47 protein-coding genes, 1 pseudogene and 1 other annotated feature (2 of these 49 only partly in view) are annotated in these 57,671 nt (G+C 37.3%); of the genes and pseudogenes, 40 read left to right on the forward strand and 8 right to left on the reverse strand.

Annotated features, from left to right (window positions below; translation table 11 throughout):
- The 28 genes from ACN6MT_RS17270 to ACN6MT_RS17405 all read left to right on the forward strand — a co-directional run.
- Positions 1–712, forward strand: partial view of an aromatic ring-hydroxylating oxygenase subunit alpha gene (locus tag ACN6MT_RS17270; RefSeq protein WP_419887232.1) — the end only. Its footprint begins 773 nt before the window's first position; only the last 712 of its 1,485 coding nucleotides appear in the window; its start codon lies beyond the left edge, outside the window; the stop codon is at positions 710–712.
- Between the two features lie 61 nt (positions 713–773).
- Positions 774–1,769 (forward strand): thiamine pyrophosphate-dependent dehydrogenase E1 component subunit alpha, encoded by a 996-nt coding sequence (locus ACN6MT_RS17275; protein ID WP_419887233.1) that lies wholly within the window; start codon positions 774–776, stop codon positions 1,767–1,769.
- Between the two features lie 26 nt (positions 1,770–1,795).
- Positions 1,796–2,839 (forward strand): alpha-ketoacid dehydrogenase subunit beta, encoded by a 1,044-nt coding sequence (locus ACN6MT_RS17280; protein WP_419887234.1) that lies wholly within the window; start codon positions 1,796–1,798, stop codon positions 2,837–2,839.
- 91 nt (positions 2,840–2,930) lie between these two features.
- Positions 2,931–3,467, forward strand: a complete 537-nt coding sequence (locus ACN6MT_RS17285) for a TRAP transporter small permease (RefSeq protein WP_419887235.1) — start codon at positions 2,931–2,933, stop codon at positions 3,465–3,467.
- Positions 3,468–3,485: 18 nt separating this feature from the next.
- Positions 3,486–4,760 (forward strand): TRAP transporter large permease, encoded by a 1,275-nt coding sequence (locus ACN6MT_RS17290; RefSeq protein ID WP_419887236.1) that lies wholly within the window; start codon positions 3,486–3,488, stop codon positions 4,758–4,760.
- A 260-nt stretch (positions 4,761–5,020) separates the two neighbouring features.
- Positions 5,021–6,100, forward strand: a complete 1,080-nt coding sequence (gene dctP, locus ACN6MT_RS17295) for a TRAP transporter substrate-binding protein DctP (protein WP_419887237.1) — start codon at positions 5,021–5,023, stop codon at positions 6,098–6,100.
- A gap of 83 nt (positions 6,101–6,183) precedes the next feature.
- Positions 6,184–7,284, forward strand: a complete 1,101-nt coding sequence (dctP, locus tag ACN6MT_RS17300; protein ID WP_419887238.1) for a TRAP transporter substrate-binding protein DctP — start codon at positions 6,184–6,186, stop codon at positions 7,282–7,284.
- Between the two features lie 58 nt (positions 7,285–7,342).
- Positions 7,343–9,322 carry an FAD-dependent oxidoreductase gene (locus tag ACN6MT_RS17305; RefSeq protein WP_419887239.1) on the forward strand — a complete coding sequence of 660 codons (1,980 nt, stop codon included), beginning with the start codon at positions 7,343–7,345 and terminating at the stop codon, positions 9,320–9,322.
- 366 nt (positions 9,323–9,688) lie between these two features.
- Positions 9,689–10,120, forward strand: coding sequence for a VOC family protein (locus ACN6MT_RS17310; RefSeq protein WP_419887240.1), 432 nt, complete (start codon positions 9,689–9,691; stop codon positions 10,118–10,120).
- A 64-nt stretch (positions 10,121–10,184) separates the two neighbouring features.
- Entirely contained in the window at positions 10,185–10,940 is a 756-nt protein-coding gene (locus tag ACN6MT_RS17315; protein ID WP_419887241.1) for an SDR family NAD(P)-dependent oxidoreductase, read from the forward strand.
- 128 nt (positions 10,941–11,068) lie between these two features.
- A complete protein-coding gene (locus ACN6MT_RS17320; RefSeq protein WP_419887242.1) occupies positions 11,069–11,902 on the forward strand; it encodes a sugar phosphate isomerase/epimerase family protein in 834 nt (277 codons plus the stop codon).
- 33 nt (positions 11,903–11,935) lie between these two features.
- Positions 11,936–12,958 (forward strand): 2,3-butanediol dehydrogenase, encoded by a 1,023-nt coding sequence (locus tag ACN6MT_RS17325; protein ID WP_419887243.1) that lies wholly within the window; start codon positions 11,936–11,938, stop codon positions 12,956–12,958.
- A 55-nt stretch (positions 12,959–13,013) separates the two neighbouring features.
- Positions 13,014–14,027 carry a 2,3-butanediol dehydrogenase gene (locus tag ACN6MT_RS17330; protein ID WP_419956468.1) on the forward strand — a complete coding sequence of 338 codons (1,014 nt, stop codon included), beginning with the start codon at positions 13,014–13,016 and terminating at the stop codon, positions 14,025–14,027.
- 29 nt (positions 14,028–14,056) lie between these two features.
- A complete protein-coding gene (locus ACN6MT_RS17335) occupies positions 14,057–14,629 on the forward strand; it encodes a VOC family protein (RefSeq protein WP_419887244.1) in 573 nt (190 codons plus the stop codon).
- Positions 14,630–14,711: 82 nt separating this feature from the next.
- The gene (locus ACN6MT_RS17340; RefSeq protein ID WP_419887245.1) at positions 14,712–15,464 is read left to right on the forward strand and encodes an SDR family NAD(P)-dependent oxidoreductase; all 753 of its coding nucleotides are present in this window, start codon (positions 14,712–14,714) and stop codon (positions 15,462–15,464) included.
- A gap of 131 nt (positions 15,465–15,595) precedes the next feature.
- Positions 15,596–15,853: a hypothetical protein gene (locus ACN6MT_RS17345; protein WP_419887246.1), complete on the forward strand. Its 258-nt coding sequence runs from the start codon at positions 15,596–15,598 to the stop codon at positions 15,851–15,853.
- Positions 15,850–16,797 carry an MFS transporter gene (locus tag ACN6MT_RS17350; protein WP_419887247.1) on the forward strand — a complete coding sequence of 316 codons (948 nt, stop codon included), beginning with the start codon at positions 15,850–15,852 and terminating at the stop codon, positions 16,795–16,797. Before ACN6MT_RS17345 ends, ACN6MT_RS17350 begins: the two co-directional genes overlap by 4 nt.
- 336 nt (positions 16,798–17,133) lie before the next feature.
- A complete protein-coding gene (locus ACN6MT_RS17355; protein WP_419887248.1) occupies positions 17,134–18,375 on the forward strand; it encodes a dihydrolipoamide acetyltransferase family protein in 1,242 nt (413 codons plus the stop codon).
- A gap of 10 nt (positions 18,376–18,385) precedes the next feature.
- On the forward strand, positions 18,386–19,765 hold the full coding sequence (lpdA, locus tag ACN6MT_RS17360; protein WP_419887249.1) for a dihydrolipoyl dehydrogenase: 1,380 nt from the start codon (positions 18,386–18,388) through the stop codon (positions 19,763–19,765).
- Between the two features lie 137 nt (positions 19,766–19,902).
- Positions 19,903–20,122, forward strand: a binding site (T-box leader).
- A 55-nt stretch (positions 20,123–20,177) separates the two neighbouring features.
- Positions 20,178–21,884 carry a 2-isopropylmalate synthase gene (locus tag ACN6MT_RS17365; RefSeq protein ID WP_419887250.1) on the forward strand — a complete coding sequence of 569 codons (1,707 nt, stop codon included), beginning with the start codon at positions 20,178–20,180 and terminating at the stop codon, positions 21,882–21,884.
- 172 nt (positions 21,885–22,056) lie between these two features.
- Complete coding sequence (locus ACN6MT_RS17370; protein WP_419887251.1) at positions 22,057–23,877, forward strand: LysM peptidoglycan-binding domain-containing protein; 1,821 nt, start codon at positions 22,057–22,059, stop codon at positions 23,875–23,877.
- Positions 23,878–23,960: 83 nt separating this feature from the next.
- Positions 23,961–24,725, forward strand: coding sequence for an NADPH-dependent oxidoreductase (locus ACN6MT_RS17375; RefSeq protein ID WP_419887252.1), 765 nt, complete (start codon positions 23,961–23,963; stop codon positions 24,723–24,725).
- 260 nt (positions 24,726–24,985) lie between these two features.
- On the forward strand, positions 24,986–25,951 hold the full coding sequence (locus tag ACN6MT_RS17380) for an NAD-dependent epimerase/dehydratase family protein (RefSeq protein WP_419887253.1): 966 nt from the start codon (positions 24,986–24,988) through the stop codon (positions 25,949–25,951).
- 9 nt (positions 25,952–25,960) lie between these two features.
- The gene (locus tag ACN6MT_RS17385) at positions 25,961–27,037 is read left to right on the forward strand and encodes an NAD-dependent epimerase/dehydratase family protein (protein ID WP_419887254.1); all 1,077 of its coding nucleotides are present in this window, start codon (positions 25,961–25,963) and stop codon (positions 27,035–27,037) included.
- The gene (locus tag ACN6MT_RS17390) at positions 27,034–28,398 is read left to right on the forward strand and encodes a UDP-glucose dehydrogenase family protein (RefSeq protein WP_419887255.1); all 1,365 of its coding nucleotides are present in this window, start codon (positions 27,034–27,036) and stop codon (positions 28,396–28,398) included. Before ACN6MT_RS17385 ends, ACN6MT_RS17390 begins: the two co-directional genes overlap by 4 nt.
- A 14-nt stretch (positions 28,399–28,412) precedes the next feature.
- A complete protein-coding gene (locus ACN6MT_RS17395) occupies positions 28,413–28,820 on the forward strand; it encodes a WxcM-like domain-containing protein (protein WP_419887256.1) in 408 nt (135 codons plus the stop codon).
- Positions 28,821–29,112: 292 nt separating this feature from the next.
- Positions 29,113–29,889, forward strand: a complete 777-nt coding sequence (gene rfbF / locus ACN6MT_RS17400) for a glucose-1-phosphate cytidylyltransferase (RefSeq protein WP_063251809.1) — start codon at positions 29,113–29,115, stop codon at positions 29,887–29,889.
- 16 nt (positions 29,890–29,905) lie between these two features.
- On the forward strand, positions 29,906–30,697 hold the full coding sequence (locus tag ACN6MT_RS17405; RefSeq protein ID WP_419887257.1) for a hypothetical protein: 792 nt from the start codon (positions 29,906–29,908) through the stop codon (positions 30,695–30,697).
- A gap of 149 nt (positions 30,698–30,846) precedes the next feature.
- On the opposite strand, the gene ACN6MT_RS17410 is transcribed toward ACN6MT_RS17405, so the two are convergent.
- Positions 30,847–31,548: an AIM24 family protein gene (locus tag ACN6MT_RS17410; RefSeq protein WP_419887258.1), complete on the reverse strand. Its 702-nt coding sequence runs from the start codon at positions 31,546–31,548 to the stop codon at positions 30,847–30,849.
- A gap of 290 nt (positions 31,549–31,838) precedes the next feature.
- On the opposite strand from ACN6MT_RS17410, the gene ACN6MT_RS17415 reads away from it, so the two are divergent.
- The 5 genes from ACN6MT_RS17415 (at position 31,839) to ACN6MT_RS17435 (ending at position 44,643) form a co-directional block, all read left to right on the forward strand.
- Positions 31,839–34,049: a vWA domain-containing protein gene (locus tag ACN6MT_RS17415; protein ID WP_419887259.1), complete on the forward strand. Its 2,211-nt coding sequence runs from the start codon at positions 31,839–31,841 to the stop codon at positions 34,047–34,049.
- Between the two features lie 23 nt (positions 34,050–34,072).
- A complete protein-coding gene (locus tag ACN6MT_RS17420; protein WP_419887260.1) occupies positions 34,073–37,432 on the forward strand; it encodes a tubulin-like doman-containing protein in 3,360 nt (1,119 codons plus the stop codon).
- A gap of 25 nt (positions 37,433–37,457) precedes the next feature.
- On the forward strand, positions 37,458–39,626 hold the full coding sequence (locus ACN6MT_RS17425) for a hypothetical protein (RefSeq protein WP_419887261.1): 2,169 nt from the start codon (positions 37,458–37,460) through the stop codon (positions 39,624–39,626).
- The gene (locus tag ACN6MT_RS17430; RefSeq protein ID WP_419887262.1) at positions 39,623–43,456 is read left to right on the forward strand and encodes a hypothetical protein; all 3,834 of its coding nucleotides are present in this window, start codon (positions 39,623–39,625) and stop codon (positions 43,454–43,456) included. Before ACN6MT_RS17425 ends, ACN6MT_RS17430 begins: the two co-directional genes overlap by 4 nt.
- A 236-nt stretch (positions 43,457–43,692) precedes the next feature.
- The gene (locus ACN6MT_RS17435) at positions 43,693–44,643 is read left to right on the forward strand and encodes a ribose-phosphate diphosphokinase (protein WP_419887263.1); all 951 of its coding nucleotides are present in this window, start codon (positions 43,693–43,695) and stop codon (positions 44,641–44,643) included.
- A 62-nt stretch (positions 44,644–44,705) separates the two neighbouring features.
- On the opposite strand, the gene ACN6MT_RS17440 is transcribed toward ACN6MT_RS17435, so the two are convergent.
- On the reverse strand, positions 44,706–45,533 hold the full coding sequence (locus tag ACN6MT_RS17440) for a formate/nitrite transporter family protein (RefSeq protein WP_419887264.1): 828 nt from the start codon (positions 45,531–45,533) through the stop codon (positions 44,706–44,708).
- A gap of 322 nt (positions 45,534–45,855) precedes the next feature.
- Between ACN6MT_RS17440 and ACN6MT_RS17445 the strand changes: the two are divergent.
- Both ACN6MT_RS17445 and ACN6MT_RS17450 read left to right on the forward strand, forming a co-directional pair.
- Positions 45,856–46,185 (forward strand): annotated as a pseudogene (locus ACN6MT_RS17445) (glycosyltransferase family 1 protein); the annotation flags it as partial.
- A gap of 45 nt (positions 46,186–46,230) precedes the next feature.
- A complete protein-coding gene (locus ACN6MT_RS17450) occupies positions 46,231–46,875 on the forward strand; it encodes a glycosyltransferase family 4 protein (RefSeq protein WP_419956469.1) in 645 nt (214 codons plus the stop codon).
- Between the two features lie 149 nt (positions 46,876–47,024).
- Here the strand turns inward: ACN6MT_RS17450 and ACN6MT_RS17455 are convergent, their stop codons facing one another.
- Positions 47,025–47,747: a glycosyltransferase family 2 protein gene (locus ACN6MT_RS17455; RefSeq protein WP_419887265.1), complete on the reverse strand. Its 723-nt coding sequence runs from the start codon at positions 47,745–47,747 to the stop codon at positions 47,025–47,027.
- Between the two features lies 1 nt (position 47,748).
- A complete protein-coding gene (locus ACN6MT_RS17460; protein ID WP_419887266.1) occupies positions 47,749–48,696 on the reverse strand; it encodes an NAD-dependent epimerase/dehydratase family protein in 948 nt (315 codons plus the stop codon).
- A 242-nt stretch (positions 48,697–48,938) separates the two neighbouring features.
- Between ACN6MT_RS17460 and ACN6MT_RS17465 the strand changes: the two genes are divergently transcribed.
- On the forward strand, positions 48,939–49,634 hold the full coding sequence (locus tag ACN6MT_RS17465; RefSeq protein ID WP_419887267.1) for a glycosyltransferase: 696 nt from the start codon (positions 48,939–48,941) through the stop codon (positions 49,632–49,634).
- Between the two features lie 23 nt (positions 49,635–49,657).
- Positions 49,658–51,151, forward strand: coding sequence for a glycosyltransferase family 2 protein (locus ACN6MT_RS17470; RefSeq protein ID WP_419887268.1), 1,494 nt, complete (start codon positions 49,658–49,660; stop codon positions 51,149–51,151).
- Positions 51,152–51,213: 62 nt separating this feature from the next.
- Here ACN6MT_RS17470 and ACN6MT_RS17475 read toward each other — a convergent pair whose 3' ends face one another.
- From ACN6MT_RS17475 to ACN6MT_RS17485, 3 genes are all read right to left on the reverse strand, one after another.
- On the reverse strand, positions 51,214–51,978 hold the full coding sequence (locus tag ACN6MT_RS17475; protein ID WP_419887269.1) for a glycosyltransferase family 2 protein: 765 nt from the start codon (positions 51,976–51,978) through the stop codon (positions 51,214–51,216).
- Positions 51,979–52,027: 49 nt separating this feature from the next.
- Complete coding sequence (locus ACN6MT_RS17480) at positions 52,028–52,783, reverse strand: serine/threonine-protein kinase (protein WP_419887270.1); 756 nt, start codon at positions 52,781–52,783, stop codon at positions 52,028–52,030.
- Positions 52,784–52,961: 178 nt separating this feature from the next.
- Positions 52,962–54,989: a M14 family zinc carboxypeptidase gene (locus ACN6MT_RS17485; protein WP_419887271.1), complete on the reverse strand. Its 2,028-nt coding sequence runs from the start codon at positions 54,987–54,989 to the stop codon at positions 52,962–52,964.
- 246 nt (positions 54,990–55,235) lie between these two features.
- On the opposite strand from ACN6MT_RS17485, the gene ACN6MT_RS17490 reads away from it, so the two are divergent.
- The 3 genes from ACN6MT_RS17490 to ACN6MT_RS17500 all read left to right on the forward strand — a co-directional run bounded on the left by ACN6MT_RS17490 (position 55,236) and on the right by ACN6MT_RS17500 (position 57,292).
- On the forward strand, positions 55,236–55,730 hold the full coding sequence (locus ACN6MT_RS17490; RefSeq protein ID WP_419887272.1) for a hypothetical protein: 495 nt from the start codon (positions 55,236–55,238) through the stop codon (positions 55,728–55,730).
- Positions 55,731–55,835: 105 nt separating this feature from the next.
- Positions 55,836–56,516 carry an NUDIX domain-containing protein gene (locus tag ACN6MT_RS17495; RefSeq protein WP_419887273.1) on the forward strand — a complete coding sequence of 227 codons (681 nt, stop codon included), beginning with the start codon at positions 55,836–55,838 and terminating at the stop codon, positions 56,514–56,516.
- A 23-nt stretch (positions 56,517–56,539) separates the two neighbouring features.
- Positions 56,540–57,292: a GNAT family N-acetyltransferase gene (locus tag ACN6MT_RS17500; protein ID WP_419887274.1), complete on the forward strand. Its 753-nt coding sequence runs from the start codon at positions 56,540–56,542 to the stop codon at positions 57,290–57,292.
- Between the two features lie 42 nt (positions 57,293–57,334).
- Here the strand turns inward: ACN6MT_RS17500 and ACN6MT_RS17505 are convergent, their stop codons facing one another.
- A protein-coding gene (locus tag ACN6MT_RS17505; RefSeq protein WP_419887275.1) for a uracil-xanthine permease family protein crosses the window boundary here: on the reverse strand, positions 57,335–57,671 show its 3' portion. 1,007 nt of this gene lie beyond the right edge of the window; 337 of the gene's 1,344 nt are visible here — the last part of the coding sequence; its start codon lies off the right edge, out of view; its stop codon occupies positions 57,335–57,337.

The raw sequence follows: 57,671 nt of genomic DNA on the forward strand, positions 1-57,671 counted from the left end.
TCTGCATCAAACGCATCCTCAAGGTGTATTAGCAACGGATGACCACTTTGGCCAATATGATTTTTACAAAAATGGCCATAGCCGAATGATTGTTCCTAGAGGGATGGTAAGTAAGCGTCAAGAAGACCATGAAACCATTAATGATGCTCTAAAAAGTTTAATGACAGATTCAGGTGTTGATCCAGCAACTTTTCAAGGAAAAGCCGATGATGTAAGGGAAGCTTGTAAGAAGGCAAAGCGTCAAGGGTTAAGTCCTTTTGGAAGGGATTACACACGTCTTTCCGACAGTCAAATTATTGATACCTGGAGTTGTTCATTGTTTCCAAATTTAAACTTAAATATTAATGCTGAGGTAGCACTTATTCAACGATTTATTCCGCATGAATCAGATCCAGATCAATCTGTTTATCACATAACGATTTTATGCGCAAAAATCAATACAGAGAAGAAACGGCCTTTCTGGTTGGAGTTTACGTATGGCGTGGATCCGTCACAAGATATAAGCGGAAAGTTCCGTCCAGAAACAAGACATACCACGATAGAAAACTCAGAAGTAGGACTTTTATTGGATCAGGATCTGCAACAAATTGGTCAGGTGCACAAAGGGATTAAATCTAACGGTCTTGGTGGTGTAATGCGTTTAAGTGAACAAGAGCGGCGAATTCAGCAATTCCACGCAGAATACGATTTATATTTAAGAGACCAAAAGTGATGAGTTTTTCCTCATCAAACTACTTAATAATATACGCAATAGATGTAAGGAGGAAAAAGAAATGGTAAAGGCAAAAGGGGAAGAAACCATCCTAACACAAGAAAAAGCCAAATGGATTTTTCAAAAAATGGTCGAAATTCGTAAGTTTGAAGAGACTGTCACAAGAGGAACTAGAAACGGTCAACTGGGTCCGTTTGCGCATACTTCGGATGGTCAGGAAGCAGTCGCTGTTGGAACATGTGCTCATTTGAGTGATGCTGATTATATAACCAGTACTCACCGCGGTCATGGCCACTGTATCGCTAAAGGTGGGAATTTAAATGAGTTAATGGCTGAAATGGCCGGGAAATCAACAGGCTGCGACAAAGGAAAAGGAGGGTCTCTCCACCTAGCTGATTTCGACAAAGGTATTGTAGGAGCCAATGGTGTTGTAGGCGGTGGAATTCCAATTGCCTGTGGAGCAGCACTTACAGCTCAAATTACAAAAAGTAATGCGGTGGCTGTTGCGTTTTTCGGGGATGGAGCAGCTAATAATGGTGCATTCCATGAATCTCTTAATTTAGCAGCTATTTGGAAGTTACCAATTGTATTTATTTGTGAGAATAATAAATACGGTGAGTACACCGCCCATAGATATGCAAGTGCAGTGGAAAAAATTTCAGATCGGGCGTCAAGTTATAATATTCCTGGTATTACTATTGATGGGAATGATGTCATTGAGGTATATGATACCGTTGGAGCTGCAGTTGAAAGGGCACGAAACGGTGAAGGTCCAACGCTAATTGAATGTGATACGTACCGAATTCAAGGTCACGGTATTTCTGACCCACAGACGTATAAAACGGAAGAAGAGAAAAATCTTCACTTAACCGATGAAGAGTGTATTAAGAAATTTAAATCCTACCTTCATAAGCACCAGATCGTAACCGAGGAGGAGTTACAAAAGATTGAACAATCGGTATCGGAGGAAGTAGAGGCTGCACTTCAGTTTGCAATCGATAGTCCTTTTCCAGAACCCGAAGACCTTTATACCGATGTCTATGTATCTTACAAATAAGAAAAGATCTAGAAGGAGTTGGAGAGATGACTAGACAATTGACTACTGTTCTAGCACTAAATGAAGCAATTAAGTTGGCGATGAGAGCTGATGAAAGAGTTATCATAATCGGGGAAGATGTGGCTGGCGGTGCCAAAGTTCCCCATTTAGAGGAACAAAATCTAGAAGCGGTTGGCGGACCATTTCGTGTAACCAAAGGATGTGCGATTGAATTTGGCAGGGAACGTGTAAGGGATACTCCAATTTCTGAAAATGGTTTCATTGGTACTGCTGTCGGTGCAGCCGTAACGGGCTTACGTCCAATTGCTGAGCTGATGTTTAATGATTTTCTGGGATATGCTCTAGACGCTGTCATGAACCAAGCGGCAAAATTCCGTTATATGTACGGTGGGAAAATGGGAGTGCCAATGGTTCTTCGCATGCCATATGGCGCAGGGTATGGTGCTGGATCTCAGCATTCTCAAACATTGTATTCGATGGTAACGAGCATTCCAGGACTTAAAGTGGTTGTTCCTTCGAATCCATATGATGCAAAAGGATTGCTTCTTGCTTCAGTTGAAGATGATGACCCGGTTGTCTTTTTCGAAAGCATTCCTGTTTATGGGATGAAGGGAGAAGTACCTGAAGAATACTATACAATCCCTCTCGGCAAAGCAGATATCAAACGAGCTGGCAGCGATGTAACGATTGTAGCAATTGGAAACATGGTAAACAAAGCTCTTGAGGCAGCTGAGCAGTTGTCCAATTTAGGAATTGAAGCTGAAGTCGTTGACCCAAGGACCCTTTCTCCACTTGATGAAGACACCATTCTTGCATCTGTAGAGAAAACAAGCCGATTGGTGGTTGTGGATGAGTCCAACCCGCGCTGTAGTGCTGCAGCAGATATTGCCGCAATTGTACAACAAAAAGCCTTCGACTATCTAGATGCGCCAATCATGCGTGTCAATGCACCACATACACCGGTTCCTTTTTCTAAGCCACTTGAGACTCTGTATGTACCTGGTCCGAAACAAATTATCGAGGCCGTTGCTGAGGTTGTTGGCGATAAATCAATCGTCTCCGTTTTATAAGAAGGGTGGTTTTTCCACCTTTCTATAAACTCATTTGTATATTGAAAACGTTTACTTTTACTAAGTAAGCTAATTGAAAGGTGGATAATTTATGGGCGTGATAAATAGATGGCTCGATAAATTGGATAATTTTTTTGGTTATATATCAGCTGCAGTCCTATTCATTATGATGATATGGATTTTTGTCGATGTAATTTTGAGAACAGCATTTCACTCCCCAATTACAGGAACACTTGAACTTACCGGAGAATATTTAATGCCAATTATTGTTTACTTTGCCATTAGTTATACCCAAAAACATAAAGGTCATGTGAATGTTGATTTATTAGAACAAAAGTTTTCGAAAAATTTTAAAATCATTACTCGTATCTTTTCTAATTTATGTGCTTTATTCATTTATCTCCTTTTAGGAATAAACAATTTTCAACAAGCATTAGAAAGTTTTGCAACGGACACTAGAAGTTCAAGTTTGCTAAATTATCCATTAGGTCCAGCTTTAGTCATTATCTCAATAGGGATACTATTATTTACCCTTAGGATTCTAGTTGATTCCATTAATATTATGAGTGGCAAAACGGATTCACAGGAAAATGAATTATCGCAAGAATCAAGTACATTAGCAAACTAATAAAAGAGGTGATGAAAAATGGTTGCGCTATGTGTAGCAATATTAATAGTGCTTATATTGCTTGGGATGCCGATAGGATTTGTGCTCCTCATTACTGGATCTATCGGTTTATATTTTTCTTCTGGGTATGACATCCTTCAGAGTTATCTTTCAACCACCGCTTATCGAAGCGTCAATAATTTTACATTTAGTGCAATCCCCTTATTTATCTTAATGGCCCATTTTATTTCAAAAAGTAAAATTGCAGATGACTTATTTGATACTGTCTTAAAATGGTTTGGACATTTTCCTGGAGGCGCTGGAGTGACCACCATATTTGCTAGTGCCGGGTTTGGAGCATTATCAGGTTCCAGCTTAGCTGCAACTTCCGTAATGTCCCAAATTGCCGTTCCAAAAATGATTCAATCTCGTTATTCAGATTCATTTGCTTCTGGCTTAGTAGCAACTGCTACAGGAACATTAGCCGTAATGATTCCTCCTAGCATTCCATTGGTACTATATGGAATTCAAACAGAAACCTCAATTGGGAAACTCCTGATGGCTGGAATTATGCCAGGTATAATGCTTGCTTTACTGTTATGTGTCACGGTTGTCATCGTAGGGATTAAACAGAGAAGCGTGACTGAGAAATATCCATGGAAAGAACGGTTTAGTTCCTTAAAATCCGTATGGCCAGCAGTCATCTTAGTATTATTTGTTATCGGGATCATTTATTTCGGAATCGCAACGCCAACGGAATCGGCTGCTTTTGGTGCAGCAGGTGCCCTTGTTATCGGATTAATTATGAGAAGACTTAATTATAAAGATATCCTTGACTCCTTGCTGGCAACAATCAAACAAACAGGTATGATCTTTATGATTATTATTGGTTCAGTAATTTTTTCTTATTATATAACTCTTTCTAGAATTGGAAATGATCTACTTGAAATTATTAATGGAAGTGGCCTGCCTGCATTGGCAGTCTTATTGCTTGTGATTCTATTATATTTAATTCTCGGTTTGTTTATGGATTTATTAGCTTCTATGTTAATTACGCTGCCAATCGTTTTCCCGTTGATAACAAGCCTTGGCTATGATCCTATCTGGTTCGGTATTATTGTTGTATTAGTTCTAGAGATTGGTTTGGTTACACCGCCAGTTGGTATTAACTTATATATTACCAGTCAACATACAGGCATACCTGCACAAAAAGTGTTTGTAGGGTCAATTCCTTTTATCGGCGTGTTGCTATTGAGTATTTTGCTTTTAATTCTATTCCCACAAATTGCATTATTTTTACCATCGTTGATGTAGAGGAAGTTATTACCCAGTTTTGAAAAACTGGGTAATAACATTGTCCAAAAGCCCAAATCACTATTTTCATATAATCTTTCTTTAGTTTAGGTATGATGTAAAAAAACAAGCGAGAGGAGACATTTCATTCTGTATGGTAATGACAAAAGATTTATGCGTAATATTATCAGAATATTGGAATTATATTAATTCGAAACTAAAGAAAGATTAGTAGGAAAGGTGTTTATATATGATGGATGATTCACTAGGGAGGATTTTAAATGGCAGGGAGAAAATATTTTTTTTTAATTTGTTGTTTCATCTCTATCCTCTTAGTCGTCGCAGGTTGTAGTTCTTCAAATTCAAAAGAAACTGGAAGTCAACCAAATGGCAGCAAAAATGATAGTAACAAAGCTGACTATACCTTTAAAGTGGCCACTGTATCTGTTCCAGAAGATCCTGATTCTGTTTATATCTACAAAGCCTTTATGGATAAAGCGACAGAGTTAACGAACGGAAAAGTAGAATTTGAATGGTATCCTTCTCAACAATTAGGGCAAATGGCTGATTATATCACTTTAACAGCAGATGGTGTAGCTGACATCGGCATGTTTTCTGCTAGTGTTTTTCCTAGTGAACTATCATTGGCAAATAAGGTAACAGCATTACCTGGTTTATATGCAAATTCCTATGAAGGCAGCATGGCATTTAATGCTGTAAGTAGACAAAGTCCAATGGTCGATGAGTTCTTAAGTCATGGTGTACGACCCTTATTAGCCGTTACTACGCCTACATTTAATTTTTATTCGAAAGGGATAGAAATAAATGTCCCATCCGATTTAAAAGGACAAAGAGTTAGAACTAGTGCAGGAACCTTATCTGAAATTATTCAAATGGCCGGAGGTACTGCAGTAGGTATTCCATCAACTGAAACCTATGAGGCATATGACAAGGGTGCTGTTGATGTTCTCCACCATTACGCTGCATCTGATGTAGCACATGGTATAAGAGAATTAAGTAACTGGGGGAGTATGAACCTTGGTTTCTCAGCAGGAACAACGGGTTTTATCATTAGTGAAAAACTGTGGAAAACGTTACCAAAGGATATTCAGGATGCATTGTTAAAAGCAGGTGATTATGTTGCGGAAAATGGTTCAAAGGCATGGGACAAAGACACAGTCGAAAGAGAACAAAGATGGATTAAAGATGGAGATGTACCATTACATGATGTAACCGATGCTGAAAGAGAAGAATGGCAAAAATTCTTTGATAAATTTGAAAAACAATTCTTAGTAAAACAGGATGATAAATTTGGAAAGGTTTTAGAACAGTTCAAGGAAGAAGTCGCCAAACTAAAATAGTTATTTCAAATCAATTTTAATAAACAGTAAGGAGTTGTCTATGAAGCAAACAGTAAAGACAAAGTACAGGAGGCGTTTTAAAAATGGGAGTTAAAAAAGTATCGTTTCTATTGAGTTGTTTCTTTTCTTTACTTTTAATCTTCACAGGTTGTAGCAATTCAACTCAAGAAAAAGCCGGAAGTCAAACAAATAATAGTGAGGGCAATGAAAACACGAAGGATGAAAAAGAAGGAACGTATACATTTAAAGTTGCCTCTCCATCAGCGCCAGAAGATCCAGATTCACAATTTATTTATAAGGCATTTATGGATAAGGCAACAGAATTATCGGATGGAAGAGTTCAATTTGAATGGTATCCTTCCCAACAGTTAGGCCAAATGGGAGATTATATACAAATGACAGCAGACGGAGTAGCAGATATTGGGATGTTTTCTGCCAGTGTATTTCCAAGTGAATTATCCTTGGCAAATAAAGTAACGGCAATACCTGGTTTATATTCAAATGCCTATGAAGGATCAATGGCCTTTCATGCAGTGAGTCAAAAAAGTCCAATGATGGATGAGTTTTTAAAGCATGGGGTAAGACCTTTGGTAGCGACTACTACACCAACCTTTAATTTTTATTCAAAAGGAGTAGAAGTAAAGGTTCCATCAGATTTAAAGGGGTTAAGAGTAAGAACAAGTGCGGGTACCCTCTCTGAAATTATTAAAATGGCAGGAGGAACTCCAGTGGGTATACCAGCAGCAGATATTTATGAAGCGTACGATAAGGGAGCTGTTGATGTACTGCACCAATATGCTGCTTCTGATACGGCCTATGGTATAAGAGAATTAAGTGAATGGGGAAGTATGAATCTCGGTTTTTCTGCAGGAACAACTGGCTTAATGATAGGCGAAAAATTATGGAAATCTTTGCCGGTGGACATTCAAAAAGTTTTAAAGGAAGCAGGGGACTTTGTAGCATCTAATGGTTCAGCAACATATGACAAGGATGTAAAGGACAGAGAACAAAGATGGATTAAGAATAAGGACGTAGCATTACAGGAGGTGACCGATGAGGAACGTAAAAAGTGGCAAAAATTCTTTAAAGATTTTGAAAAGTCTTTCTTAGAAAAAGAAGATAGCAAAGAGTTTAAAACCGTTTTAGAACAATTTAAAGAAGAAGTAGAAAAAGTGAAAGAGTAATCTATAACCGTAAAGTTAAAAAACGAATAATAATTTGAAAATAAGGAGATGTTTAAAAATGCAAATGACCACAACAAAATATCCGAAACTTTTCGAGGAAGCTTCTATTAATGGATTAAAATTAAGAAATAGAATGACGATGTCTCCTATGGGCAGTTTTTTGGATAATCCCGACGCTTCACTTAATGATATACAACTTGAATACTATGAGGCGCGTGCAAGAGGCGGGGTAGGTTTGGTACATGTAGAAGCACAGTATATTACCAACAAAACTGATCCATGGATTAAGGGGAAAACGATTGCCGACACAGATGCACAAGGGGAAGGATGGGCTACGCTGGCGGAAAGAATCCATGCTCATGGTGCCAAAATGGGGGTGCAACTAAGCATTGGTTTAGGCAAAAATGGGTTTCTATTTGGTGATGAAGGTCAGATGGTTTCTGCATCAGCTATTCCTTCACACCGTGACCCTAATCATATTTGTCGTGCTTTAACAATAGAGGAAATTCATTATTTGGTTAGCTGCTTCGAGCGGGCAGCAAAACGTGCATTGAAAGCCAAAGTGGATTTATTGCAAATTCATGCACATGGTGGATATTTGCTAGATCAATTCATGACACCTTTATGGAATAAACGGACAGATGAATATGGTGGCAGCTTTGAAAATAGAATGCGTTTTGTGAAAGAAGCGTATCAAGCGATTCGAAATGTAGTAGGTCCTGATTTTCCTATAACCATTCGTATAGCTGCTTACCATGACTTTCCAGGCGGAAGGGAAATGGAGGAAACCCTCGAAATTGCAAAATATCTTGAAGAAATTGGATTTGACGCATTAGATATTGACTTGGGTGCATATGAACGGAAACAATGGATTGTTCCTACACCGGTTCATGGAATGTCTAGTATGGCTCATGCTGCTGCAGAAATTAAAAAAGTGGTTAATATCCCTGTCATTAATGCCGGAACCCACACACCTGAGACGGCTGAGAAACTATTGCAAGAAGGGAAAATTGACTTTGCGCAGTTTGGCCGTCCATTAATTGCAGATCCCGATTTACCAAATAAGCTTCTGAACAATCAAGAAGAGGATATTAAACCATGCTTATTCTGTAATGAATACTGTGATGGATATGTTCAGCTTGGAAAAGGAATTACCTGTTCGATTAATCCGGTAACGAACTTTAAATTACATTACCCAAATATTAAAGTGGACGTCAATAATCTTGAAAACTCTGTAGGTACACCAAAAAATGTGGTCGTTATCGGTGGAGGACCTGCTGGTATGGAGGCCGCAAGAGTGGCGGCTTTACGTGGCCATAACGTGACGATTTACGAGAGAAGCAGTACCCTCGGTGGTCAAATTAACATTGCTTCTGGAGTTTCATTCAAACATCGATTAAAGAAATTTACGACTCATCAACAAATTCAATTGAAAAAATTAGGTGTGAATGTAGTCTTTAATAAGGAAATCAATGAAAACTCTCCTGAGCTAGCTGCTGCAGACCATATCATTGTTGCTTTAGGTGCAAAACCAGTGATTCCTGATATTAAAGGAATTAATAGGGCGAATGTGATTGAAGTGACGCAGGCACATATTCACCCTGAATTGGTTCACGGAGAGAAGATTGTAATTGCTGGCGGAGGAAGACTTGGATCTGAGTTCGCTTTAGAAATGGGTAGAAAAGGAAAAGAAGTAACGATTGTGGAAAAGGGTGATAGGATTGCCCATGACCTCATTATAGAAAACCGTAACCCATTAATTTTCAAACTAGAAGAAGTGGATGTAAAAGTATTAACGCATCACGAAATTACAGAGTTTACGGAGGCTGGGGTAAAAGTACTACTAGGTTCTGGTGAAGAGATTGAAATCGAAGCGGATACAGTTGTAGCAGCATTCGGAAGAAAAGGCGAGAGTGAGCTAGCTAATCAAATTTGTGCCCGCTACAGCAATGCTGTGAATGTGGGGGATTCTGTTAAGAAAGGCCTTACTGGCAATGCAGTGCATGACGGATTTATTGCTGGTTTAACTATAAATTAAAATACAATGTTGTTAGCTGAAAAAGGATGTAGTTGATTAGAATGATTTAGATGGATACTCGCTATTTCCTGATAACTTTTCTATATTAATTAAAAATAAGTTTAAGGAGATAGCGAGAAACATAGTATCAGGTCTTTATGCTCTATCGTATAGGAGACACCCCTTCTGTTTGGAAGTGATTTTTTGACTATCCCACTATACCAAAGGAAGAGGTGTTTTTTGTATATATAATATTTTGTCAAGGAAACACTGGTTGATATAGTGTTATGTATAAATAAAGGCCCAGTTTTTAATCTTCTAAAAAGAACAGTAATTAAACAGATTTGATAAAGCTAAAATTTCTGGTTAATTGAAAGGAGTATGTCCATGAGCAAAAAAATCTTTACAAAGGTACTACAGGTTGGAATTGTGGTAGATGATGTTGAAGCATTTGTTAAAAAATATGAAGAGGATTACGGTATCGGTCCATGGGAAGTAAAGTTTTATAATAAAGAAAATACTAAGGTACACCAAGAAGAGAAACAATTTTCTATTAAAGTAGGATTTGCTAATCTAGAAAATGTTCAGTTCGAATTAATAGAACCACAAGATGAAACAAGCGTCTATGCCAAGTTTTTACGGGAGAATGGTCCTGGACTGCACCACATTGCTCTTGATACAAATAATCATGATGAAGTATGTCAAGAAATGGAGAAGAGGGGAGTTCCGGTGATTCATAGTGGTGAAAGCCAGAGGGGTACATTCACCTACCTAGATTTAAGAAAAGAGTTAGGGTTTATTGGTGAAATTTATAAGTAATTTTAGGAATCTATCCATATAGCTTTTTACATTAATAAAAATAGTTGATAAGGAGGAAATAAACATGGGTAGATTAGCAGGGAAGGTTGCATTGATTACAGGGGCAGGGAATGGCCAGGGTTCTGTTGAAGCCTATCTATTTGCAAGAGAGGGGGCAAAAGTCATTGCGACAGATATTGCTTATGAAAACGTGAAAGAAGTAGTAAACAAGATTAATAGAGAATTTGGTGAAGTGGCCATAGCGATGATGCATGATGTCTCTTCGGAGGAAGATTGGAAAAAAGTTGCGGAAAAAGGTGTAGATAAATTCGGCCCTATAACTGTGTTGGTTAATAATGCTGGTGTTTTAAGTATGGATACCTATGAGGAAGTATCACATAAAAATTGGTCAAAGGTAATGGACATAAACGCCTGGGGACAATTTGTAGGTATGAGAACGGTTGTTCCTTATATGAAAAAAGCGGGAGTTGGCTCCATTGTTAATATTTCTTCACTAGCGAGTCTAGTTTCTGTTCGCCAATTTAATGCCTATACGGCATCTAAAGGGGCAATCGAATCACTGACAAAAACGGCTGCAACCGAATTAGGAGGATATAATATCAGAGTAAACTCTGTTCATCCGGGTTCAGTTAAAACGAACATGTTCACGGCTGTTTATGCTGATGAGGCGGCTATGGAAAAAAGAAAAAATAACTATCCTCTTAAAAGGATAGGAACACCTGAGGATATAGCTTATGGAGTTTTATATTTAGCAAGTGATGAATCATCCTATGTAACAGGAATCGCTCATGTGATTGATGGCGGTATAATGGCTCAATAAAAACAACTCACAGTAAATCAAAAATACGATAGGCTCGCTTATTTCAGATAATACAATTTATATTATTATGGGATAGCGAAACCAAACAAATAGAAATTTATATTTTAAGAGATGAGGGGTGAGGAAAAATGAAAAGACAATTTTCTCTGTCATACTTAACCGCTCTTAACTGTTCTCCTCCTGAAATGGTTTATATAGCTGAGCGGGCTGGATATGATTTCGTGGGTTTTAGATCGATTACTCCAAATAATCCTAAATTTTCTGTTTCTGGTCTTGAATTATCTTTGTCCAGAGACAAGGAGATGTTCCGTAAAACCAAAACTGCACTTGATGAAACAGGTCTAAAAGTTCTCGATTTTGAAGTGGTCGTCATTTACGATGGTTGCGAACCAAAAGTATATCTTCCTGACTTTGAAGCTGCTGCAGAATTGGGTGGGAAGCATGTTCTTACCATTGTAAGAACGAGTGATCGTAATCAAGCAATTGAATGCTTTACGGAGCTTTGTGAGTTAGCAAAACCATATGGATTAACGGTTGATCTAGAATTTGTTCCGTGGTTTAATGTCGCTACACTAAAGGATGCATTTGATATTGTCAGTGCTGCGGGTTGCGATAATGGAGGCATACTAATCGATCCCCTTCATTTTCATCGTTCAAAGGTTAGTATTGAGGAGTTGGAACAGGTTCCGCAAGAATGGTTTCATTATGCCCAAATTTGTGATGCTCCTAAGTATATCCCCGTTAAAGAAGAAGAGCTAATCTATACTGCGACAAAAGAGCGTTTATATGTAGGCGAAGGCGGAATTGATGTTGCAGCTATTTTAAAGAAATTACCGAATATCCCATATGCCATTGAAATTCCGCATGTAAAAAGGGTTCAGGAACTTGGAGTTGAACAGTATGCACGGAACTGTTTACAAACTGCAAAAGAACACCTTAATCAAAAAATTGATACTTATTAAATACAGGAGCCATAAAGAATTGGAGTGAATGATATGAAAGCAATGGTTTATTATGGTGCGAAGACTGTAAAATTTGAAAATGTGCCAGAACCTGAAGTTAAACCAGGTACAGTTAAACTCAAGGTCAAATATGCAGGTATCTGTGGGACCGATTTGCATGTTTATCGTGGAGAAAAAAAGATTAATGCTAGAATTCCCAATATTTTAGGTCATGAATTTACCGGCGAAATCATAGAACTCGGTGAAGGTGTTACCCAGTATAAGGTTGGAGATAGAGTGGTTGTGGAGAACTTTTGGGGATGCGGCGAATGCATCTATTGTAAAGAAGGTGAATATTATGCGTGCCAACGCCTCGAAGCATATGGTCTCCAACATCCTGGGGGTTTTGCAGAATATGTAGTTGTAAGGGAAGATAAATTATTCTTACTACCTGATCAATTGAGCTATGAAATAGCTGCAGTCATTGAGCCAACATCTGTAGCCATGCAAGCGGTAAAATCAAGCCCTCTTAAAATTGGTGACAAAGTAGCTATATTTGGAGCTGGACCACTTGGTTCACTTATTGCACAATGCGCAAAAGCAGCAGGTGCCAGCCAAATAATCGTGGTGGAAAAACAAGAAAAACGGCGGCATCTTGCATTAGAAATGGGCGCTGATTTTATAATTGATCCAAATAAAGAAGATCCTGTAAAAAAAATTTACGAAATAACGCGTGATGGTGTGGATGTCGCTTATGATGCAGCTGGTTTTCAAGAGACCTTTGTTGCTGCTCTGGACAGTATTAAACCCAAAGGAGAACTAATGGTAGCTGCCGTTTTTGCGGAATCAGTATCCTATATGCCATTTTTACAACAAAAAGGGGTTAAAAAAATTAATACAACTCGAGGCAACTATAACATGTTTCCTAAAGTAATTGATTTATTAGTCAAAGGTTCTATTGTCGTAGATCCGATTATTACGAGTCAAATTAGCTTAGAGCATATTGATGAGTTGGGCTTTAAAAAGCTAGTTTCTGGCGAAGGAGAATGCAAAATAATCGTTTCACCAGAAAAATAACCTTATTATACTACTCTGGTATAGATACATTAAAGGAGGAGATCGTTTGAGAGCAATGCTTTATTATGGTTCACAAAACGCTAAGGTGGAAGAAATTCCAGAACCAATTGTTAAACCTGGTACAGTTAAGGTCAAAATTAAATATGCCGGTATTTGTGGAACAGATGTCCATGAATATCACGATCAAATGTATGTTACGCAAACGCCTATGATTTTGGGCCATGAATTTGCTGGTGAAATCGTTGAAATTGGCGAAGGAGTTTTCCATTATCAAGTAGGAGATAGAGTTTGTGTAGAGCCCATTTCGGGGTGCGGCGAATGTGTGAGTTGTGAGGATGGTTACTACAATACATGTGAGAACCTTAAAGCTTATGGTTTACACCAACCAGGAGGTTTTGCAGAATATGTGGTTGTAAAAGAAAAGAATCTATTTCTGCTTCCTGATTTTTTGAGTTATGAATTAGCTGCGCTTGTCGAGCCTACTGCAGTCGCGATGCAAGCGGTTAAATCTAGTACGATGAAAATTGGTGACAAAGTGGTTGTCTTTGGTGCAGGACCAATTGGTATGCTAATTACACAGTGTGCAAAAGCCTCAGGTGCGAGTCAAATTATTGTAGTAGAAATAGAGGAGAAAAGACAACAATTAGCATTGGAAATGGGGGCTGATTTTGTCGTCGATCCTACAAAAGAAAATGCTGTCCAAAAAATCAAAGAATTAACGGCAAAAGGCGCTAATGTTGCATTTGAAGCCTCCGGAGCAGATCCGGCCTTCCGTACTGCGCTTGAATGCCTTAGACCACATGGTGAATTAATGATTGTTAGCGTTTTCAAGAAACCAGTATCTTATAGCCCTCTTTTACAACAAAAAGGTGTGAAAAAAATTCATACTTCCCGAGCCTACAAAAACCTTTTTCCTGAAGTTATGACCTTATTAGGAAATGGTACTCTTAAAGTGAACCCCATTATTACCGGCAAAATCAAATTAGAAGATATCGTAGAATTAGGTTTTAATAAATTAATTGCTAATAAAGAAGAATGCAAGATTTTAGTATCCCCAGAAACGAAATGACAAAGTAATGGGAATGGAGGTTTTGATGTATGAAATTTGTGCGCCCCTTTCCAAATCCATTTAATAACGGTTCAATTCAACAGTTGTGTTATACAGTTACCAACCTGGAAGAAGCAGCAAATCAGTGGGCAGCCGTCTTTGGAGCTGGACCATTTTTTGAGAGACTTCACCGACCGGTAGGTGAATTGATATACAAAGCTGAGAATGCTAGTCTCGATCATTCGAATGCATTAGGTCAATGGGGGCCTATCCAAATTGAGCTTTGGCTGCAACACTGTGACAGCCCAGCCGGATTAAAGGAAATGAGTGTAATTAAGGAAGGGTTTGGTCAGCTTCAACATATTAGTTATACGGCTGGTGACTTTGACAAAGAAATCAAGCGAATGGAGAGCCTGGGATTTCCCTCCATATGGAAGTATACTTCTCAAAATGGGATGCGAGCTACGATGTTTGATACTAGAAAAGTCACAGGCACCATGACCGAAATATATGAGAGCAACGTGGCTATAAAAAACTTATATGCAAGGGTTGCTAAAGCAGCAGAGGGATGGGATGGAACAAGGCCCTATCGCACAGAAGAGGAACTTCCTGAAATAGAGTAATCGTCTCTTATTTAGTTCCTCTTACATTTATTTATATAAAAATTAGAAATTTCTTTTGGTTAAGCAGGAAAGGGGAAAACGAATGTTTAGTCTTGAAGGCAAGAAGGCAATAGTAACGGGAGCCGCTCGCGGCCTTGGAAGGGGTATGGCTTATGCATTACATAAAGCAGGCGCAGATGTTGTTTTGATTGATATTCTTGAAGACGTTGAAATTACGAAGAATCAATTTAAATCAAGCTTAGCAAATGTATACGCCCTAAAAGGAGATTTATCGAATAGCGAAAATCGAAATTTATTATTTCAGGATGCTGTTCAGTTATTAGGCGGGGAACTGGATATATTAGTTAATGCAGCAGGAGTCAATATAAAAGGTCCTAGTACTGAATTTTCTATGGACTCCTGGGATAAAACTTTAGAAATTAATGTATCAGCTGTCTTTGAGCTAAGTAAATTAGCAGGGCGGATCATGGTGGAGCAAAAAAGAGGGAAAATTATTAACATTGGTTCTATTACAAGTTTTACCGGTCACATAAATGGAACAGCATACTCTGCAAGCAAAGGTGCCATTACGCAAATTACCAAATCATTGTCAAATGAATGGGCAAAATATGGTATCCAAGTGAATGCTATTGCTCCTGGATGTATAGAGACAGAGATGACGAAGTCGTTAGCCAATGACCAAGTTCGATATTCTGAACTAACCTCAAGAATTCCTGCAGGCAGATGGGGAACACCTGAGGATTTTGAAGGAATTACAGTCTTCTTAGCTTCTGAAGCTTCAAATTATATTACGGGAACCATCATTCCGGTGGATGGTGGGTATCTTGCAAGATAAGGACACTTTTTATTTAGCATCCTCGGTATTAGCGGGGGTGTTTTTTATTCGAAAGTAAAAAATGTTTATACCTTTTGATTCCGAATCCAATGAGATTTTATTGTTAAAAAAAAGAGAATGGAGAGTTTGTTATGGATAAATCTAAACCACCATTGTGGACAAAAGATTTTATTTTAATTACGCTGACATCTTTTTTTATTAGTGTTATGTATTTTTTACTATTGACAACCATTACACCATATGTGATTGAAAAGTTCAATGCAACTGAAAGTAAAGCTGGCCTGGCGTCAAGCATTTATGTTCTTGGTATACTTCTTTCCCGTCTATTTGTTGGAAAATATCTTGAAGTATCGGTCGTAAAAAACTTTTTTATTTTGGTGTATTTATGACCTTCTTAGCCACCTTGCTTTATTTTCCAATCGATAACATAAATGTCTTAATTATTTTCCGCTTTATTCATGGTGTTGTTATGGGGATTGCATTTGCAGTCATGCAAACAACTGTTATGGATCTTATCCCAGATGAACGTCGTGGTGAAGGCATTAGTTTTTATACCTTAAATTTTATCCTTGGAACCGCTATCGGTCCTTTTCTTGGTGTATACATTAGTCAAATAGCAGACATGCAGACAATTTTTATCGTTGGTACCATCATGACTGGCATAAGTGTTCTATTATCCATTTTTACAACAATTCCAAAAGGGTATATTACCCATGAACAGATCGAAGAAATGAAAGGATTTCATTTTAAGGATTTCGTTGAGGTAAAAGCTCTTCCAATTGCCGTCTTAATGGGGATTTTAGCTTTATCTTACTCTGGTATTCTCTCATTTTTAACTACCTATTCCATGGAAATCAATTTAATGACTGCTGCAAGTTTATTTTTTATTATTTATTCTGTTATTGTTCTAATTTCTCGCCCCATCACTGGCGGAATACTTGATAAAAAGGGAGATAATGTTGTCATGTACCCAGCTATTGTTCTCTTTTCAGCTGGTTTATTTGTTTTGAGTCAAGCCGAGTCTGGTTTTATTTTACTATTTGGAGGAGTTTTAATTGGGCTCGGGTTTGGGAATTTACAATCCTCTTTACAAGCGGTCGCAATAAAAAGGGTACGTGGTTATCGAGTAGGGCTTGCGATTTCAACCTTCTTTATCTGTCATGATATTGGGGTAGGCATGGGACCGTTTCTTCTAGGATACCTCGTTCCTCAAATCGGTTATCGAAAAATGTATTTAACTTTAGCGATTATAGTTTTTGCAAGTGCGTTTATATATTATGTGATACATGGGAATAAGAGTGCACATAATAAACAAATATCATCGCAAGTATAGCAATTAGCCTTGCCGAATGAAAGATGATGAGAACTACACCCTCTTGAGGTCCACTACATGTGGTATAAATGTTATAAAATAAAAATTCTAAATATTTTAAAAATAGTTTACGTGCGTTAAGGCTATATGTTAATATATTTATATGATACCGCATTTAGGTTATTTAAACCGATAACCGATAATAAATAAGTGAAAGTTAATAATTATAAAATATGTAAACCTATTGAAGGAAAAAGGGAATCGTTACAAGAAAGTTTACTAATAAATGAAAGATAACAAGATTACAAAATTTGTAACACCTTATTCCATTATAGAGTTAGAAGGGAGCGAGTGAATATGGCAGTTAAAATAGAAATGCCAAAATTAAGTCTAACAATGTCTGAGGGAACTGTTTTACATTGGATGAAAAAGGTTGGTGATCCTGTAAAAAAAGGGGATGCGATTGTCGAAGTAAGTTCAGATAAGGAAGTTTGCGAATTGGATGCACCTGAAGACGGAGTATTGCTTGATGTTACCGCAAAGGAAGGGGAGTCTGTTGCATGCCATACAGTTCTCGCGTACATAGGTCAACCTGCGGAAACAGTGCAGGTTAAAGAAACCTCATCAGAAGCAGCAAACAATGGTAACCATATAGAAGCTGCTAGGGATAGCAATCCTTCATCAAGAACTATTACTTCTTCGCCTTCGGAAAAAGTTAAGATAAGCCCAGTGGCAAGGAAAATGGCTACTGAAGCTGGTTTAGATATTCAATCAATCGTTGGAACAGGACCGAACGGAAGGATTTCCAAGGAAGATATAGAAAAAGCGATACAGGAAGCGGGCAATAGAGAGGAAAAGAGAGAGACACCTGTTTTGGAATCCGCCATAAAGGAAGCGGTTTCTGTAGAAAATTCAGAAAAACGTCCAGTTATCGGAATGCGAAAGGTGATCGCAAAACGGATGCAGGAGAGCCTTCAACAAAGTGCACAATTAACTCATCATATGAAGGCAGATATTACAGAACTGCTGTCATTGAAAAAGAAAACAGCTTTACTGGTAGAAAAGCAGCATAATACCAAATATACATTGACTGACTTTATCGCTCGAGCTGTTGTACTTTCTTTGCAGGAACATAAACAAATGAATAGTGCTTTCATTGAAGAAGAAATCCATATTTACAACCATATTCATTTAGGTATTGCTGCGGAAGTAGAAAATGGATTGGTTGTTCCTGTAGTTAGTCATGCAGACTCGAAGTCGTTAGTAGAACTCTCTCAATCTATAAAAGAACTTTCACAATTGGCAAAAACAAAACAATTAAAGTCTAATCAGATGAGGGGATCTACATTTACCATTAGTAATCTTGGAAGCTATGGAATCGAATATTTTACACCTATTCTCAATACGCCTGAGACTGGAATTTTGGGTGTAGGAGCTGCACAAGAAACCCCTGTTTTTGTCGGTGATCAAGTCCAAAAAAGAATTCTATTACCTCTAAGTCTTACATTTAATCACCAAGTATTGGATGGGGCTCCGGCAGCCCAATTCCTCCAAACCCTTAAGAATTATCTAGAAGAGCCTATTCATTTATATTTGTAGGAGGAAAGAGATGAATACAGTTGTAGTGATTGGTGGGGGACCTGCGGGGTATGTAGCTGCCATTACAGCAGCACAACAAGGCAGTAAAGTAATAATAATTGAACGGAATGAACTTGGAGGTACTTGTTTAAACGAGGGGTGTATGCCAACCAAAGCACTACTGGAAAGTGCAACAAGATTCGAACACGTCAAGAATGCTCATTTGTTTGGTATTACGATAAAAGATGATGCGGCCGAAATAAATTGGTCTGCTGTTCAACACTATAAAAATGGAGTTACAGAAAAGCTAGTACAAGGTATTAAATACCTAATGAAGAAAAATAAGATTGAGGTAATAAATGGTGAGGCCGCATTTCTAGATAGCCGCGTCATTACGGTACGAAATAAAGATGGAGAACAAAAAATTCACGCAGATAAAGTCATCATTGCTACAGGGTCTGAACCAGTTAGTCTGCCTTTTGCAACGTTTGATGAATGGGTGATTGACAGCCGGCAAGCGCTGACTCTTTCTGATATCCCTTCCTCCCTGCTAATTGTAGGAGGAGGAGTAATTGGCTGTGAATTTGCTAGTATTTATGCTCGCTTAGGAACAAAAGTAACCATTGTAGAAATGGAAAATCAACTCCTTCCAGGTGAAGATCCAGACATAGTTGCTTTTTTAGAAAGAACCTTGAAAAAGTCAGGAGTTTCCATTTATTGTGCTTCGAAATTGGCTCAATTGGATAAGAGTTCAAATAAAGCGATCATTGAAACAAAAAAAGGTCTAATCGAAATTGAGCCATCGAAAGTTCTAGTTTCTGTCGGACGAAAACCAAGGGTCTCAGGTCTTAATCTTGAGAGAATTGGAGTCGATTTCAATGAAAAACAGGGCATCAACGTAAATGAATATATGCAAACCAATATTCCTGGTATCTACGCATGCGGTGATGTTATTGGAGGAGTGCAATTGGCTCATGTTGGTTTTCATGAGGGAAAAGTTGCAGCGTTGCATGCATGTGGAAAGTATGAATCTGTGAACTATAAAGCCATTCCGCGTTGCATTTATACTTCTCCAGAGATTGCAAGTGTAGGTTTTAATGAAAAGCAAGCAAGAGAAGAATATGGTGATATTAGAATGGGACAATTCTCCTTTTCCGCAAATGGAAAAGCGTTAATTATTGGAGAACAAATTGGGAAAGTCAAGGTTCTAGTCGAACCCAAATTTAATGAAATTATTGGAATCACCATTATAGGTCCTCATGCAACAGAACTAATCGGACAGGGCACGTTGATGTTGCATGCAGAGATGACTACGGATTCCATGGAAACTTTTATAGCAGCTCATCCAACTTTATCTGAAGCAATTCATGAGGCTTTGCTAAGTGCCCTAGGTCAACAAGTACATGCATAATTCATTGATGTGAATAATAAAGAGAAGAGTAATAGGACAGAAAATGAAAATATTATTAGGTGTAAATGAAAGATAAGGTCTTGATTAATTCTTGAATCTAGTTTAAACTAAGAAAAATTAGAAAATTCGGATTAAGTTTAAACACAATGATTGGGAGTATTAAGGAACATTTATTGTCAAGAGAGCTGTCGGCTGGTGAAAGACAGTCAATAAATTCCCCAACTCGCCCAGGAGTGGTAAGGCTGATATGTAGGTCTTAACGGTTGACCACCGTCATCAAGTCGTAAAGTGGGTTCGTTTGTTTCTAAATGAACCAAAAAGAGTGGTACCACGATGGCAAAGCCTATCGTCTCTTATGAGATGATAGGCTTTTTTATGTTTATCAAAATAGTTGAAAAGGTGGTCGTTTACGATGAGAAATATTGAAAAGTATTCTAGAGGATATTTTATGCCCTCAGTTAAAAGTTTGAAATGGACAGAGAAGGAGTACATAACAGAGGCTCCTACTTGGTGCAGTGTGGATTTACGAGATGGAAATCAAGCGTTAGTCGTACCGATGAGCCTAGAGGAAAAATTAGAATACTTTCAATTATTGTTGGAAGTAGGGTTCAAGGAAATCGAAGTTGGCTTTCCTGCAGCATCAGAAACAGAATTTCAGTTTTTACGTACATTGATTGAACAGGATTTGATTCCGGAGGATGTTACGGTTCAAGTGTTAACACAGTCTAGAGAAGCGATTATTAAAAAGACTTTCGAAGCGCTTGAAGGTGTGAATAAAGCGGTGGTGCACCTGTACAATTCTACCTCCGTAGCACAGCGTGAACAGGTATTTAAAAAGTCAAATGAAGAAATAATTGATATTGCTGTAACAGGTGCAAAATTGCTTAAAAAATATGCAGCGGAGACGGAAGGTAACTTCCAGTTCCAGTATTCACCAGAAAGCTTCACGGGTACAGAGATGGAATTCGCACTTGATATATGTAACCGGGTCCTTGATATTTGGCAGCCAACTGCTGAGAATAAGGTGATTATAAATCTTCCAGCTACTGTGTCAATGTCAATGCCTCACGTTTATGCTAGCCAAATTGAATTTATGGGAGATCACCTTAATTTCCGCGAGAATGTAATCCTTTCCCTTCATCCACACAATGACAGAGGTACGGGAGTTGCTGATGCAGAGCTGGGTATGCTAGCTGGAGCTCAGAGGGTAGAAGGTACACTGTTTGGTAATGGTGAAAGAACAGGCAACGTAGATATCGTCACGCTTGCCCTAAACATGTACTCCCATGGGGTAGATCCACAGCTTAATTTTGAAAATATCAGAGAAGTTAGGTCAAAGTACGAAGAATTAACAAAAATGAGCGTCCATGAAAGACACCCATATGGAGGCGACCTCGTCTTTACTGCATTCTCAGGCTCACATCAGGATGCCATTGCCAAAGGAATGAAATGGCGTGAGGAAGAAGAACGTCAATATTGGACAGTACCTTATTTATTAATTGACCCAATGGATATTGGCAGAGAGTATGAAGGAGATATTATTCGTATTAATAGTCAATCTGGTAAAGGCGGAATTGGTTATTTACTTGAGCAACATTATGGACTAGAAATGCCTGCTGAGATGCGTGAAAACTTCGGGTATAAGGTGAAGGATGAATCTGACCGTGCGCACAAGGAGATTATGCCAGAAGAAATTTATGAGATATTCAATAAGGAATATGTGAATATTAGTGCACCTCTTACGTTTAACCAATACAGATTTACTCAAAATGACCAGTATGAAACCATTGTATCCATCAGTATAGATAACGAAGCACTTGAATTTACTGGAGTGGGGAATGGAAGATTTGACGCCATAAGCAACGTTCTTCAAACCCAACTCGAAATCCAGTATAAAGATTTAGTTTATAAGGAGCACGCGCTAGAAATTGGCTCTAAATCTAACGCTGTCTCTTATGTGGGTATTACTGCTATGGATGGCGCTGTCTATTGGGGCTGCGGAATCGATCCTGATATTATGACGTCTTCTGTAAAAGCTTTGTTTAGTGCCGTTAACAACATGGTAAGTACTCAAAATGCTCCAATTGGAAAAGGACTTTCTCTAAATAAAAGAAGATAAGTTAAAAATAGAACCAACAGCAAATATAATGCTGTTGGTTTTTTTAGTGCATTAAGATGAAACTTTAATCCTGCAGGTGAATAGCATATAGGCAAAAGGGATTGCCCGTGTTGTTCTGTCAGCAGAACTGGAAATGAGTGGCTCCATTAAAACGTAATGGTTGATTGGAGGTATGTTGGTGCAGTTATTTTACACAGTCCGTCCTGGAGATACACTTTACCAGATTGCGAGACGCAATGAGCTGCCGGTAGATTCGCTTATTGCGGCTAATAATCTTTCCACGCCAAACTCGATATTTGTGGGGCAGCAGCTTTCCATTCCTCCTGGTGTAGATGTTATTCGTGTTAAACCAGGGGATACCGTTTATCAAATTTCTGAAAATTTTGGGGTTCCATCTTCGGTAATTATCCAAGCAAATCAGCTTCAACCGCCATATGTAATTCAAGTTGGTCAGTTGTTGAAAGTGCCACCCGGAGTTCCTTACTATGTGGTCCAGCCAGGAGATACCTTATTTCAACTCGCAAGCCGTTTTAACGTTGTAACAGGGGGCGAAAGCAACTTCGAGTTAATCATAAAAGTTAATAACCTTTCGTCTAACATTATTACACCAGGTATGCAACTTATTATTCCATACGCTCCTCCTGGTGACAGAGGGTTAATAGCCTATAACTCCAATCGTAGTGGCAGCTATGATATCTGGATTTATAATCCTAGTAACGGTATGAATCAACAAATTACAAATGGACTTGCGGAATCTTTTTCGACTCCATTTTGGGCACCTGACAGCACAAAGATAGCCTTTGTTGGAAAAGAAGGCATCCTGAACATTCTTAATTTAGTTGATAATAGAATTGCGCAAATTGACCAGTTTGGAGACGGATTGGGCGTCTTTCTTGATTGGTCTCCGAATAGCCAAGAGATTGTCTATACAAAACCGAATGGTTTGGTCATATATAATGTGATTACTCATCGAGCCCGAATTCTAAATGCTCCTGGTGCAACAGACGCACAATGGTTTCCGAGCGGAACGGAATTGCTTTTTCAAGCATTCGATACCCAGGGAGTAAGCCAGCTTTTTCGCATCAAAACCAATGGAACGGGTAAAGAGCGGATCACTCGAAATACAGGTGGACGACTTAATAATGTTCGACTGTCTCCTGATGGGACTTTTGCTTTATATACGACCCCAGGTGCTAGTATCTCAATCATTTACAGTGTAAACCTTGCAACTGGAAACGCTCTTGAAGTAAAAGGAGGTCCTTTAGCGAAAAATTACTTCCCAACCTGGTCAACTGATTCTTTAAGCTTCGCATATAGTGCCACTGCGTTTGAAAACCTTGGATATTTCTCACTGGTAAGGACAGCGGGTAGACAAGGAATGAATGAAGTAACAAGAGCGATCTCGGATTGTTTTGCCACCCCTGTGACCTGGTCGCCAGATAGCAGGAAAATAGCCTATCTTTCTGGATGTAAGCAACAAGGCAGTTCCAGTGAAATCTGGTTGGTGGATTTAACTCATCCCGTTCCAATCCAACTTGTAGAAGGGGGCTCAATTACTGCATTGCAATGGTCACCATTACCGATAACTTCTCTCAAAAAAACGTACTCCAATTCAGTCTATAAAATTCGATTCCAATATCCATCACATTGGCAGCGGGTAAACGATGAAAGATACGAAGGTGAAGATGGTTTCTTCCAAATTTCAGCCATAGCCTCTGACCAATCGATTGAAATGGTGTGTCAAAATGAAGCCTTTCACCAACTGAACCCTTATGGCACCAAGCCGCGCATCCAACATACTCGTATCCGAAATCAACCAGCATGCTTAATTTTCCCATCACAAGACCAACCATCCGAAATGAAAAATCAAGCAGCATTGATTGTCCAGTATCCGAATCCGGTAACAATAGAAGGAACAGAATACAATTACTTTATCCTGTGGGCCGACCAGAACCACATTATTGAGATAAGCAATTCACTAACATTTCTATAACGCAAAATGAGTTGCTCTTCCTTTAGAGCAACTTTTTTGATAGGGTAGAATGTATATTAAATTCAGTTTAAGGATGATTACATATGAAAAACGAACAACAAATGAACCAAGTGGTGGAAACTATGCTGGCCCATCGTTCAATCAGGAAATATTCTCCACAACAAGTTTCAAATGAAGATTTGGATACCATTATTCGTTCAACCCAAGCCGCCCCTTCCTGGGTCAACGGACAACACGTTACCATCATTTCAATTAAAGATCCTGGGCGAAGAGAAAAAATGGCGGAGCTTGCAGGAAATCAAAAACATATTATCGAAGCACCCATATTTCTTGTGTTTTGTGCCGATTTCTATCGCATCAAGGTGGCTTGTGAAATGGAAGGAATTGAATTTAAGGCTGCTGTAAATCCTGATTTATTATTAGTTGGTACTGTTGACGTCGGTATTGCTCTAGGAAATGCTATTACAGCTGCCGAATCACTAGGGTTAGGGACCGTACCAATTGGCGGGATTCGAAGAAGTCCACTTGAATACATTGAACTGTTAGATTTACCGGAGTATGTGATTCCAATCTCAGGTTTGTGTATTGGTTATCCTAGTGAAATCCCAGATTTAGTGCCTCGTTTGCCAAAGGCAGCTATCTTTCATGAAGAAAAATATAAAGTAAATATTCATGAAGAACTGTTAGAGTTTAATCAAACCCATAGTGAAGCAACAAAAGGAAGACAAAGCGGAGGTTCCACATGGACACAACGAATGGCGAATTTTTATAAGGACCCATATTATATAAATGACGGTTATAAAGACGTAGGAAAAATGCTGAAACAACAGGGTTTCTCAAAAAGTTAAAACAATAAGTAATGAATGTACCTATGGCGGGTAACTACTTCCATAGGTTTTTAATATTAAAAAAGTAAATTATTTTATAGTTCGATAACTTGGCCAAATGAAATGTCCTTTTTTCATAAATTAAGTACATTAGTAAAGTCATATATTTTTCCTCAGCATAAACATATAATGCATGTCTAGTATAAAGCTGCAACTCTCATTATAGTGGGACAAAGATAGTATGTCTTGGACATAAAACGTGCCTAGGTATGGAGGTTAGAATGGAAAAATATTTTAAAAATCAAAAGGTTTTAATAACAGGGGCAAATGGTTTTATAGGTTCTCATATGGTTGAAAGAATGGTAAAGGAAGAAGCGCAAGTATCTATTTTTGTTAGGGATTCCTCCGACATATGGAGATTGGATGAAGTTAAAAAGGATTTAGACATCTATAGAACAGATTTAAGGAATTTGGAGTTGGTTAATAAAAACGTAATGCAAATAAAACCAGACTTTATTTTCCATTGCGGTGCTTATGGAGTAGATGGCAGACAAAACAATTTTTTCGTTGCTGCAGGCGCCAATATTAATGGAACCATGAATCTGATTCATTCACTGAAAAATATTGGCTGTAAAAAATTTATTAATGTTGGAACGTGTATGGAGTATGGTAATAAACAGGAGCTCATTAAAGAGGACTCTTTTTTAGAGCCTGATAGTATTTATGGGAGCACAAAAGCATCTGCCTCCATCATTGCTCACCAAATGGCGGAAAACTATGATATTGATTTAGTCACCTTAAGACCCTTTGGAGTTTTTGGAGAAAAAGAAGGCTCACACAAGTTCTTTCCCTACATCATTTTATCCATGCTAGAGGATAAACAAGTGAACTTGACTCCTTGTGAACAATATCGAGACTATTGTTATATTGAAAATGTCATTGACGGATTTGTTTTAGCCGCTCAAAATAATGCCGCTAAAAATGAGATCTTTAATGTTGCAAGTGGTGAAATTCATAAACTAAAATTTTACGTGGATCTGATTAATAATGAAATGCAATCAAAGGAGCTACCAAATTATGGTGCATTACCCTATAGACAAAATGAAGTTTGGAGACAACAACCGGATATTTCAAAGATTAGGAATCATTTAAACTGGGAGCCAAAGATAAGTCTACAAGAGGGAATTGCTAAAACAGTAACTTGGTATAAGGAGAATAAACATAAATTTATAGGAACAACGAGGTGAAACTTTGTTATGGGACTTAGTAATGTAATAAAGAACGATATTAAGCACATTAGTAATGAATTAGAGAAGAAGTTAAAAAAGCTTGAGGCGTCAACCATCCTAATCAGTGGCGGAGGAGGGTTTCTTGGAGGATACTTCCTTGACTTAATCGATTATTGTAATAAAAATCTCTTTGAGACACCATGTCATGTGATTTGTATAGAAAATTTTATTTCTGCTGCTCCTCAAAGAATCCAACACCTTCAAAATAATCAATCCGTTGAAATTATTAACCAAGATATTACTATGCCTTTGAATATCAAGAAAAAAGTTGATTTTATTATCCATGCCGCAAGTATTGCTTCACCCACTTATTATAGACAATATCCAATTGAAACAATTGAAACGAACGTATGGGGATTAAAGAACCTGTTAGATTTCGCCAAAAACCAAAAAGTAAAAAGTTTCTTATTTTTCTCGACCAGTGAAATTTACGGTAATCCTGCTCCAGAATTCATCCCTACGCCGGAGACCTATAATGGCAATGTTTCATGTACAGGTCCAAGAGCTTGTTACGATGAGTCTAAAAGGCTTGGTGAAACACTTTGTGTTAATTACTATCAGCAATATGGAGTGCCCGTGAAAGTAGTAAGACCATTTAACGTATTTGGTCCGGGGCTTAGAATCGATGATAAGCGAGTTATACCAGACTTTTTTAATGACGCATTACATCATAAAAAAATTTCTTTATTGAGTAATGGAAAGCCGACAAGAAGCTTTTGCTATATTGCTGATTCAATTAAAGGATTCATGTTAGCTCTTCTTTCAGAACATGACGGCGAAGCTTTTAACATCGGGAATGATGAAATTGAAATATCGATGTTAGACTTAGCCAAACTAATCGGTAAATTAGTTGGCGGGGTTGAAATTGAGTATAAGCAAAGTGACGATGAAAGGTATCTTATCGATAACCCCCAAAGGAGATGTCCGGATTTGACCAAGGCAAAGAATCTATTAGGGTATATGCCAGTGGTGAATTTAGAGGACGGCCTTGGTAGACTTAAAGATTGGTATGTAGAAGTTTACATGGGGGAAAATGGAAAATGAAAATTTCAGTGATTGGAACCGGCTACGTGGGCCTTGTAACAGGAGTTTGTCTTGCCTCTAAAGGTCACCAAGTAATCTGTATTGATAAACAAGCCGAGATTGTAAATAAGATTAACAGCAAGATATCACCTATCTATGAGCCAGGGCTTGAAGAACTTTTAAGCAATGTGATTGAAAAAGGGAACTTAGTTGCTGCTACTGACTTGAAAACTGCTGTTATGCATACAGATATCTCGATTATCTCCGTGGGAACTCCATTTGGAGATGGAAAGATTGATTTACGCTACATTGAATCCGCTGCACAAGAGATTGGAAATGTATTAAAAGAAAAAAACAGCTACCATGTAATATGTGTAAAAAGCACAGTAATCCCAAAAACCACAGATACTCTAGTTAAAAACATTCTAGAAGGCACCAGTGGAAAAAAAGCGGGCGAATTCGGTCTGGCCATGAATCCTGAGTTTTTAAGAGAAGGAAAAGCTGTAGAAGATTTTATGCACCCTGATAGAATTGTAATTGGAGCTTATGATGAAGAAAGCTTTGAAACTATGAGAAAAGTTTATGAGGGATTCTTTGATGCGCCCATCATAAAAGTAAATCTAAGAACAGCTGAGATGATAAAATATACGGCTAATGCCCTTCTTGCAACGTTAATATCTTACTCTAACGAGGTTTCAGTAATTTGTGAAAAGGTCGGCAACATTGATGTGAAAGAAGTTTTAGAAGGAGTAACCTTGGATAAAAGGTTCAACCCAAGAGTGAATAATCAATTAATAAATCCAGGAATGGTCAGTTATTTAAGAGCTGGATGTGGATTTGGGGGAAGTTGTTTTCCTAAAGATGTTCAGGCGCTATCAGCGTTTAGTCAAGAGATGGGTTATTCGCCTCCTATGATTCAAGCCACATTAGAAATAAATTATGCACAACCCTACAGGCTTATTGAAAGATTACAAGAAATTCTCGGCACATTAGAAAACAAGAAAATAACAGTTTTAGGACTCTCATTCAAGCCAGAAACCGACGATATCAGAGAGTCGCCAAGTCTTGCCATCATAAAAGGACTTTTAGCGAAAAACGCAAAGGTAATCGCCGTTGATCCAATAGCAATTGATAATACTAATAAGAAATTTCCTCAAAATGACTCCCTCTATTACTCTGTTGATTACAAAAATGCCCTTAAAGATGCCGAGGCTGCCATACTTGTTACTCCGTGGCAAGATTATATAAAGATTTCCCCTCAAGAATTCAAGGAATTAATGAAAGAACCAATATTAGTAGATGGACGAAGAGTGTTCGATAAGTCTGCCTTTGAAGCAGCAGGTGTCCGATACATCGGAGTTGGCCTTACCAAGAATTTATAATAAGAAAGGATGATATGATGGAAAATTGGTATGAGTTGATTCGCATACAACCTTTTGAGGATACGCGCGGCAGCCTGAAGAAATTGTTAATGATTAGTCAACTGAAACAAAATAAAAAGATTGAAGAGATTTACGTTTTGTTTTCTAATCAAGGAAGTGTCAGAGGGAATCACTATCATAAAGAAACATTAGAATATTTTTCTGTCATAAGTGGTGAAGCGAAAGTGGCGTTAAAGAATTTGCATACTGGTGCCTTTGAAGAAATCGTTATGTCTGCAAATAATAATGTAATTCTCAAAGTCCCTCCTTACGTAGTGCATGCTTTTAAGAATGAAGGAGAGGAACCGTTTATAATGGTTGCCATTTCCTCTAAGGAATACAATAAAGATGATACTGATACATTCCCAATGATAATCATTTAAAAGATATTGTTTGATAAAGTATTCAGACACTACTCAGAATATGGCTGGTGTCTGAAACCTATTCCACATTTGAGGATGAAGGCACCAGGCACCAATTAAGTGTGATATCCCAAGTGTGAAAAGTTGGTAGTATCGTCCATTCCGATATAAATCTTCTCACATACACTACTATTAAGTTCAAAAAAGAGCTAGGATGGCAGCAGAGCTAGTTGACTAGTAAAAAAAGAAACAGAAGAAAACATAGGAACATAGGAAATGGAAAGGGACAAGTCTCTAATAAGAGGGGATAAATATGAAGGTTGTAATACTTGCAGGTGGTTTTGGAACAAGAATCAGTGAGGAATCACATTTAAAACCAAAACCAATGATTGAAATTGGAGAGTATCCGATTATTTGGCATATTATGAAAATCTATTCTGCGCATGGATTTAATGAGTTTATTATTTGTTTGGGGTATAAGGGATACATGATTAAGGATTATTTTTTAAATTATTATCTGCATAAATCAGACGTTACCGTGGATTTACAGCATGGAAACCACAAAATTAATACTGTCCACGGAACTGAACCTTGGCAAATTACGCTGGCGGAAACCGGGCTAGAAAGCATGACTGGAGAACGCATTAGAAAAATAAGAAGCTATATAGGAAATGAACCTTTCATGTTAACGTATGGGGATGGACTGGCTAATGTTAATATTCAGGAATTAGTAGAATTTCACAAAAGCCATGGCAAACTTGCTACGGTTACAGCCGCTCAGCCTTCAGGAAGATTTGGAGCCTTGCAACTGGCAAAAGATCAAAGCGTTGAATCTTTTAAAGAGAAGGTAAAAGGCGATGGCGGTTGGATTAGCGGTGGATTCTTTGTCTTGCAGCCTGAAGTATTTGATTTTATTCCAAAAAACAACGCAGTCTTTGAAGAGGAACCATTGGGAAATTTAGCAAAGACAGGTCAGTTAGTGGCATACAAACACTCAGATTTTTGGCAACCAATGGACACAATGCGAGATAAAAAGTATTTAGAGGAGCTTTGGAAGTCGAATAAAGCACCTTGGAAAATATGGAAATAGGGAATGTGATAAACAGATGAAGAAAATTTGCTTTGCGATCCTTGTTCATGAAAATAGGGAAGTAATACAAGATCAAATAGAGAACATTCGCCACTTTTGTCCAAACTCTTCTATTGTATTTTTTCAAAGTGGAAATGATGATAATTTATGTAAGGGCCTTGGTTATCCTATCTGTCCAACTTCACAACCTATGAAATATGCAAGGACATATGGCTGGTTCTTTTTGAATATTATGGAATGGCTTGAAAATACAGGGTATGAATATGATTACTTAATCAATTTAGATTCAGATTCTCTTTTTGCAAAAAAGGGGTTTGAGGAATTTATTATCTCGGAAATGAACGAATTTGATTATATGGCTGCGCACTATAGAATGGCAACAGATCAATGGTCTCCTGGGAATACGATGAAAAAGGTTTGGCATTTATGGCAGCCAATATTCAATTTGGATCATTTTTATGGATGTTTTGGTTCACAAGTTTTTAGTCGAAAGTTCGTTAAGCAAATACTGTCCTTTAACAAATTGGAAGAGATGAAAAAGATTATGAAACAAACTGAAGATGATGTATTTGCTTTAGAAGAAATGTTATTTGCAACTTTAGCAAAAACCCTAGGAATAAAATCAAAATCTTATCCTGAGAATGTTGGTAAATGGATGCGTGATAGACCAAAATATACGAGACGAGAACTTATTTATGCGGTTAAAAATAATGAGGAATGTTATTTGTTACATCCAGTAAATCGTATAATGAATGATCGTGCAAGGACTTTTATAAGAAGTATGATTCACTTCAGAAAAAAAGAATAGACATATATAATAGGATAGTGGGATCATCCAACTAAAATAGAAAACTTATAAAATTAATACCTATGGGGATTAGTCCTCCATAGTTTTTTTATTTTCATTGTTATGAGGAAAAGTCCTCCCTACGTAAAGTGAGGAGGACTATCATATATTTATGTTATATTTTGCTTGGACTTCATGTAGACCTCTTCATAAGGCTGAATCACCACAAAGCCGTCTCCTTCGAATTTCATTTGAATCGACTCACCGCTGCCTCTTCCTAGAAAGGTTTTTAACGTAATATCCGTTTGAAACGTTGGCATGAGATTCCCAGACCAAGCAACTGTTGCGTTTGGATCCGTGATAACAGGGTTACCAGGAGACACTCTTAATGTGATCGGTTCATAATGTGCAGTAAAGGCAATCATCCCGGTTCCTTGACAGCGAACATTAAATAACCCGCCAGCAAGCATACCGGCAATTTTCTTCATTAATTTGATCTCCCATTTAATACTAGGTTCAAATGCTAATAAATCGTTCCCATTAATAAAAATCGACTCATTCCTTAAATTAAGGATAATAATTTTCTTTCCACTATCTGCTAGATATAATTTCCCTTTCCCGTTGGCTTTCATTAAAGAAGCGCCTTCACCTGTAAACGCCTTTTTTAAAGCAGTTCCGAGACCATGTTCTAATATTCCTTCCCGGACAAACTTCATTTCTCCGTGATAGGCTACCATGGACCCTGCTTTCGCCCAAACTTGCCCGTCTAAGTTTACCTCCAACATCCGTGGTGTTTCCAATTCAAAAAAACCTTCGCCTTTATCTTTTTGCTCTGTTTGTGCGATAAATTCTTCAATTGAATATCTACTCAATATTCCCACATCCTTCCATTCTTTTATTATGAATCCCATCATCCTGTGTTTCAATATTTTTATAAAAAGAAAACCTGAACCTTTATCTGCTTTGTGGTGAACATATTTAATAAGTGATATTTTTGCCAAACTAATGGATAAACCCCAAAGTAGAGTCCTGTGGATATGCACAGCCTTTTTGCTGAACTTTTACAATTGGGTCATGCGTCATAAATGTTTTGAATAGGATAGGAGTAATTATTCTTAGAGTTTTCTACCCTGTTCGCTCGTTCGTGAAAGGAGTTCAAAGAATGATAGGTAAGTATAAACATCATGTTATCTTGCTAGTCCTGTTTATTTTTTCCTTTTGCATATTCGTTTCAGCTGTGGCAGCTAAAAGTGATTCAAGTATTCCTAAAAATAAAATAGTTGCTCTTGTTTATGATGATTCTGGAAGTATGTGGGAACAATCTGGTAATGTTCCTATTGATAATTGGAAATATGCGAATTACGCTCTTCAAAGCTTTGTTGCTCTTTTAGAAAAACAGGACCAGTTAAGGGTTGTTTCAATGAGCACACCAACCGTACCAGAGCCGATTGAATTAGATGAAAAACTTCGTCAGCATGAAATTGATCAAATTCGAACCTGGACCGGAAAAAGAAATACGCCACTAGAATCTTTACATACAGCGATCAATGAATTGAATAAAGCTGTAGATAGCAATAAAAACTCCGATTACTGGTTAATCGTTCTTACAGATGGAATCTTTAATGAAATTAACCATCTTGAACCAAAGCTTACTGCTACACAAATTGAAGAGAACAAGAATGCACTTTTTACCAGTTTGAGGAAACTGAAGGATAAAATGGATCAAAATGGTGCTAGTTTTCACAGCACCTTGATTCCCATTGAGTCCTATTTGAGTACGGAAGAGTTAGAGATTATGGCTGATTTTAAACGACAATGGACAGAAAGTTCAGCAGGAAATGTGTTAGTGAGCAATGGAGAGCAAGATATCATTCAACGTATTAACGAGGTTGCAGCTCTTATGACTAATCGTGATCCGAGTGAACAGGAGCAATTTGATTTACATCCTGTTTGGGACGGAAATCAATTATTCTTAGAATCTCCATTTCCTTTAAGGAGAATTACTCTCATTGAACAATCTGCTTTAGAGAATGCTTCGTTTAAGGAATTTTATATAAATAAACAACCCATTGAACAAGGAATGGAGGGGCCATACAAGGTTATAACACCCGATGATCCAGTAATATTACATCCACCGATTCAAGGGACATTCACCCATTTTAAAAACGTGAATGGTGATGGCATGATTGATAAAGGGATATACAAAATTGTCTTTCAAAAACCGCTCTCGGAGGAACAACAAAAGTCTATCAAGATATTAGCAGAACCGGCGATTGATTTCAGAGTTGATTTAAAAAAAGCCACTGGTGATAAGAATCCTGAAGTTTACTTTACAGGTAGTAAGATGATACTAGAGGCTACTTTATTGAAAAGTGAGAGTAATGATGAAGAAATCGATTTACGTGATATCGATGTGAAAAGTTTGTTTGAAGTAGAAGCTGAAATTGATAGGGTGAAGCTCCCCCTTAAATATGATTCTAAGGTTAATAAATTCATTGGGGATTTCACGTTACCTCAAAAGGAGAAAATTCCTGTAAATGTAAAAGTAAATATTAAGGGATTTTATCAAAGAGTTAAGGAAACGAGCATTCAAGTTAACCCAGCTCGAAAGTTGAGCCTTGTGGCAAATACTGAAACTTGGAGGACAGAGTTAGATAAGTTAAACCAAGCGGACCCCTTTGTGATTACTCCCATGGTGAATGGAAAGGAAATGAGTTCAGAAGAGCTTAAAAAGGTGTTCAATAAACTCAAAGTTGAAACTCCCAGCCATATAAAAATTGAAAAAGAACAAAAAGGGAATCAAATTCTGATTTACCCTAAGAGTTTATCGCCAATCTTCCGAACATCGGTAGGTGACGTACCCCTTCACGTTACCCTGCCCGGTCAGTACCCTAATGAAATAGCCGAAGAGACTTTTACACTAAACATTGAGGATATCTCATTACTTAAGAAATATGGGAGTGTTGCTATAAAAGCGTTAATCTGGCTGGTTCTTCTTGTGTATATCTTTGGAATCATCATAAAACCAAGGTTTGACAAAAATCGTATTTCACTAGAATACAAGCAAAGCAGGAAAAGGGAGAGGCTCCGAGATGCACGCGGGATGACAGAAAACTTCCATACAAATTGGTTTAACAGATGGCTTATCCCCTATTTGGCGGAAAAAAAGAGTATTGGCGACTTGACATTTAAAGCAGATCGAAAAAAGGACCGTGTATTACTCGTGAAAGAATCACAGGACCCTAACCTTATTGTGAGACATGAGAAGCTTGAGGGAAGAAGTAAAAAGGCCGACATACTGATTTATCATAACGATGAGATTCAAATTGAGAGAAGTAACGACCATTCAGTTTATATATTTAAATCCCATTAAAAGTACTTTAAGAGGTGAACTAGATGAGCTTTAATGTTCCAACGATATTAATCGGTCTAGGCGGAATCGGGAGTAATATTGCGAATATGGTATATGGCCGTGTTCCTTCCGAAAAGCGGGGGAGAGTTGCTATTCATGCGTTTGATACGGATGCTAATAGCATTTCAAAATTAGAGCATTTAAGAAACAGCGCTACACAAACAAGCACAAGCCATTCGGTAAATGAATATCTTCAGGCAAACCCTGAAGTATTAAAATGGTTTCCGAATAATCCCCAAATAAAACGTAAAACGATGACAGATGGAGCCGGCCAAGTTCGAGCAGTATCGAGACTTGCTTTTCGGTCAGCGATGTCACAAGGGAAATTAAATGCGATGTGGGATGGTATTGAACGTATTTTTCCTGTCGACAGCCATGCCCAGGCGTACAATGTCCGAGTAATTATTATTAGTTCCTTAGTTGGCGGCACTGGTTCAGGGATTTTTCTGCAAATCGCTCTCTATCTGCGTGAAATGCTGGAGAGAAAACTAAACTCGGAAAGTGTACTAATTCGCGGCGTCTTTTTACTACCGGATATATTAGTGAGAAGTAATACAGTGGACCAAACGGAGTGGGAAGCGGTCCAAGGGAATGGTTACGCTAGCTTGAAAGAATTGAACGCCATAAGCTTAAGCGCTTCGGGTAATCATAAACAAAATGTGACGATTGAGCTCGAGTATCGACCGAATCAGATTGATTTAGAGGGCAGAACAGCACATGCAATTACAGATAAACATTTGCCTTATGATTTTTGCTTTCTATTTGATTATGAAAACACAAAAGGGCAGCATTTAACTAACGTCTCCGAGTATATAGACCAGGTGGCACGGTCCGTTTATCTCCAACTCTTTAGCCCGATTTCAGCAAGAAGCTTTTCACAGGAGGATAACCAAATAAGAAGTTTGGTAGAATCAAACGGCCAGGCACGGTACTGTGGTGCTGGTGTCGCTTCGTTAACGTATCCTTATGAACAGATTGTTGACTATTGTGCACTTAAATGGTCTGTTAGTGGATTAGACGACTCTTGGCTCCGCTTAGATAAGTTATTTAATGATGAAAATAAGCGTCATGAAGATGACTTAAGAAACGGGATTCATAATGAAAAACCAAAGATAAGAGAGCTTTATGTTAAGTACTTTGAGCAAATTGTGAATGACCAAGAAAAACCAAACCCTTTTTTTCGACAGCTCGATTACCAAGTACATGAAATCGAAGATAAGGGTAAAAAAGGAGCTTCGAAAGCAGATATTTTCTTATCTGAAGTAGAGGAATATGCAAAAAAAGTGCTAAAAGATGATGTGGAATTAAAAGAGGATTATGAAGATCATTGTGTGCTTGATTTAGGAAAACTGAAAATAAAAGACCGAGCGAAACAAGAAATTAATCGAATGGAATCCGCCCTAGAAGACTTTGCCAAAGAAATTAACAAGAAAATTAATGAATACAGTCATTTCATTGTTTACCAGATTATTGATGCGGATTATCATTCTCCGAATGGGGCAAATGGCAGCAGGTTCCAGCTTAATACCTGGATTTTGAAAAAAGATTCACCTATCCATCCTGTTGGGGTGCGATATCTGCTCTACAGTATTCACAATAAACTGATAAAGAAGATTTCCCATTTAAAAGAAGAGAATCGCAGATACAAAGAACAGATTGACCGCTATCAAGATATTTATGATTTAGACCGCAATGACGGTGATGTAGATGATGCGGTCAGACGTGTGGATAAAGCGTTAAAACAGGGCCTTGTTTCCAGTGTGTTTCGAAACCAATTTAAAGATTTTATTGATGAGTATACGGAGAAGTCGTCTCATCAGCTGAGTACCCTAAATCGCTATAAAAACACCATGTTGTTAGAACTAGTCTTTTCTGCACTCAATCAATCTATCAAGGAAATGATCGAGGATTGGCAAAGATTCTTTGATCATCTAATTGAAACAAGAGAAACTCTCTTGGTGGAAATAAATCAATTAGCTAGGAAGTTTGATGGTGTGAGTGATCCGACGAAAAGGTATGTTCTAGCCAATAGGGAAATGCTAGAGCAAACGTGGGAACGGATACGTCAATCGGTTGATCATGGCTTCCTGCCAGATAGTATCTCTCAGTCGATTTATCAAAGTCTCTATAAAAGGTTTATCGAGCGGAAAACCAATCGAGGGGCAGAGGAGTTTTATAAAGAAACCAAGGTCGAGGTGTTTTTTAGGGAGAATGTTTTAAATTTTTGCCGGAAGGAATTGGCGAGTAAGCATCATGATAAATTAGATTTATCCATCACTAAGGCGATCAGAATAGAGGCAGGTCGATTAGGGCTGGACCCAGATGATTATCTTTATAAAAGATTGAAGGCTATAGAAGAACTGGCACAACCATATGTTCCGATTACACATGATTATCGCAGTCTGAAATATTGGGGTCTCCATTCGGAAAGTTTTAACCAGCTCTCGGAGCAGTTGCAAAATGAGTTATTTAACGAAAAGCAAATTGTAGATGACGCCTTTAAGCGAAATGAAATTGTATGTTATCGTGCCCATTATGGATTATCCGTCAGTGATTTTACCAAATTTTCCTCTGGAAAAAATGGAAAGCCCCCAGGTGTTTATTATGAGGCCTACCATCGGTTGGTGAGTAAGCTAAATGAGGACGAAAATAGAACGATAACCCCGCACTTAGACCGTAATTGGCATCTTCCTGCGTATATGCCAGACTTAAATCCGGAGCGCGCTGAGCTTGAAACCAACCGGACGGACCGTGCGTTATTGCTTGGGGTAATCTATGGCTGGCTTCAGTTAGTCAGCTCTGACGGTAAGAGAGTTTATCAATATAGTGGAAATCAAGGAACAAAATTATTATTGAAATTTGGGGAAAAGGTGGAAGAAGATACGTTCAACCTTCATGAAGCATTACCTCATAATCCTGTTATTTATGATGAAATACTAGAGAGATTCCAAGAAACACAAGAAACACAAATTAGAAATAACCGAAACATTCATGAACATGATTTCATTAGGGGAGCGGTCGAAATATCGAAAGTTAGAAAAGAGGGAATTGGTAATATCTTAGATTTAGTGTTGGCTTATGACCAAGAATTTATCTCCAATCCTTCGTTAACGGAGCGAGCAGACCGCCTGCGACAATGTCTATTAACAGAGATTTGTGAGTACTTCAAAAAGGTAAAAAGATCGGAGTCGGCAAAACGGGGAGCAGCAAATTTGATTTATCAGCTTTGGAAGGAATCTGAAGTCAGACAAAGAACACCACAAGATACAGAAGAGTACCAAAAGTGGTTGAATGATATTAATAATAAACTGAACTCACTAGATCAAGAACGAGTTTTAGTATAGCATGTTTAAAAAGGAGTGATCTTTGATGCACTCAATCGTGATTCATTTTGGCAAAAAGTATGAGGATTGGCATTTAGTTGAGCCATTCTTTTACAAGCTGCAGAATTGTAATGCATTAACCTTTTACTGGGAGGAGGAGGCCACGGCCTCTAATCCTCTTTTTTTATCATTAGTGGATCGAATGATTGAACATCTTGACCGTCACCGAATTAAGGATTGGCAGTTAATTATTCTATTGAATTTAGATGATGAATTAAATAGAAAGTTACGACTCACAACGCACCTTTCGGAAATAAGAAGAGACCTGCTTGATCCTTTAAAAGACAAAGGATTCTATCCATCTCAAAGTATTTTACATTTAATTGACATGATCAGAAGAACCTCTACCTATGCGCCAATAGAAGAAGGGTTAAAACGGTATTGGGAACTTGACCATTTTGGCTATCTTCAAAAGAGCCCTGGGTGGCCAATAGTGGGTAATGCATTCATACAGGAGGAGATTAAACAGCTTGATGAAGAATGGGGGGAACCTATTGCGCTTCAAGATATCATCTTAGACCAACCAAGTGCAGAATTTATGGAGGCATTGGAAATGAAATGTGAGCGGGTCACGACCTGCCTAGCTAAAAAGATAGACAAAAAGAAGGATTATTTGTTGTTACGTGGAGAGAAGCCGAGTCATGATGAATGGATGACCAAGGAACAATTAGATATCGTCATGGAAGATTTTGAAAAAAAGATTAAGCAAATACGCACGTTGCCGTTAACTCCTTCCCTAACAAACTTTACTCCATCAGGGGAGCTCTCAAGCAGTTTGAAGTACCATGTTGGTATCCAAAGTGAAATCGGTGATATTCGCCTCATTCGTCAGGAAATCATTCAGAATTCTCACCGGGAAAGAATGAGAGGATTTTTGGAACTTAGTTATTTTCTTCTCACGATTAGCCAACATCCAAAACTAGTTGAAAGGCTGGAAAAGGGAAGTACGAGTGTGATACAAATCTCGTTAGAAACTGAGAAGCTGGAAACATTACTCAATCATTATTTTATGAGTTTGTTAAAGGCAAAAAGGCAATTAGAGGACCAATTGTTGCTCCAAAACCAGTTTCATACCAATCGATTTCGAGACGATGAATTTTCTCCTTATACGGCACCAAGTATTGAAAAAGTAAGAGAAGTCTCTCAACCACTGTCCCAAAATTCAAAAATTACCTATCAATTCTATGACCAATGGCAGGATCAGCTTTATAAAACTGAAACCATACTCATGAATCGCGAAACTGAACTGCTAAAAAAGTCACGAGAAGCGATTCTAAAATTGCATGCTGTAAAAAGAAGGAATGACTTTTTGGAAGAGGAAGAATGGGTTGAAATCAATGACTATAAACAAGACATCCAAAAAAAAATTAGTAATGTGGAAAGGGATGTCATCCATTCGGCTCCTGGTACATCCGAAGCTCTATCTAAATGGAAAAATTTTGTGACGCAAGCGAAAAACCAAATGCATTTTCTCCTGCAGCTACTTCCAAACCAACGTCAGTTTCTGACGATGAGTATCCTGATTTTTTTGGTCCTTTTCATTCCTTTTCTGCAAATGTCAGGTTCCCTTGAATCTACTAAGGTAACAGCTTATTTTTACGGTATTGGGTTAGTTGTCAGCCTTCTCGTTACGTATATCGGGTATTACTTAACCAGACAAATATCCCATCAACAAATATGGAAATTTCAAGAAAAAACCTATGAATATACCGAGACCATTTATCAAATGCAAATGGAGGCCCAACACCGCTATAATGACTACTTAAACCATTTATTTAAGCTTTTCACGTTACGAAAATATCTCGAAAAACTATCCCTAATCGGAGAAGAAAAGAAGGAAAAGAATCTTCTTTACCGCTACCACCTTATTAAACTAGACGAATTCGTCCAGACGACAAATCGATTGCTTCATATCCTTCAAATGAATAAAGAACCATTTTCTACTAAACTAGATATAAGGGTTCCAGGGATTAAATTTGAAAAAGGTATCATCGAGAATCCAATTTATTCTCCGTTTCAACAGTTAGGGGTACAGGGGCCAAATGGAAATGGAATTGAAGTATATCTCGGTAGTGCTATCGAACAATACCCATCCACTTATATTCATGAACTTGAGCAAATTCGAATCCAAGAAGATAAGGTGTATAAACTATGAACTTATACCTTGAAGTGTTAGGAAGTTTTGTTGTTTTAGCTATATTTATCACTCTTCTATATACCGCGAATTTCTCGGAGAATCAACGCTATAAACAACTTTACCTTCCGTTAGTGACTTTATTTATTTGCTTATCCTGGCTTCTATTGGATGAGTGGATGGCGGGTATATATGAAGAACTTCTTGAAGAAAGAATGCCTTCTCTATTGTCGAATATCCAACTGTTGCTAAATTTTACGATATTGTTTTCAGTAGTATCTCTAAAATGGTGTTGTAAAATAGCAGGAAATCTAAAGTATAAGACACTTGGAAATAACCGCTTTTTGAGACCCTTTGAGAAAATGGTAAAAAAGGCCGCCTCTACTCTTTTTCCGACAGAGCTTGTGAACCACTCGAAAACGAAGCTATCGGAGCAGGGCAGCGTTTCTCTTGTTTATTTTAAAAGCAGGGGCCAGATTTACTTAAAAAAGGAGTGGACCTATCTATCAACCTTTTTTAAAATTGCAGCGATTTTCCCACTGCTTCTTCTGGTGCTGCTAATCATTTCAAATGTATACGAACTTTCGATACTTTCTTATTTGCCGGCATATCCTATTATCTCTTTTATACTATTATTGGAGATTGCTTGGTTTTTAAATGGGCAAAAGGTTTCCTATAGTGAAGGTTATATTGCTGGTAACGATGCCGTTGCTAGAAGACTAACAACCTATGATAAATTATTTGATCAATACAAGGTAATATGGGAAGACCGACTGCTTACGTCAGGGATTGTAAGAGAGAATGAGCATTTTCATCATCGAAAAAATCATTTTTCCTATCATAATATCTCGCCAGACCTAGAACATCAATTAATTATTCATTCTATTTGTGAGGAATTAAAGAAAAAGAACATGATTATCGATGAAAGTTACACGACTATGATGTCTGAAATCATTCAAGAACATGATGTGATGATTGAAGATGTCAATTATAACGATTTTTCTTCCTATTTCTTTCCAGCGTTGTATCAATTGCTGGCCAAAAACAAGAAGGTATTAATTATTGCACACAGCCAAGATGGTGCAATGGAAGCGGTAGATTGGGTGTCAAAGGGAATTAAGGTTGTGTCAGGGGTGGAACAGTTATGGAAGGTTAGCACCTTTTTAGAGGCACTTGAACAAAATATGAATCCAGATGTATTGATTGTTTCGCCGGATACGTTAAAGGAGAAACGATTTTTGCACTACTTACGGCAGTTAGAAAAAACAAAGCTTATGGAAGGTATATTGTTGTTACATGCCGAAAAGCTTTTTCCAACCTATTCCACCATCATCCACTCTTTTAACTTAAATGTTAGGGAGCTAATTGGAAAAAAGCCGCAATATATCATTTTAACAGAGTGGTATGATGGCCTAGAACATACTGTCCGATCGATCCTGCAATGTGAGCCTAGAGATATCGCTGCTCCGCCCGGCAACAGCCCGAATTTCTACTATATGGTTTGGAAAAATGAAGGTGAAAAATGGTTTCAGCAAAAGCTCCTTCCAAAAATCTCGCACCGTCAACTAGAAGCAGAAGTGGTCTTATCGATTCCTGCATTAAAGGCAAATATTGAACCTGTTCACTTCATCAACCAGCAAAACACCAATGTTAAGGAAAGTATCCACGAAATGATCGATATGAAGAATCACTTATTTGATCTTGGGTTTGATTTAGAAACGTTGGATCACTTGGGAAAAATGATTCAGGTCCTGGATAGTAACCTTACGATTCCGGTGGATGATTTTACACTTTTTCTCATTCGCGATAATCAGTATAATTTAGTACGGCGTTTAAATTTGTGGAAAGGAACCGGAAAAGTGGCTTCCTTCATTCACATCGTGAGCCCTCCATATTTACTTCGAGATTACTTAGCAGATCAGTTGGATTTCTATTTGAGCACTAATCGGACCATTGCACCTTTAGCTCCACGCTTATCCCAATCACTCTGGAGCATTGCGTATGGTCTATTAGAACGATTATGTCATTTTTATATCATGGAAGAGGAAGTAGAGAGCTATTTAAGTAGAGCGAAAATTAGCTGTTATCGCTCGGTGGTTGAAGGTGTTCACGAGTTGTTCTCGAATGCCTTTGGACCTAAATTAGCATACCGATATACGATTGAATCAGAGGAACTAGTAACCTTTGACCGGACTAAAAAAGATTTTGTTAAGAAAACCCGATTCAGGATGCCGTATTCAGCTAAGGAAAAGATTTTACCAAAAGGGGTCCGTTTTGTTCAGATTATCCATAACGGCCAATGTCTTTCTGTTATTCTTGAAGGACATCTCTATCAACAATATCTGCCTGGCCAATACCATTCCTTCAATGGCGAACTTTATAAAATTGAAAAAGTCGATATAGAGCATGGATTTGTGGAAGTTACCTATGAACACATTTTTGAGCAGAAATACTACCGTCCTATTACTGAGTATAAAATAAGCCAGATGGCAGAGCATCGCAATTTTAAGAAGAAGACTATTTCATTGGAACAGTTTGAAATCTGTATGGGATCGGTGCAGGCAGAGGTAAGTGTTAAAATGAACGGTTATGTGGAAATGAGTGAAATGTTAAACTTAAAATCCATGAAGGTTCATTCTTATCATCAAGATGAGCAGATAACCAGGCAGTATGAGAACGGTCATCTTTTGCAGATTGAGATACGTTCAAAACTGGGGGAAATTGAAAATGCCAGAAAAATTGAGTTTACTCTTGCTTTATTATTGAATGAGTTGTTTTTATCTTTATTCCCGGATACTCATCATTTTGTGAGGGCTTGTCCAGCTCTGGATGAATCCTTCTTTGACCAGTCAGTTTCCCAGTCTAAACATTTACAATGGATTACTCCTTCATTCCAAGTAGATCATGACCTTGAGGTGGAAGGGAGGATCTCACTATATATTATTGAGGATTCGCCTGTGCACCTTGGTTTGTTAGAAGCGATTGGTCATAATTGGGAAAAAATCTTTGATATGTTAAATGACTATCTATTTTGGTTATTACATGAAAGTAACGGAAGTAGTGAATATCTTTATTTCGGTTACGACCACTATCCTAAGGAATTGGCTTTAAGCGAAACTTTTACGGTTCTAGATACGTTGATAACGAGGAAAAAACTAAGGGAAGTTCGAACAGGCTATCTTGGACATATGCTAGATGGAGAAATCATAAAAATCAACAGCAGTGAAGCGCAATGCGTGTTTTGTGGCAGAACTGTTGCTGCTGCGCAAGTCATTCACCTAAATGATGGCAGACAAAGGTGCCTTACTTGTAATGAGACGGCCATCGACCATGTATTACTAGTGGAGCCACTTTATAGAGAGGTACGTCAATTTTTTAAAGATGTATATTTAGTAAACTTGCCTGAAGATATAGCGCTATTCGTGTTAAGTACGGATGAAATTCATAAAATGAGTGGTTTACCTTTTATACCAGAGGCAGGTAATCCACGATTGACCGGTAAAGCCAGCATGGATGATGATGGAAACTTAAAGGTTCTAGTTGAAAATGGGTCACCGAGAAACCATACACTATCCACCTTAGCGCATGAATTAACCCATATTTGGCAATTGGAGAATTTACAAGTGGATCTGTTGCAACTCGAAGAACTTGAGGGATTTGCCTCATGGGTAGAGGTCCACATGATGACTCAAATCGGAGAAGTTCCATACGCCAATATGTTGAAAGAACAACTTGAAAAAGGTCAAGACCACTATGGCAGGGGTTACCGACTTATAGAAGAGAAATTATCTATCCTCCCATACAATGCGACTCCATTTGACTTGTATGTACCTGATGAGGCTAGAATGTAACTAAATAGAAATAGCTTAGTGTAAAAGGGTCCACACTAAGCTATTTTTTTATTAAGATTACGGATAAAGTCGGTTTATATTAAATGTTAATGAGGCAGCCTACTAGAAATGTCCCATACTAACGATTAGTTCTGAAGTTCTCTAAATGAAATATTGTTCTAATGACTTCATTTCATGTAAAATAAGTAAATGAGGCGTTAAGGAATTGTAAAAAACAAAAGCATGGGGGACATAAAGTGTCGTATCAATTGAAAAAAGGGATTAAATTGTTTGCATTAAATTCAAATCAAAGCTTGGCAAAGGAAATAGCTAAGCATTTAGGTTGTGAGGTCGGGAGGAGCTCGGTCACTCAATTTAGTGATGGAGAAATTCAGGTGAATATAGAAGAAAGTGTGCGCGGCTCCGACGTTTATGTCGTGCAATCCACCTCGCACCCGAATAATGACCATATCATGGAGCTGCTCATTATGATAGACGCGTTAAAAAGAGCATCAGCGAAAATGATTAATGTAGTTATTCCTTATTACAGCTATGCACGCCAGGATCGAAAAGCAAGATCACGCGAGCCAATTACTGCCAAATTAATTGCGAATCTCCTTGAAAAATCAGGTGCTACCAGGATCCTCACGATGGATTTTCATTCACCGCAGGTCCAGGGATTTTTTGATATTCCTGTAGATCATTTAATTGGAATCCCAATTCTTTCAGAGTACTTTGAGAGAAAGGGACTTGAGGATGTGGTTGTCGTTGCCCCGCATAACGGTGCTGTTGGAAGAGCGAGGAAAATGGCCAAGTACTTAAATGCCCCGATTGCCCTCATTGATCGACGTCGACCTGAACCTAATGTTTCTGAAGTTTTGGAGATCATTGGAAACGTTGAAGGGAAAAATGCCATTATTGTTGATGACTTAATTAATACTGCAGCTACGCAGACTTTTGCAGCCAAAGCATTAGTTGAGCATGGGGCAAAGACAGTTTTTGCTTGCTGTACACATGCTGTTCTCTCACAATCTGCTGTTGAAAACATTGAATCATCAGCAATTGAAGAATTAGTGATAACGAACACGATTGAACAGACTGAAGAAAAGAGAATTAATAAAATTACGATGCTTTCTGTGGCTCCATTACTAGCAGACGCTATTGACCGAATTCATAATGAAAGAGCAGTAAGTCCTTTATTTGAATAAGCAAATGAAAGAGTCGTGATAATCACGGCTCTTTTACTATCTCTTCAATCAAGAACCGAAGTTTATAGTCTAATTTTTTTATCTAATATTCCTGTTTTTTTAGCCCCTTCAATGACAGTGTATTCGTTCTTTTTATAAGAAAACCAATAAGCCATTCCAATAAAGAGTGCTCCGCCGACTGCATTACCTAAGAAAACAGGAACAAAGTTACCTAAATAATCCATCCATGTGAGGTGTCCAGCAAATATCGCTGCTGGTATGACAAACATGTTGGCAACCACGTGTTGGAATCCGATTGCAACAAAAGCCATGGTCGGGAACCAAATTCCTGCAATTTTACCAATCATGTCTTCGCTGCCATACGATAACCATACGGCTGCAGCCACAAGCCAATTGCACCCGATACCAGAGACAAAAGCTTGAAGAAACGTAGCATTTATTTTATGTTCAGCAATATGAATCGTACTCTCTAAGTATTCGCCAGTTTCTGTTAATCCAACGATATGTCCGAAGAAATAAGCAACGAAGATAGCACCGAGAAAATTGCTTATCGTGATGAGCAGCCAGTTAAGCAAAACTTGGTTTGTTTTTATTTTATTAGCAAATTTTGCTAATGGAACGACCATCATATTTCCTGTTAGAAGTTCTCCACCTGCGATTAAAGTCAGAATCAGTCCGATTGGAAAGACAGAGGCACCTAAAATCGCGCTAAGTCCGGTTAAACTTTCGGATAAGGGAGCGGTGACGCGGATATATAAAAGGAATCCTAACGAAATAAATGCACCTGCCTGGAACCCTAATAGTATGGTTGTTAGTAATGGGTAACTTGTCTTTTTAATTCCATTTTTAATTGATATTTCTAGAATTTGATCGGGTTTATGTAATGACATGATTAGATTTCCTTCTTTCTTATTGCTCGGATTGTGAAGTGCATCACATATGATTCGCCTTTATTTTAACGCAATAGAGCATAAGATGCTGTGAACATTTCATTAACTTTATAATTTATGGAAGACTTGTCTACACCTTTCTGAACCAGGTGCGTAAGCTAGTAACATAAGAGTTTCAGAAAGGAGTGGAAATAAGATTCATAGGCTCAAGATAGCGATCATAACTCCAGGTGTTTATCCAATCCCTGGTAATAAATCCAGTTCTGTTGAGTTAGTTGTACAAAAAACATCCAATCTTCTACAAAAAGATGTAGATGTAATTATATTTGGAAAAAAGACTAAAAACCAATCCTTCATTGAAAGACAGGGGAATATAACCTATTATCGGTTTCAATTTAATAACAAAACCTATATTCATGAAGTAATTGAACAGCTGCAACAAGATAAGCCTGATATTATTCAAATTGAGAATCGTCCTAGATTTGTAAAATTCATTCGTAAGGCAATTCCTGATGCTAAAATTATCCTTTTTCTGCATTCAGTAACATTTATCTCCCCTCCATACATGAAAGATCACCTGCTTTTAAATTATCTAAATCAAACAAATGCTATTGTTGTAAATAGTCAATTTTTAAGAAATTATTTAATAGAAAAAACAAATGGAAATGCAAATAAAATATATGTTAATCATTTGGGAGTGAACACCGACCAGTTTAAACCTAAGTGGCAGCTAGATAGTTCCACAACATTAGAAATTCTAAGAAAAAATCTAGGTTTATCAAATAATAAAGTTTTACTTTATGTAGGCAGATTGGTTGAAATAAAAGGGGTGCATCATATTTTAGAAGCAATGCCGGATCTCATTAAAGCTGACCCTTCTATACGACTGATCATTGCAGGAAGCCCAATTGAACAAAAAGTATATTCTGACCATTTAAGAAATCTGGCTGAAAGTGTAAAGGACTACGTTGTTTTTACTTCATTTGTACCGAATGATAAGGTTCAGGAATTGTTTCAACTATCAGATTTACTAGTAGTTCCTTCTGCCCAAAATGAAGCTTTTGGACTTGTAAATTTAGAAGCGATGTCAACCGGTACCCCTGTTATTGCTACAAGATCCGGCGGTATGCCTGAAATTATTGACCATGGAATAACCGGATTGTTAATAGATCCTTCTAATGTACGTGAAGAATTGACCAAACACATACTTAACTTGCTATCCGATCCCAGAAAGATACAGCAAATGGGTAAGGAAAGTGTCATGCGGGTTAGAAACAATTTTACCTGGCAACATACGGCTGATAGACAGTTAATGATTTACCGGCTATTGCTGGAAGGATAAAATGAAAAATTAAATGTCACAGGCATTGTTTGTCTGTGACTTTCTTTCTTACTTTTAACGTCAATCCTTTTATGTCTTATATATAAAAAACCAAGAAACATACCAGTTGGCTTCTAACTTGTATGTTTCTTGGTTTAATTGTGGCCGTTTTAAATCTTTGGTCCGCCAGTGTCATCTTTTTTTGACATTTGTTCAGGATGTCTCCTATAGTAATAAAGAACTTCGGGGAGGTTGTTTGCCTTAACACCATTCTTAATACATTTTTGAAGAAATTCAAAATCTGCTTCCTTACCTAATCTTCTCGTAAAGCCGCCAAGCCGGTCAAAAACGGATCCCCGGAAAAGGGTTGTCCCGTGGCAAATACAATGTCCTCCGCGTTTATATACTTTATAAATTTCTTCATTGAATTTAATCCACCTTACAGGACGACGTAAGCCTATAAGTTTCCCATTTTTGTAATCGAAGAATGAGGAAAATAGTGTTCCTACAAGCTCATATTGCGGATTTGCGATTAAATAGCTGACCTGTTTTTCAATCCTCTCTGAATGTGAAATGTCATCTGAATCCTGAATGGCGATAAATTCACCCTTGCTGAGGAACATTCCCAAGGTTAAAGGCCCTGCATATCCAACGTTCCTTGGCAGTGATATCGAGATGATGCGATCTTTCATTTCTGGTCTTTTTTCTACAGCTTCCCTTTTAAACTCATTAAATATCTGTAATGTATTATCGGTGGAACAATCGTCTACTAATATAATTTCTATATCCCTATAAGTTTGGGCCAATATACTCTCTAAACAATCCTTAATATATTTTTCCCTATTAAAACTAGTGATAATGATACTGACCAAATTCTTTTCTCTTGTGATCAATTCAATCATCTCCATTTTTTTTCGATCTAGCTTCTATGAGTTCTTGTTGATAGCTATCAATGGTTTCCTGCATTCCTCTATCTAGTGAATACCTAGGCATCCAGTGAAGTTCGCTTATCGCTTTCGTATTATCCAGCCTGCTTTGTCTAATGTCCCCGTCGCGCTGAGGTTTAATGAGTGGGGTCAAATTACTGTTTACCATTTTTAACATTGAAGCTAATAATTGATTTATTTTCGTTTCCGTATTGGTACTGAGATTATAGGTGTGATTCTTTCCATAATGAAGAGCGCTATAGATCCCATCTGCTACATCCTTTACAAAGACGAAATCTCTTGTCTGCTCACCACCATAAATAATGGGAGCGTTCTCTTGAAAAATAGAATTTAAGAATATTGAAATTACTCCCGCTTCACCATGTGTGTTTTGACCTGGTCCATATACATTTGCAAATCTTAAAATACTATGGTTTAAACCAAAATGCTTAGCATATAACTTGATATATTGTTCTGAAGTCAGTTTCGAAAGGGAATAAAACGAAATAGGTTGTTGTGGATGATTTTCATCAATTGGAAGATATGCTGGTTCACCATAGACGGCGGCAGATGACGCAAAAATAAACTTTTTAACATTATATTTAACGCAATTTTGAAGGAGATTAATGGTTCCAGCAATATTTGCTAGACAATCTGCTAAAGGGTTTTTCATAGAGACTTGTACGGATACTTGTGCTGCAAGATGAACGACGTAATCAGGTTTCTCAATAGCAAATATATTTTCTATGGTTGAATCCTCAATGTCGGCCTCATAAAATGCTGCAGATTTTGGGATTCGTTTTTTGATTCCGCTTGTTAAATTATCTACAATAACAACATCTTTTTGTTCTTTTATTAATTTTTCAACCAAATGGAGTCCAATAAAGCCTGCGCCACCTGTAATTAATACCTTCATTTATCATTCACTGCCCATTCTGTTATTATCGTTTTCATTCGCTGTTTCTATAAGAATGCAATATTATCATATTAAAATTTCCTTTTTTTGTTTGTGTACCTGTACCGGAAATAAATAATTTACGATATTGAGCCGTCTTAAAGGAAATGAAGAATTAAGTCACATACTTATTATGAAAAGAGAACCTGTCTCAAAATTTCACATATAATAATAAAGATATTGACAAGGACGGGGGAGTGGATATGATTTCAATCATTACTTGTACAGTAAGAGAACATTTAATTGGTAACATCATAGAAAACTATACGAATCAATTATTTCAGGATAAGGAACTTATCATTATCTTAAATCACGAGGCGATTGATATAAACCTCGTTAAGAGTAAATTTGGGAGTGTAAAGGGTGTTACAATTTATCAGCTTCCCCAAGATTATACGCTAGGAGAATGTTTAAATTATGGAATAGAAAAAGCAAAGTATGATATCATTGCAAAGTTTGATGATGATGATTATTATGGTCCAGAGTATTTAACAGAGGCAATGAATACATTAAATAAAACGAATGCTAATATCGTGGGTAAAGAAGAATTCTACGTTTTTTTGAAAAGTATGAATGCATTATTATTGCGAGGTCACGGGTTAAGTAACAAATATGTTAAGCATGTTAGTGGCGCAACCCTGGTTTTTGAAAAGTCCATAATAAATAAAATTAAGTTTCCTAACCTTACATTAGGTGAAGATACTGAATTTCAAAAAAAATGCATTAAATATGGTTATAGAATCTATTCAACTAGCAGGTATAATTTTGCAGCGATAAGAGGTAAGGATGTAAATGAACATACTTGGAAAGTTAGTGATAAAAGACTAATTGAACACGGTGAAATTGTTGCTTTTACAGATGACTTTAAAAGTAGGGTTAGTGAACAATTAGATTATTAATCGGATTTGAAGGAGGAAATAATTTGGAGATTGGAGTAGTTCTTCCGGTTTACAATCAGAAGCCACAATATATTGATGAATGTTTTAAATCATTAGAATCCCAAAAATTTCGTGATTTCCAATTAGTCATTGTCATTGATGGTGCGAATCAAGAAACGGTTCAAGCTGTAGAAGAAGCATCTAAAATATTAACCATTCCTTACGAGATTATTTTGCGAAATGAGAACAAGGGTATTGCGTATTCTTTAAATCAAGGATTCTCCCACTTAAACCACTGTAGGTTTTTAACTTGGGTTTCGAGTGATAACCGACATTATCCTGAGTTTTTACAAACACTTTACGAACACTTGGTAAATGCGCCTGAGGAAACAGTTTTAGTCTATTCACTTTTTAAAATTATTGATCAAAATGGAAAAAATAGGGGCAATGTTGAAATTCGTCGAAAAAATCTAACTAATTTTATGACGCGGAATAAAGCAGACATACTTCAGGAAAGTTTTATAGGTGCTTCCTTTTTATTTAAACAATCTGCTTTTGTTAAAGCGGGACCATACGATTCAAAATTCGAAAAGGTAGAAGATTATGAGTTTTGGATTCGGCTTCTAAGAATTGGTGAAATAAAATTTATCCCTGATTTTTTGATGGAATATAGAGTAAATGGAGAACATTCCTATACTACAATTACACCACGAGAAGACATTAGGCTAAAAAGTATCGCTGCAAGTAATTATAATCGCATAAAGCAAAGGGATACTCCTAAAGTTTCAGTAATGATTAGCTTTTATAATCAGCGAAAATATATCAGACAAGCCATAGAAAGTGTATTAAATCAAACGTTTAGTAATTTTCAATTGATATTAATTGATGATGGTTCTACAGATAATCCATGGGAAGAAATTCTTCAATATAATGATACAAGAATTATTCCACTTAAAATTGAAAATGGCGGGAAGGCAAGAGCATTAAATATTGGATTAACATATGCATTAGGTGAATATATAGTGGAACTTGATGGTGATGATTGGTTAGAAACCGATACGCTTGAAACAATGGTAGATGAAATGTCCAAACAACCGGATGATGTGGGTCTATGCTATGGAAATAGAAAGATATGGATACAAGGGAGATATACGGTTGTACCCGGTCCTGTTTACAAAGGGATGAATTATAAAGATAAATATGAAGTATTAACAGAATTGAAAACACACTGCCCTCGTTTATATCGAAAAAGTGCACTAGAACACATTGGTGGTTGGCCAAAAAGCAAAGCTGAGGACTTTAAAATTATGTTAAAACTGGCAGATCACTATAGGTTTTATTGGATTGACAAAACGCTTTATAATCAGCGTCGTCATAAGAATAACATTACTAAACTAGAACAAAACGAAAATCAGCAACAAATAAAACAAATGATAGAGGAAGTGCTTAAAGAATGGGGGGATGTTTACAAACCGGAATTTATTGAAAAAAATGGGTTTATTGAAACAGTTAATCTTATTAAAAATAATAATAGTTAAATATAAGGTCACCGCAAAAAAACACCTCTTTTAGAATCATAAAGGAGGTGTTTTTACATTTATCACATATCCAGCCCATAATGTTTTTTATAGTATTCCTTAGCTTCCTGCAGTTTCTCGGCTTGACGAAGATTTGAACTTGCAACATTATTAGCTTTATGAACCGCAACTGCGTTATTGCATACGATTGTTTCATTAATGCCCAAACTTTTGCAGATAAGAAAAAAGGCCGAATCTTCTCGAACAAACAATTTTGGGATGATTACTTCCTTCTTTAAGGCATTGCGGCAAATGACTAAACACCCTAAAGGTCCCCATTCCGTCACGGTGTACATTCCTTTAACAGTTTGATTTGCTCTCCTCTTCAAGGTGCTGCCTATAAATCTCATCCTAGATCCTGCAATTTGAACTCTTCCTCGTGAATCTGTTACCATTCCCGTGAAAATGGAATGATTTGGGTGGTCCTCCATACCCTTTATGATTGCTTCAAACCATCCTTCATGAATGAGCATATCATCATCGAGAGAAATAATAATATCAAACTTTTCTTTCATTTGTTCAAATAAAAAGTGTCGGCCGCCTCCACACCCAACGGGGTCCTTGTTAATTTCTCCAAAGTCGTTGAAGCATTGAAGGGTGATTTCATTCATTTTCGATTTAGGAATGACACTCTTAATCTCATCATAAAGTTGAGGTCCTGCATCATTATATATATAGATCGTAAAGGGCGTAGGGATAAACTTAACCAGGCGCTCTAAATTCTCAATCAAAACTTGTTTCCTTACCTTAACGGTAGTGATCATGATCCCAATGGACTTACTGTGCATGTTTTACTCCTTTCTTAATTCAACCTGTTGAGCGGGGACTTTTATCTGATTACATGCTTTTTCTGAGAGTGGAAATAGCCATTTTTAGGTCATGTGCAGATTGATAACGGTCGCTTTTTTTATAGCTTGTTGCCTTTCTTAGAACATTTTGTAGAGCAGGATTTTTTACTTGATTACAAGCTTTTTCGATAAAGAAGGGGGCTTTGCCATTTAATAAATATAGAAGTATACAAGCAATACTATAAAGATCGGTACTATCGTTTAGAGGTGATCGACCTTTCATTTTTTGCTCCGGCGGGTAAAAACCTAACGTACCTATCATAGGCTTGCCATTGAAGTGGCCATTCATGTCTTTGTGGACTGTACATCCGAAGTCTATAATTTGAATAGTCTTTTGATCTTTAGAGAGTAGTATATTGTGCGGAGAAAGATCACAGTGGAGCAGCCCTGCTTTATGAAAAGGTTCTATTCCTTCTAGAATGTTCAGTGTTATTTCTATTGCTTTGTTTGGGGGATAAATATTGCCATATTTATAGAAACCAAGTCTTTCACCGTTCATATACGCCATTACAATATAGGCATACAACTGATCCTCAAAACAGTCTATAAATTCACAGAGAAAGGGATGTTTTGGGACTATTTTCATGATATCCGATTCAATACGTGCCTCTTCACGGTTTCGCATACGCTTAATGGCAACTTCTCGATTAGAAGTCGTATCGATCCCTTTGAACACTTGGCTGGTTCGACCCTCGCCTATATGCTCAGCAATATATTTATATCTGCCGTTTTTTAATTCATGCATTAAAATTAACCTTCGCTCCTTCGGAAAAATCGTTCTTACTATCTTATGTTAAGAGGAAATAAATGGTTTACTCTTTTTGTAAACAGAAATTGAGCAATGAATAATCAAAATGGGTTGAGTCCAGTGTGCACCGATCCGAACCCCAATTCATGCTTGTATAACTTTTGAATATTTGGAACTAAGAATAAATAGCGTTCAATAAAATGTTAAATAAATGTTCGGGTTGACCCCTGTGGCAAATTTCCAAACCAATTAATACCACATCACGGGATTTTTCCTTAATGATGACAGGATAACCCTTTGCATTTTCAAAATCTGACCAATTTCCTGCAATCAATGCGTCTTGGTCGCTTGAAATTCTCGCGATGACTTCCACGCCATCAGTATTTGAAAACCAAACAGGTCGATAGACAAACCCTATATCTTTAGATGAATAACCCATATTAATAGGGTGGTCCAGATAATCGACATGAATGATAGCATTATTGTTCCTCTTACCGGTATTTATTGTACAATTTGTTAAATGAAAGATACTTTTTGTAATCTTGGCTGGCCCTGCTCCAATCGCTATGAATTTCCCTCCTTTTGATAGGAAATAATCAAGTGTTTTTACACACCTTTTTTGTTGTTGTTTCGATTCAAGTACATGTTTTTGATAAATGGGTTTAACCCTTTCTTTCGTATAAAACAAATGCTCAAAACCATTGTAAATAAGTACATCGATATCTTCTAAAGATTGTTTATTGATTAAACTTCTTGGATGAACCTCTTTTACCGTGAAACCGAGCTTATTTAAGCAGCTCTTAAGTCCTGCATGAGATTGCTTTCTATACAACCCGCCATCATAAATTATTCCAATTCTTTTATCATGTGACGTCTTATTTTCTTGAGCAGGGAGGTCCTTATTAGAAATTTCTTTAGTCTCAGCAAGGAGTGGTGTTGAGGTTGTTATACTGTGAACTCCCCAAAGGAGAGGTAAACTCCATACACATATATCTGAAAATTTCCCCTTAGGTTCTTTTTCGCCTTCCCAAAGCAGGGTATTGGCTAGAACTGATTTTGCTTGTCCCATTCGTGCCACAAATGATCCTTTAGGAACAAACCGTTCCTCGACGGTAGTGTCCTCTAGTGTAATATCTACTTTTACACCGTTATTGATAAGATGATTGACGAGTCTGTAAACCTTATAGGAAGTATTATTTGTTTCAGTGAAAATATAACAAGTTGGAAAAAAATTGTTTGGGTGAATTGGGTGGTTTAAATGAATTCCTCTTTGAAAAAAAAGCAGGTAGTCGGAAAGAAATTCTTGTTTATTATCCATTAGGAATTGACAAGCTCCCAAAATGGCTTCTAACATCCAAGGGATGCTATCGTTACCGCTGCTAGGTGCTTCAATCGTGCATCCTATCGCGCCGTGTAAAATAGCATAACTTGACGTGCAAAATGGTGCATAATCATCCCACCCTGAAGATAGGTCTCTAAATGGGATACAAACTCCTTTCATATTTTTATATCTGTTGGAAAAAAAGTTATTTCGAGAAAACAACAAATTGTTTTCCATTTTTTCAGCCATTGGTAATGCCCACTTAATGTAGAGGTCATATTCATAATGTGGGTTATGTGGTTGAGTACATGGTTCGATCAATCCAATTTTATCCTTGAATTTCGAAACATACCCATGCAGGTCGAATAAAACAACGGGGTTACATGTCTTTATGAGGTTAACTATTGCTTTTGTTTCTGGTTGTGTTTGAAAAATAAAGTCCCTGTTTAAATCAAATCCGTTTTCATTATATCTTGTCCCCTTTTTAAGACCATCAGGGTTAGCCATTGGTACACAAATAAAAATAAAATGTTTCAATAATTCTTTTGCATCCCCGCTCTCATTCTCCATTAAATAATTAACTAACTCTAGGACTACTTTTGCACCAACTGGTTCAGTACCGTGTATAGAAGCGTTAATAAGTATAGGTAATTTCATATCTTTATTGGTACTGGTACTTGGTGGATGTTTAGAAGTTATTTCTTTATATTGTTTTTCACAATAGGAAATCCCATATTTCATTGGGTCTTCACTAATTACAATACACTCTATATCTTCTCCCAATACTGATTTTCCAATTGTCTCTATTAACATATGAGGGTTTTTTAAATCATTTTTTAACATCCTTTTAATTTTTTGAACTAAAGATATATGTTGAACCATGCCATTCCCTCCCATTTTCTGAGTTTCGAAGTAAGTTCCGCTTTGTTGTATTCATTGGTTTTCCTCGGCTGACCTTATAATATTTAATTCAATTGGAGTGAAAAAAGATATAGATAAATCAATCATTTTTAGGGTTTGGTATTTTGAGAAAAAATACTAAAATAGATAGTAAGTTTGTTTGTATTTTAATAGGTTATAATCATTAGTATTAGTATTGTGTGGAACATAGGTATGGAGGAATGGTTTATGACTGCGGTGAAGTCGGTTAAAATTGATGGTGAGGATATACATATTTTTAATAGTGCCATTTATATCTTTGAATCTACTTCGGGATATACACTTGAATTGGATCTGATAGTTAGTGAAGTTACAGAAAGAAAATATAAGAAAGAGCAAAATTTAATTATTGAAATACAATTAGAAAGCGGCAGGAATATTGATTCGATTATGTACGTAAAAACTTTGTCCGGAGGATTGCCACAGCTTAATTTGTATTGTGACCTGGACTCTATAGATGAGTACGAAGAGTTTGATATCGTCAATGAAAATAGTTCATCGTTTCCAGATGCAGAAATAGGAATTACATTGGAAGAGATTAGAAGTGTAGAAATGCCGAATGAAAACATTAGCCTAAGATTAAATCTTCCCATTGATCAGGTCGAATGGTTAAAAACGCAAAAAAAGGCTAATTTAAACGAAATGTTTAAAGAGTTAATATCTAAATATTGGAATAAACAATAAATGAAAGAGTAATAGAGGAGTATTCTCATGGAAAGTGGAATAATTATATTATTGATTTATTCGGTTCTATGAATGGATACTTATAAGAAACGGGGTGGAATTCAAATGGTTGCAACTCCAAGACCAGCATCTACTGTTGTATTAATGGATGAATTATCTAGAGTGTACCTAACAAAACGACCAGTCACCATGAAGTTTATGGGAGGATTTCACGTTTTCCCAGGAGGAGCAGTAGAAAGCCATGATCACTTGGCCGAAAATGACTATGTGAATAGTGATGAAGTACAACTATCCATTAGTCTTTCATACTATATTGCTGCAGCAAGAGAATTATTTGAAGAAGTGGGAATCTTATTGGGGAATACGATTGATGGTTTCCCGGTAATATTGCCAAAAGAAAAGCGAATGAAATATCGAAATAATCTTCAAAAAGGAGAAATCTCTTTTATTCGATTGTTAGAGCTAGAAAAGCTTTCGTTCAATCCTCTATGTTTAACATATTTCGGTCAAATTATTACACCTGAGATAAGTCCGATTCGTTTTGATACCCGTTTTTTTCTAGCAAAACTCCCACAAGGGCAAACACCAGAACCAGACAGAAATGAAATTGATGGAGCAGTCTGGATTAAACCTGAAGAAGCATTAACTGCGTTTGAAAATAAACAGATTAAATTAGCACCACCAACTATTCTTACCCTTCGAGCTATCATAGATTATCAAAGTAGTGGCGTCTTAAAGATGTCTGTAAAAAGAGAGGATTTAATGAAATTGCTAAAGGATTTATAAACAAACAAAAGGGGATTACCTCGATGCACATTACATTTGAGAATATTCATAAACATACTCATTTAATGACAGAAAATGATTTATACCAACACTACCACTTCCCTGAAATGTTATCCCGATATGATAGTAATTATATTGAGTTTAAAACCTTACCTGCACTAGAGAGACTAAAAGAGGCAGAACGTTATTTGAGAAATTTTCATCGAAAAAGTGGTCAAAAGCATGTAAAGTTTAAATTTCCTGCAAATAAAAAGGTCCCAGCTGAGTTAGTGAATTACTTAAATCAGGAAAATTATGATATTGGTTTTCTAGAATTATATGCTATCAATCCAAATCAGTTTCCCAAAGTAAAGGATCACCCAGATATCGAGGTTCAAATTGTAACAGAACAAAATTTGAAAGCTTTTCTTGCTTTTCAGTATCAGCAAGATATCATGTTTGGCAGTAATTTTGCCAAACAAAAGGTAGAGTTGAATAGGAAAATTTTTGAGAACCCAAATTTCATGCAGCTGCTAGCTTTATATAAAGGAACACCAGCGGGGGCAGTGGAAGTCATAATATCAGAAGAAACAGCTGAAATTGATAACTTAGGTGTGGATGAAGCCTTTCAAAGAAAAGGGATTGGTAGCAGAATACAAAAGTTTGTGATGGATACCTTCCATGATAAGACGGTTATTTTAGTTGCAGATGGACAGGACACGCCAAAGGAAATGTATAAAAGACAAAACTATCAATACCTTGGTTATCAATATTACACACAAAAAGTTGAAGACTGAAAAAAGAAGAAGGACTGGAGAGTTATTCCAGTCCTTCTTCTTTTATGTTAATGATTCTTTATTTGTTGCAACTATTTTTTTTCGTTCTTTCGGAATGACGAGATTTAGAACGACTGTAGCTAAAGCGCCAACTGCTGTACCAGAGGATAAAATGTAATTGGCAAAGTCTGGAACACTGTATAGAATTTCTTTTGGAAGAACGATGGTACCGATGGTTAATAAGATTGGAACACCAATTACCATCATATTACGATCGTCAATCTCAACATGCTGAATAACTTTCAACCCATTCATAACAATAGCCACACAGACAACTCCGAAAATACCTTGGATAACTGGTTGAGGAACACAGGTAATCACTGCTGATAATTTTGGTATT

This window comes from Neobacillus niacini, from assembly GCF_048572935.1.
In the GTDB taxonomy this organism is placed as follows: Bacteria; Bacillota; Bacilli; order Bacillales; family Cytobacillaceae; genus Neobacillus; species Neobacillus niacini.

What these genes read in the sequence shown, in the direction of transcription:
- ACN6MT_RS17275 (WP_419887233.1), top strand. Translation starts at nt 774, where the DNA reads ATGGTAAAGGCAAAAGGGGAAGAAACCATCCTAACACAAGAAAAAGCC.
- ACN6MT_RS17280 (WP_419887234.1), top strand. Translation starts at nt 1,796, where the DNA reads ATGACTAGACAATTGACTACTGTTCTAGCACTAAATGAAGCAATTAAG.
- ACN6MT_RS17285 (WP_419887235.1), top strand. Translation starts at nt 2,931, where the DNA reads ATGGGCGTGATAAATAGATGGCTCGATAAATTGGATAATTTTTTTGGT.
- ACN6MT_RS17290 (WP_419887236.1), top strand. Translation starts at nt 3,486, where the DNA reads ATGGTTGCGCTATGTGTAGCAATATTAATAGTGCTTATATTGCTTGGG.
- dctP (WP_419887237.1), top strand. Translation starts at nt 5,021, where the DNA reads ATGGCAGGGAGAAAATATTTTTTTTTAATTTGTTGTTTCATCTCTATC.
- dctP (WP_419887238.1), top strand. Translation starts at nt 6,184, where the DNA reads ATGGGAGTTAAAAAAGTATCGTTTCTATTGAGTTGTTTCTTTTCTTTA.
- ACN6MT_RS17305 (WP_419887239.1), top strand. Translation starts at nt 7,343, where the DNA reads ATGCAAATGACCACAACAAAATATCCGAAACTTTTCGAGGAAGCTTCT.
- ACN6MT_RS17310 (WP_419887240.1), top strand. Translation starts at nt 9,689, where the DNA reads ATGAGCAAAAAAATCTTTACAAAGGTACTACAGGTTGGAATTGTGGTA.
- ACN6MT_RS17315 (WP_419887241.1), top strand. Translation starts at nt 10,185, where the DNA reads ATGGGTAGATTAGCAGGGAAGGTTGCATTGATTACAGGGGCAGGGAAT.
- ACN6MT_RS17320 (WP_419887242.1), top strand. Translation starts at nt 11,069, where the DNA reads ATGAAAAGACAATTTTCTCTGTCATACTTAACCGCTCTTAACTGTTCT.
- ACN6MT_RS17325 (WP_419887243.1), top strand. Translation starts at nt 11,936, where the DNA reads ATGAAAGCAATGGTTTATTATGGTGCGAAGACTGTAAAATTTGAAAAT.
- ACN6MT_RS17330 (WP_419956468.1), top strand. Translation starts at nt 13,014, where the DNA reads ATGCTTTATTATGGTTCACAAAACGCTAAGGTGGAAGAAATTCCAGAA.
- ACN6MT_RS17335 (WP_419887244.1), top strand. Translation starts at nt 14,057, where the DNA reads ATGAAATTTGTGCGCCCCTTTCCAAATCCATTTAATAACGGTTCAATT.
- ACN6MT_RS17340 (WP_419887245.1), top strand. Translation starts at nt 14,712, where the DNA reads ATGTTTAGTCTTGAAGGCAAGAAGGCAATAGTAACGGGAGCCGCTCGC.
- ACN6MT_RS17345 (WP_419887246.1), top strand. Translation starts at nt 15,596, where the DNA reads ATGGATAAATCTAAACCACCATTGTGGACAAAAGATTTTATTTTAATT.
- ACN6MT_RS17350 (WP_419887247.1), top strand. Translation starts at nt 15,850, where the DNA reads ATGACCTTCTTAGCCACCTTGCTTTATTTTCCAATCGATAACATAAAT.
- ACN6MT_RS17355 (WP_419887248.1), top strand. Translation starts at nt 17,134, where the DNA reads ATGGCAGTTAAAATAGAAATGCCAAAATTAAGTCTAACAATGTCTGAG.
- lpdA (WP_419887249.1), top strand. Translation starts at nt 18,386, where the DNA reads ATGAATACAGTTGTAGTGATTGGTGGGGGACCTGCGGGGTATGTAGCT.
- ACN6MT_RS17365 (WP_419887250.1), top strand. Translation starts at nt 20,178, where the DNA reads ATGAGAAATATTGAAAAGTATTCTAGAGGATATTTTATGCCCTCAGTT.
- ACN6MT_RS17370 (WP_419887251.1), top strand. Translation starts at nt 22,057, where the DNA reads ATGTTGGTGCAGTTATTTTACACAGTCCGTCCTGGAGATACACTTTAC.
- ACN6MT_RS17375 (WP_419887252.1), top strand. Translation starts at nt 23,961, where the DNA reads ATGAAAAACGAACAACAAATGAACCAAGTGGTGGAAACTATGCTGGCC.
- ACN6MT_RS17380 (WP_419887253.1), top strand. Translation starts at nt 24,986, where the DNA reads ATGGAAAAATATTTTAAAAATCAAAAGGTTTTAATAACAGGGGCAAAT.
- ACN6MT_RS17385 (WP_419887254.1), top strand. Translation starts at nt 25,961, where the DNA reads ATGGGACTTAGTAATGTAATAAAGAACGATATTAAGCACATTAGTAAT.
- ACN6MT_RS17390 (WP_419887255.1), top strand. Translation starts at nt 27,034, where the DNA reads ATGAAAATTTCAGTGATTGGAACCGGCTACGTGGGCCTTGTAACAGGA.
- ACN6MT_RS17395 (WP_419887256.1), top strand. Translation starts at nt 28,413, where the DNA reads ATGATGGAAAATTGGTATGAGTTGATTCGCATACAACCTTTTGAGGAT.
- rfbF (WP_063251809.1), top strand. Translation starts at nt 29,113, where the DNA reads ATGAAGGTTGTAATACTTGCAGGTGGTTTTGGAACAAGAATCAGTGAG.
- ACN6MT_RS17405 (WP_419887257.1), top strand. Translation starts at nt 29,906, where the DNA reads ATGAAGAAAATTTGCTTTGCGATCCTTGTTCATGAAAATAGGGAAGTA.
- ACN6MT_RS17415 (WP_419887259.1), top strand. Translation starts at nt 31,839, where the DNA reads ATGATAGGTAAGTATAAACATCATGTTATCTTGCTAGTCCTGTTTATT.
- ACN6MT_RS17420 (WP_419887260.1), top strand. Translation starts at nt 34,073, where the DNA reads ATGAGCTTTAATGTTCCAACGATATTAATCGGTCTAGGCGGAATCGGG.
- ACN6MT_RS17425 (WP_419887261.1), top strand. Translation starts at nt 37,458, where the DNA reads ATGCACTCAATCGTGATTCATTTTGGCAAAAAGTATGAGGATTGGCAT.
- ACN6MT_RS17430 (WP_419887262.1), top strand. Translation starts at nt 39,623, where the DNA reads ATGAACTTATACCTTGAAGTGTTAGGAAGTTTTGTTGTTTTAGCTATA.
- ACN6MT_RS17440 (WP_419887264.1), bottom strand. Translation starts at nt 45,533, where the DNA reads ATGTCATTACATAAACCCGATCAAATTCTAGAAATATCAATTAAAAAT.
- ACN6MT_RS17460 (WP_419887266.1), bottom strand. Translation starts at nt 48,696, where the DNA reads ATGAAGGTATTAATTACAGGTGGCGCAGGCTTTATTGGACTCCATTTG.
- ACN6MT_RS17465 (WP_419887267.1), top strand. Translation starts at nt 48,939, where the DNA reads ATGATTTCAATCATTACTTGTACAGTAAGAGAACATTTAATTGGTAAC.
- ACN6MT_RS17475 (WP_419887269.1), bottom strand. Translation starts at nt 51,978, where the DNA reads ATGCACAGTAAGTCCATTGGGATCATGATCACTACCGTTAAGGTAAGG.
- ACN6MT_RS17480 (WP_419887270.1), bottom strand. Translation starts at nt 52,783, where the DNA reads ATGCATGAATTAAAAAACGGCAGATATAAATATATTGCTGAGCATATA.
- ACN6MT_RS17485 (WP_419887271.1), bottom strand. Translation starts at nt 54,989, where the DNA reads ATGGTTCAACATATATCTTTAGTTCAAAAAATTAAAAGGATGTTAAAA.
- ACN6MT_RS17490 (WP_419887272.1), top strand. Translation starts at nt 55,236, where the DNA reads ATGACTGCGGTGAAGTCGGTTAAAATTGATGGTGAGGATATACATATT.
- ACN6MT_RS17495 (WP_419887273.1), top strand. Translation starts at nt 55,836, where the DNA reads ATGGTTGCAACTCCAAGACCAGCATCTACTGTTGTATTAATGGATGAA.
- ACN6MT_RS17500 (WP_419887274.1), top strand. Translation starts at nt 56,540, where the DNA reads ATGCACATTACATTTGAGAATATTCATAAACATACTCATTTAATGACA.